General features: G+C 68.6%; 40 protein-coding genes and 1 pseudogene (2 of these 41 running past the window's edge). 26 read left to right on the top strand and 15 right to left on the bottom strand.

Annotated elements, in window-relative coordinates; genetic code table 11:
• Nucleotides 1–43, bottom strand: the beginning of a protein-coding gene (locus ACIBG8_RS14635) for a LamG-like jellyroll fold domain-containing protein (RefSeq protein WP_397343204.1). It extends 1,625 nt beyond the left edge of the window; only the first 43 of its 1,668 coding nucleotides appear in the window; its start codon is at nt 41–43; its stop codon lies off the left edge, out of view.
• Nucleotides 44–1,893: 1,850 nt separating this feature from the next.
• On the opposite strand from ACIBG8_RS14635, the gene ACIBG8_RS14630 reads away from it, so the two are divergent.
• From ACIBG8_RS14630 to ACIBG8_RS14575, 12 genes are all read left to right on the top strand, one after another.
• Nucleotides 1,894–2,856: an ArsR/SmtB family transcription factor gene (locus ACIBG8_RS14630; RefSeq protein WP_397343203.1), complete on the top strand. Its 963-nt coding sequence runs from the start codon at nt 1,894–1,896 to the stop codon at nt 2,854–2,856.
• 2 nt (nt 2,857–2,858) lie between these two features.
• A complete protein-coding gene (locus ACIBG8_RS14625; RefSeq protein ID WP_397343202.1) occupies nt 2,859–3,398 on the top strand; it encodes a recombinase family protein in 540 nt (179 codons plus the stop codon).
• 849 nt (nt 3,399–4,247) lie between these two features.
• Entirely contained in the window at nt 4,248–4,850 is a 603-nt protein-coding gene (locus ACIBG8_RS14620; RefSeq protein WP_397343201.1) for a PadR family transcriptional regulator, read from the top strand.
• Nucleotides 4,851–5,825, top strand: coding sequence for a glycoside hydrolase family 5 protein (locus ACIBG8_RS14615; RefSeq protein WP_397343200.1), 975 nt, complete (start codon nt 4,851–4,853; stop codon nt 5,823–5,825).
• Between the two features lie 464 nt (nt 5,826–6,289).
• Nucleotides 6,290–7,567: a CHAT domain-containing protein gene (locus ACIBG8_RS14610; protein WP_397343199.1), complete on the top strand. Its 1,278-nt coding sequence runs from the start codon at nt 6,290–6,292 to the stop codon at nt 7,565–7,567.
• 49 nt (nt 7,568–7,616) lie between these two features.
• Nucleotides 7,617–8,225: a hypothetical protein gene (locus ACIBG8_RS14605; RefSeq protein WP_397343198.1), complete on the top strand. Its 609-nt coding sequence runs from the start codon at nt 7,617–7,619 to the stop codon at nt 8,223–8,225.
• Nucleotides 8,218–8,598, top strand: coding sequence for a hypothetical protein (locus tag ACIBG8_RS14600; protein ID WP_397343197.1), 381 nt, complete (start codon nt 8,218–8,220; stop codon nt 8,596–8,598). The genes ACIBG8_RS14605 and ACIBG8_RS14600 overlap by 8 nt, the downstream gene beginning before the upstream one ends.
• A 135-nt stretch (nt 8,599–8,733) precedes the next feature.
• A complete protein-coding gene (locus tag ACIBG8_RS14595) occupies nt 8,734–9,330 on the top strand; it encodes a hypothetical protein (protein ID WP_397343196.1) in 597 nt (198 codons plus the stop codon).
• A gap of 69 nt (nt 9,331–9,399) precedes the next feature.
• Complete coding sequence (locus ACIBG8_RS14590; RefSeq protein WP_397343195.1) at nt 9,400–10,314, top strand: IS982 family transposase; 915 nt, start codon at nt 9,400–9,402, stop codon at nt 10,312–10,314.
• An 83-nt stretch (nt 10,315–10,397) separates the two neighbouring features.
• Complete coding sequence (locus ACIBG8_RS14585) at nt 10,398–11,351, top strand: WD40 repeat domain-containing protein (protein WP_397343194.1); 954 nt, start codon at nt 10,398–10,400, stop codon at nt 11,349–11,351.
• A complete protein-coding gene (locus ACIBG8_RS14580; RefSeq protein WP_397343193.1) occupies nt 11,348–12,202 on the top strand; it encodes a WD40 repeat domain-containing protein in 855 nt (284 codons plus the stop codon). Before ACIBG8_RS14585 ends, ACIBG8_RS14580 begins: the two co-directional genes overlap by 4 nt.
• Nucleotides 12,203–13,125: 923 nt before the next feature.
• Complete coding sequence (locus ACIBG8_RS14575) at nt 13,126–16,665, top strand: NACHT and WD40 repeat domain-containing protein (protein WP_397343935.1); 3,540 nt, start codon at nt 13,126–13,128, stop codon at nt 16,663–16,665.
• Nucleotides 16,666–16,715: 50 nt separating this feature from the next.
• On the opposite strand, the gene ACIBG8_RS14570 is transcribed toward ACIBG8_RS14575, so the two are convergent.
• The 4 genes from ACIBG8_RS14570 to ACIBG8_RS14555 form a co-directional block, all read right to left on the bottom strand.
• A complete protein-coding gene (locus ACIBG8_RS14570; RefSeq protein WP_397343192.1) occupies nt 16,716–16,919 on the bottom strand; it encodes a hypothetical protein in 204 nt (67 codons plus the stop codon).
• Nucleotides 16,920–17,179: 260 nt separating this feature from the next.
• A complete protein-coding gene (locus ACIBG8_RS14565; RefSeq protein ID WP_397343191.1) occupies nt 17,180–17,932 on the bottom strand; it encodes a hypothetical protein in 753 nt (250 codons plus the stop codon).
• Entirely contained in the window at nt 17,929–18,852 is a 924-nt protein-coding gene (locus tag ACIBG8_RS14560; RefSeq protein ID WP_397343190.1) for an ATP-binding cassette domain-containing protein, read from the bottom strand. Before ACIBG8_RS14560 ends, ACIBG8_RS14565 begins: the two co-directional genes overlap by 4 nt.
• The gene (locus ACIBG8_RS14555) at nt 18,849–20,315 is read right to left on the bottom strand and encodes an alpha/beta fold hydrolase (protein WP_397343189.1); all 1,467 of its coding nucleotides are present in this window, start codon (nt 20,313–20,315) and stop codon (nt 18,849–18,851) included. The genes ACIBG8_RS14560 and ACIBG8_RS14555 overlap by 4 nt, the downstream gene beginning before the upstream one ends.
• 165 nt (nt 20,316–20,480) lie before the next feature.
• Between ACIBG8_RS14555 and ACIBG8_RS14550 the strand changes: the two genes are divergently transcribed.
• Together ACIBG8_RS14550 and ACIBG8_RS14545 are read left to right on the top strand one after the other, a co-directional pair.
• The gene (locus ACIBG8_RS14550) at nt 20,481–21,623 is read left to right on the top strand and encodes a sensor histidine kinase (RefSeq protein ID WP_397343188.1); all 1,143 of its coding nucleotides are present in this window, start codon (nt 20,481–20,483) and stop codon (nt 21,621–21,623) included.
• Between the two features lie 69 nt (nt 21,624–21,692).
• Nucleotides 21,693–22,331, top strand: a complete 639-nt coding sequence (locus tag ACIBG8_RS14545) for a response regulator (protein ID WP_397343187.1) — start codon at nt 21,693–21,695, stop codon at nt 22,329–22,331.
• Nucleotides 22,332–22,602: 271 nt separating this feature from the next.
• Here the strand turns inward: ACIBG8_RS14545 and ACIBG8_RS14540 are convergent, their stop codons facing one another.
• The 3 genes from ACIBG8_RS14540 to ACIBG8_RS14530 all read right to left on the bottom strand — a co-directional run bounded on the left by ACIBG8_RS14540 (nt 22,603) and on the right by ACIBG8_RS14530 (nt 24,021).
• A complete protein-coding gene (locus ACIBG8_RS14540) occupies nt 22,603–22,875 on the bottom strand; it encodes a hypothetical protein (RefSeq protein ID WP_397343186.1) in 273 nt (90 codons plus the stop codon).
• Between the two features lie 20 nt (nt 22,876–22,895).
• The gene (locus ACIBG8_RS14535; protein ID WP_397343185.1) at nt 22,896–23,330 is read right to left on the bottom strand and encodes an SRPBCC family protein; all 435 of its coding nucleotides are present in this window, start codon (nt 23,328–23,330) and stop codon (nt 22,896–22,898) included.
• Between the two features lie 403 nt (nt 23,331–23,733).
• The gene (locus tag ACIBG8_RS14530; RefSeq protein WP_397343184.1) at nt 23,734–24,021 is read right to left on the bottom strand and encodes a hypothetical protein; all 288 of its coding nucleotides are present in this window, start codon (nt 24,019–24,021) and stop codon (nt 23,734–23,736) included.
• A 239-nt stretch (nt 24,022–24,260) separates the two neighbouring features.
• Between ACIBG8_RS14530 and ACIBG8_RS14525 the strand changes: the two genes are divergently transcribed.
• On the top strand, nt 24,261–25,094 hold the full coding sequence (locus ACIBG8_RS14525; protein WP_397343183.1) for a transglutaminase domain-containing protein: 834 nt from the start codon (nt 24,261–24,263) through the stop codon (nt 25,092–25,094).
• A gap of 1,233 nt (nt 25,095–26,327) precedes the next feature.
• On the opposite strand, the gene ACIBG8_RS14520 is transcribed toward ACIBG8_RS14525, so the two are convergent.
• The 5 genes from ACIBG8_RS14520 to ACIBG8_RS14500 all read right to left on the bottom strand — a co-directional run bounded on the left by ACIBG8_RS14520 (nt 26,328) and on the right by ACIBG8_RS14500 (nt 45,189).
• Nucleotides 26,328–34,139 carry a hypothetical protein gene (locus ACIBG8_RS14520; RefSeq protein WP_397343182.1) on the bottom strand — a complete coding sequence of 2,604 codons (7,812 nt, stop codon included), beginning with the start codon at nt 34,137–34,139 and terminating at the stop codon, nt 26,328–26,330.
• Nucleotides 34,140–34,151: 12 nt separating this feature from the next.
• A complete protein-coding gene (locus ACIBG8_RS14515; RefSeq protein WP_397343181.1) occupies nt 34,152–35,513 on the bottom strand; it encodes a hypothetical protein in 1,362 nt (453 codons plus the stop codon).
• Between the two features lie 9 nt (nt 35,514–35,522).
• The gene (locus ACIBG8_RS14510; RefSeq protein WP_397343180.1) at nt 35,523–37,049 is read right to left on the bottom strand and encodes a ComEC/Rec2 family competence protein; all 1,527 of its coding nucleotides are present in this window, start codon (nt 37,047–37,049) and stop codon (nt 35,523–35,525) included.
• 248 nt (nt 37,050–37,297) lie between these two features.
• Nucleotides 37,298–43,258 (bottom strand): RHS repeat-associated core domain-containing protein, encoded by a 5,961-nt coding sequence (locus ACIBG8_RS14505; protein WP_397343179.1) that lies wholly within the window; start codon nt 43,256–43,258, stop codon nt 37,298–37,300.
• Nucleotides 43,255–45,189 carry a LamG-like jellyroll fold domain-containing protein gene (locus tag ACIBG8_RS14500; RefSeq protein ID WP_397343178.1) on the bottom strand — a complete coding sequence of 645 codons (1,935 nt, stop codon included), beginning with the start codon at nt 45,187–45,189 and terminating at the stop codon, nt 43,255–43,257. The genes ACIBG8_RS14505 and ACIBG8_RS14500 overlap by 4 nt, the downstream gene beginning before the upstream one ends.
• 124 nt (nt 45,190–45,313) lie before the next feature.
• Between ACIBG8_RS14500 and ACIBG8_RS14495 the strand changes: the two genes are divergently transcribed.
• The 3 genes and pseudogenes from ACIBG8_RS14495 (at nt 45,314) to ACIBG8_RS14485 (ending at nt 50,351) form a co-directional block, all read left to right on the top strand.
• Nucleotides 45,314–49,525 carry a BTAD domain-containing putative transcriptional regulator gene (locus tag ACIBG8_RS14495; protein ID WP_397343177.1) on the top strand — a complete coding sequence of 1,404 codons (4,212 nt, stop codon included), beginning with the start codon at nt 45,314–45,316 and terminating at the stop codon, nt 49,523–49,525.
• A gap of 150 nt (nt 49,526–49,675) precedes the next feature.
• Nucleotides 49,676–50,053, top strand: a pseudogene (locus ACIBG8_RS14490) (hypothetical protein); the annotation flags it as partial.
• 58 nt (nt 50,054–50,111) lie between these two features.
• Nucleotides 50,112–50,351 (top strand): hypothetical protein, encoded by a 240-nt coding sequence (locus ACIBG8_RS14485; RefSeq protein WP_397343959.1) that lies wholly within the window; start codon nt 50,112–50,114, stop codon nt 50,349–50,351.
• 162 nt (nt 50,352–50,513) lie between these two features.
• On the opposite strand, the gene ACIBG8_RS14480 is transcribed toward ACIBG8_RS14485, so the two are convergent.
• Nucleotides 50,514–51,095 carry a TetR-like C-terminal domain-containing protein gene (locus tag ACIBG8_RS14480; RefSeq protein ID WP_397343176.1) on the bottom strand — a complete coding sequence of 194 codons (582 nt, stop codon included), beginning with the start codon at nt 51,093–51,095 and terminating at the stop codon, nt 50,514–50,516.
• A 50-nt stretch (nt 51,096–51,145) separates the two neighbouring features.
• Between ACIBG8_RS14480 and ACIBG8_RS14475 the strand changes: the two genes are divergently transcribed.
• The 6 genes from ACIBG8_RS14475 (at nt 51,146) to ACIBG8_RS14450 (ending at nt 55,114) form a co-directional block, all read left to right on the top strand.
• On the top strand, nt 51,146–52,222 hold the full coding sequence (locus ACIBG8_RS14475) for an FAD-dependent oxidoreductase (RefSeq protein WP_397343175.1): 1,077 nt from the start codon (nt 51,146–51,148) through the stop codon (nt 52,220–52,222).
• A gap of 643 nt (nt 52,223–52,865) precedes the next feature.
• Entirely contained in the window at nt 52,866–53,081 is a 216-nt protein-coding gene (locus ACIBG8_RS14470; RefSeq protein ID WP_397343174.1) for a transposase, read from the top strand.
• Nucleotides 53,082–53,166: 85 nt separating this feature from the next.
• On the top strand, nt 53,167–53,292 hold the full coding sequence (locus tag ACIBG8_RS14465; protein WP_397343173.1) for a hypothetical protein: 126 nt from the start codon (nt 53,167–53,169) through the stop codon (nt 53,290–53,292).
• 379 nt (nt 53,293–53,671) lie between these two features.
• Nucleotides 53,672–54,004, top strand: a complete 333-nt coding sequence (locus ACIBG8_RS14460) for a VOC family protein (RefSeq protein ID WP_397343172.1) — start codon at nt 53,672–53,674, stop codon at nt 54,002–54,004.
• 10 nt (nt 54,005–54,014) lie between these two features.
• The gene (locus tag ACIBG8_RS14455) at nt 54,015–54,311 is read left to right on the top strand and encodes a hypothetical protein (RefSeq protein ID WP_397343171.1); all 297 of its coding nucleotides are present in this window, start codon (nt 54,015–54,017) and stop codon (nt 54,309–54,311) included.
• A 266-nt stretch (nt 54,312–54,577) separates the two neighbouring features.
• Nucleotides 54,578–55,114 (top strand): isochorismatase family protein, encoded by a 537-nt coding sequence (locus ACIBG8_RS14450; protein WP_397343170.1) that lies wholly within the window; start codon nt 54,578–54,580, stop codon nt 55,112–55,114.
• A gap of 251 nt (nt 55,115–55,365) precedes the next feature.
• On the opposite strand, the gene ACIBG8_RS14445 is transcribed toward ACIBG8_RS14450, so the two are convergent.
• Complete coding sequence (locus ACIBG8_RS14445) at nt 55,366–55,971, bottom strand: TetR/AcrR family transcriptional regulator (protein ID WP_397343169.1); 606 nt, start codon at nt 55,969–55,971, stop codon at nt 55,366–55,368.
• A gap of 200 nt (nt 55,972–56,171) precedes the next feature.
• On the opposite strand from ACIBG8_RS14445, the gene ACIBG8_RS14440 reads away from it, so the two are divergent.
• Both ACIBG8_RS14440 and ACIBG8_RS14435 read left to right on the top strand, forming a co-directional pair.
• Nucleotides 56,172–56,543, top strand: coding sequence for a nitroreductase/quinone reductase family protein (locus tag ACIBG8_RS14440; RefSeq protein ID WP_397343168.1), 372 nt, complete (start codon nt 56,172–56,174; stop codon nt 56,541–56,543).
• A gap of 1,036 nt (nt 56,544–57,579) precedes the next feature.
• Nucleotides 57,580–57,671: the 5' portion of a hypothetical protein gene (locus ACIBG8_RS14435; RefSeq protein ID WP_397343167.1), read on the top strand. 73 nt of this gene lie beyond the right edge of the window; 92 of the gene's 165 nt are visible here — the first part of the coding sequence; it begins with the start codon at nt 57,580–57,582; its stop codon lies beyond the right edge, outside the window.

The following is a 57,671-nucleotide window of genomic DNA, read 5'->3' as shown; positions in this document are numbered from 1 at the left end:
CCGTTGCCGCGAGCATGCCGCAGACGCGCGATAAACCGCGCATGGCTTTCCTCCCAAGACCGTGGCGAAGACCTCCTGATCTTCGTCGCATCACTGTAGTAACTCATAACCCTTAAGTCGCATTGGGCCCATCTGCTGGTGCTTCGTTCACACACCGGGCGATTTGTCACAACGCATCGCGTCATCAAGGCCCACGGTTGTTCAGTTGTCGATTTCTGCCAGAATCCTGGCGGTAAGGGGCTCGTAAGGGACACGACATAACACGGCATTTGACTCGATCATCGTCGAGACCTGCCGCGCTCTGCGCCCTCTCGCAGCGTTCTTCGCCAGCTCGCCTCGTGGCTGGCTTCGAAGGCTCGGCAGGGACGCAGAACGATGGCGGCGGCTACGGTGAAGGATTGGCAGAATACGGGGAGAGCAATCGAACAGTTGTTCGCCTGGGGACCCACCTGGCGGGCTCGTCCGGCTCAGGGAGAGCCGTAGGGAGTGCAACGGGCCAGTCTTGGTTTGAGGATCTCTGGCTGGGAATCAGCGGGTGAGGAGGGAGAAGCTGGGCTCACGGTCGCAGAGGAAGCTGGGTGATGTCGGCGTATTAGCCGTGGTTCCCGCAGCTTCTCGGGCCGCCAACTGGAAGGGTTCGATCCCTGTTGGCGAAAGCTGCCGTACTTTCCGCCGCCTAACCTCTGCAGATCGGCCCAAGAGTTCTCAACGCGTCGCCTGGGGATTTCCAATAGCTCAGCAAGGTTCACCCCAATAGGAATTGTTTGTGGCACTACTTACATTGCCCAACGTGTGGGCTTTCATTAGCCCTACCATACGTTTTGCATTGAAAAGACAGTAGTTGATGTTGGTTCTATTGTTAGAACTCCATGGCCCCTCGTAATACTTTATAGAATACCTTTGCGGGGTTGCATGCATAACGAATTTTCCGTCGTTAGCGCCAAATGCACAGTAGTAGTTCGACGGGCATGCCGCATAACCAAGCCCCATCCAATACTCTGAGTCTGGGGGTGTACTGCAGGGCCCAACCCAGTTGACCCCTCTGCCATCTATTGGCCCTCCCGTATGGGCAAGCATGAGTCCGGCAACCCTGCCGGAATCATAGAGGCAATAGTTAATATTGGTGTTATTCCAAGAATAGGCTGCCGTAATCGATGGATTATAGTATTGGCCGCTCGGCAGCGCATCCATCTGCCAGGTGGCATTACTGCCCTCCCATAGGCAGTAATACTTGGACGGACACATCTCTGTGCCCGCATGTGCGGTACGCGCTGTCCCGAATAAAAACAGAGGAGGTAGGAGCACTAGGATCGAGCCGATGGATATACGCCGAAAAAGCGATCTCACGTTCATGGGATTCTCCGTTTCTTATGTACAGGCCGACGATCGGCCTATGATCCCGGATGCAGCTCAGAAATGTCTCGGCCACGAGGGGAAGCACACTGGGGGCAACTGATGCTCGCTGCCGCCCCCACACAAGTCGGCCGTGGAGGTTACCGAGTTGGCTGCCGTCGGGCGCCGCACGCTGCGGTCAGCAGCGCGTCATCCGCGACGGCAACGAGCTTCGTCCGCCCGATCGACGGATGGCTGAGCAGACTATGGAGTCCGTGGCAAGAGGCTTCTCCCACAGGCTGGAACAGGACCTTCACCTGACGACGATGTTCTGATGGCTATCGCGCGGATCGCCGGCGAGCCGGTCGGAGACTAACCCGCTTGGGCGGGTGCGGTGAACACCTTTTGATTACAGCCAAATAGATGCTTTCGGTTGGATTGTTGGCGGGATAGCGCCCTCGACTCCCGCCCTGGGATCATGGCCCGGGGGTGGGGATGCAACGGATTCACTTCACAGCCGATGACCTGAGGCGGGTACGGCTGGCCGATGGCCTTGATCCCATGTGGGAAATCCTTTCGGGCGCCAGCTTGCTGAGCAGCAGCGATGGCGGCTGGTTGTTCGACACCTGGCGGCGCGGCACGGGTCGGCGAGCCACACAGGAATTCCCGATGCTGCGGCGGCTGGCTCCGCCGCGTGGATACATGGCCGACTTCCTCACTCCCACCCGTAGTACCGGCGACCTGGAGGAGGGCATCGATGCGGTGCTGGCGACCTCGCGGGAACGGCTGCGGATCGACATGGGACGGCTGGATGCTGAACGGCGGCTGCCTGGTTGGGCCCGCCCACTGGCTGAAGGTGACCGCGCTGCCCTGGGCCAGTTGGAGCAGGAGCTGCGGGCCTTTCACCACACCGCGATCGCCCCCTATCAGGAGCGGGTCAGCGTGCAGGTCGGCGCCGACCGGGCCATACGCGTCAGCGCGCTGGCGAGCGGGGGCGTTGACCGCCTCCTGGCCACGCTGCATCCCCGTATCCGGTGGGAGCCTCCCGTCTTGACCATCGACTACTCCTCGTCTCGCGTGCCCGATCGCGACGTTCAGTTGGACGGGCGTGGCCTGCTGGTGCGCTCGTCCTTCTTCTGCTGGCCCGACCCGCTGACCCTGCGCGACCCCGAGCTCCCCCCGGTCCTCGTGCTCCCTGTTGAGCACCAACTCGGCTGGGCCGCACCACCGAATCCGGCCCAGCCGGCGACACGCGGTGAGCGGCTGACGGCCCTACTGGGTGCCACACGTACCACAGTCCTGCACTGCCTCACCGAAGGGCAGGGATACAACACCACCCAGTTGGCCCGCCGTACCGGCATCTCCATCCCCTCAGCCAGCCAGCACCTGACCATCCTGCGCGAAGCCGGCCTCACCACCAGCAGCCGCCACGGCAAGCAAGTCCTCCACACCCTCACCCCGCTCGGCTACGCCCTGCTGGAGAGCAGCCACAGCTCGCACCCAGGGCGAGCAATCCAAGCTTGAGCATGTGCGCAAACCGAACAGCTCCGGCCCGCGGGCCTCGTGCTCGTCATAACGACTTCTGCCCATTCGTTAGACTCGCCACCGAGGACCGGCCCGACCTCCAACGCGTCCTGGACTACATCCGCGACGGCGACCTGCTGACCGTCCAGGAGGTCGACCGGCTCGGCCGCAACCTCCTCGAAGGACTGATCGTTCTCAACGACCTGTACCAGCGCGGCGTCGGCGTCAAGGTGCTCGAGGGCATCGCGGCCGGCGAGCACACCGAACGCTCACTAATCATCGACCTGGCCCTCGCTCTGGCCGAAGACCGCCGACGCGACATCGTGCGCAAAACCCGCAACGGCCTGGAGGCCGCCCGCGCCCGCGGCAAGGTCGGCGGCCGCTGCCCCGTGGTCGACGACGACAAGCTCGCCGTCATCCTCGCCCGCCGCAAGCGCGGGGAGACCATCCGCACCATCGCCGCCGGAGTCGGCGTCTCCATCGGCGTCGTCCACAACACCCTCGCGGCCGCCCGCTCGGAGAGTGAACCCGCCGAAAGCTGATGCGCGCGCCCGACCTCGAAAGGATCGACCGATGTCCGACGCTCATGACCTGCGCGTGCGCTGCACTGTCCGAGCCCGCGTTCCGGTCGAGGGCCCGGTCGGGACCCTCCGACGACCCATCATGACCTGAGTCTGAACCCCGCACCTCAGCCTGGCCAGACCGCCAAGATCTTCAGGACACTCCTAGATGGTCGGCGAAGCCGACCTGTGCGATCGATTCGCGGCCGACCAGGCCGGGGTGCAGACGGCCCGCAGTGCGCCATTCCGGTTCGGGTACCGCACACCCGGATCCGACCAGGTCGACGGGACTGACACCGCCAAGCTGTGATCTACGCCTGATCGCCTGTATGGACTGGACCGGCGTTCTCGCCGAGAGACGGCCGCTTCGCCACATCGAGCCGTACCTCACCGTAGGGCTGAACATGCTGCCAGATGGTCGTGAAGCCGGGCAGGGCGCGCAGTCCCGGAATCCAGGTGCAACTGGCGCATGCCCCTGGTGGGCCGCCAACATGCAGATCCTGATGGCCGCGGGCGCAAAATCCGGACGTGGGCACGCGCTGGGTCGGCCCGAAACACCGGACCGGCGGTGCCACCAGCCAGCAGACGGGGCAGCAACCGTCGGCGTCCCACAGCGCACGTACTCGATAGCGCCACCCTTGGAGGTGGCGCGCGCCGGCCCACGTCACCGAGCCGGCGAACTCCGCGCGGACTCGATCTCCAGCCCGGCTGAGTTCCGGGGCGACCGCCTTCGCCGACCTTCCGGCTGCGCACTTGTGGCGGGCCTTGGGAGCCAGCTCCACGACTCCGCTATAGTCTAGTTCGTCTAGTCGAATTCGACCATTGATGGGGATGTCGATGCCGCCACGCCCGTTGCGTACCCCCATGACCGTGGCCGTGCTCGGCCTGCTGGCCGAGCACCCACGTCACGTCTACGACATGCGCCTGCAGATGCGCGAACGCGGCCACGACCGCACCCTGAAGATCAAGAACGCGTCGTTCTACGACGCCCTGCCCCGCCTGGCCGGTGCGGGCCTGATCACCGAAGGTGAGACGGTTCGCGACGGCGCCCGTCCCGAGCGGACCGTCTACCACATCACGGAGGCAGGGGGCGCGAAGCTACGAGACTGGCTTCGCGAGTTGCTCGACAGTCCCGAAGGCGATACCGCCGGCTTCACGGTCGCACTGATGTTCATGTTCGCCTTGCCCCGAACCGAGGTGATCACCCTGCTCGAACGCCGGGCCAACCGAATGGAGCAACACATCGACGAGACCGACCAGGAGCTCAACGCCGCCGCCCGAAACGGGGTCAGGCCGGTGTTCCTCGCCGACCACACCTTCCCCCTGGCCCTGCACCGCGCCGAACTCGACTGGCTACGCGCCTTCACCACCCAACTCCGCGACCCGGCCACGCACTGGCCCGGCTCCGAGTCCCCGAAGAAGGACATCAGGTAAATGAACACTCCCTCCATTCACGAGACCAACCGCCTCCTGGCCCGCACGATCAACATCGGCGCCGACTTCGACGCCGAGTTGGAACGGGGATGGACCGTCCCGGTCGGTCCGCGCCATCTCGACCTGTGCCGGGAGGCCGGCTTCTCCGCCATCCGGCTGGCGACGTGCTGGGCCGCGCACACGACCGAGTCCCGGGGACAGTTCCTCGTGGAGCCGGAGGTCCTGGACCGCGTCGACCTCCTCCTCGACCAGGCGGTCGAACGCGGATTGAGCGTCGTGCTGAACAACCTGCAAGACCCGGAACTGCACGCCGACCCACCCCGCCACCTCGACCGGCTGCTCTCCACCACCCACCAGGTCGCCGGGCGCTTCTCCGGCCGCCCCGCCCAGGTGATGCTCGAACCTCTAGCCGAACCCCGCGGCCCTCTCGACCCCCTCTGGAACAACTACCTGCGGCAGATCCTCACCGCCTTGCGCGAGGCCGACCCCGCCCGGGCGGTGATCATCGGCCCGGCCTCCTACAACAACATGCGGCGCCTGCCCGACCTCCACCTGCCAGAGGAGGACCGCAACCTGATCGTTACGGTCCACCAGTACTGGCCGACCACGTTCACCATGCAGGGCGAAACCTGGCTCGGTACCGACACCCCGCTCGGCGACCCCGTCTCCTGGCTGGGCACGACCTGGCAAGGCAGCCACGAGGAACGCTCCGTGCTGTCCGATGCCTTCGCCGGCCTGGCCGAGTGGGCACGCGTACACGACAGGCCAATCTTCATCGGCGAGTTCGGCTCGTCCAACAACGCCGACCCAGGCTCACGCGCCCGCTGGGCTTCCTTCAACCGGCAACTGACCGAAGAGCTCGGCTTCTCCTGGGGTTACTGGTCTTTCGGACCGACCTTCGCCCTGTACGACGAGAGTGTGGGCATGTGGGATCCAGCACTGCTTGAGGCCCTTGGCCTCGGTCGGCAACGCTGATCAACGTCCTCTCGAAACGGCCGTGGGGCGCGGTTTTGATTCGTAGTTTCCGGACGCGGGTTCTAAGACAGAATCCAGAAGTGATCGCCGTGATAGGTGTCGATTTCAGAAGACGCATGCACCGCTGTCAGAAGTCGTCTGCACACGCGCTGAGGGGGCGAAGCGTCGGCAGCAATGGGCGGTAGAGGGCGGCGGCGAGGTGGAGGCCGAGATTGGTGGGCTGACGCCCATCCGGTGAGGATCGCCTCGAACGCGTCCAGCGCGGCCAGGCAGGCGATCGGAATTCGGTTTCTGGGCTCCAGAAGCGTGGGTCCACTCGTAATGAGCCTTATGCGTGATATCGGCAGATTGTTGGTGTCTGGTGGCGGCCATTTGGTTGCGGTTCCATGTCGCTGGGGTGCCAGCGGTGGATGGCGTGTCTAGCCTGCGGGTGCGGTGCTCGTGGGGGCGGCTTGTGTCTCGTTGTGGAATGGCGGGCGGGGCTGGTGGTTGATCGGTTACTGGTGGACATCGATGCTGATGGCCGGGTGTCGGTGGCGATATGGCTGGCCGCTGAGCAGTTCCCCAGGGCGGTGGGGCAGCCGGTAGAGGTGGCATGGCCGCTGGATGAGCAGGCGTTGGAGGATCTGCGCTGGTATTTGGAGGACTACCTGCGCCACCCGTTCGCGGTGTATTCCGACCGCGGTAGCGATATCGCCGCCAAGCTGCCTGCCTGGGGCGAGAGCGTTTTCGAGGCGATATTCGGTTCGGTGCCGGTACGGGCCGCGTATGCGACGGTGCGGGCTCGGGGCCATCCGGTTGAGGTGGTTTTGCAGTCGAAGGCCGCGCAGCGGCTGGGGCTGCCGTGGGAGTTGATGTGTGAACATGGGCGCGGCCTGCCGCTGGTGCTGGATCAGGTGGCGCTGACTCGCAGCCTGCCAACGGCCGACTTGACCGAGGCCTTCCCCGCTGGCGGGACGCGGCTGCGGGTGCTGATGGTGATCTCCCGGCCGGCCGGTGAGCGTGATGTGGGCTATCAGATGATCGCCCGGCCACTGCTGGAGCGGCTGCAGGCGGTCCGCGGCAACGTCGATCTGCTGGTGTTGCGGCCGCCCACCCTGGACCGGCTGCAGGAGGTCCTGGACGAGGCGGTCAGGGCGGGCAAGCCGTTCCAGATCGTGCACTTCGACGGGCACGGCAAATTCGGCGGTGGAAACGCCCCGGCTCCGGGATGGGACCCGCTGCGCTTCCACGGGTCGGCTCCGCGCGGGATGCTGGCATTTGAGACCAGCGGCGGCGAGCCCGACCTGGTGCCGGCCGAGCGGGTGGCGCAGGTGCTGGCGGCTGGGCGGGTGCCGGTGGTGGTGTTGAACGCCTGCCAGTCCGGGCAGGTCGGCGGGCAGGTGGAAGCGGCGGTGGCGACCCGGCTGGTGCAGGGCGGGGCGGCCTCGGTGGTGGCGATGGCCTACAGCGTGTACGCGGTCGCCGCGGCGGAGTTCATGACCGCCTTCTACGAGCGGCTGTTCGCCGGGGACCGGGTGGCCGACGCGGTCACCGCCGGACGGGTCCGCCTGGCCCTACGCGACCAAAGGCCCAGGCCCACGGCATCGACTACGACAAACTGCTGGGGGCGTGGGACTACGACGACTACCAGGCCGTCGCATACCTCTTCGCCCAGCTTCCCGACGACGTCGTCGAGGCGTACGGCCTCGACCTGCACTGAGCAGATGCCCACCCCTTCCGACACCTCCTGCCACCAGTAGTTCCTGCGCCTGGTGTCGGAGGGCACGCCGTTCTGGAGAGGTCACGCTGGTGGGGACGACCAGCCCCACGCTCTACAGCCACCTCCGCGCAGATCCCGACTTCCGCCGCTCGGCGGAGGCCGCCCGAGTATCACCGTGGCGTGGGCCCGCCCCGGACGCCTCCTGGCATGACCCGCTGGTGACGTTGATCGAGGCAGGGATGTCCATCACCCTCGCCGCCGAGGTCCTCAACCTCCAGCGCAGCAAGGCTGGCTACCACCGAAGCCATGACTACGACGGCCTCCACGACCGCGTCAACAACGCGCTCCAGACCGGCGGGGTCCAATGGACAGGCCGCCGCCCCTGGCGGGTGGATCACGAGCGACTGTTCGGCGTGCTGCGCCACCTGGCGCTCGGCTGGGATCTCAAAGGGGCCGCTCGCCTTGCCGGTGTGCCGCTGGCCACGGTGAAGGGCTGGCGTCGTCGCCTCCCGGACGTGGACGCCGTGATCGTGGCCGTCGCCCAGGCAGCAGGCACACCGCTCAACCCCTACACGCGCCTGACCTGCCCCGGGCAATACTGCGCCACACGCACCGGCTACGACTACGGGTGCCGCCGGACCCCATGCCGCCAGATCGCCAGCAACGAAGTGATCTCCTGGAGGAACCGAGATGCCTGACCGCAGCACCCTGGGCTACGAGGCCGAACCGTCCGACGTCGCCGCCCACCTGGCCGACTTCACCGACCTGTTGGAGCTGTACGCGCGCGCATCGGCCGAGAACGCCCTGCTACTCGCAGCCGCTCGAGCGGCCACCGCCTACAAGGCGCGAGCGCTCGCGCTCCTCCACCGCGACGGCTACTCCTACGAGAAGATCGCCACCATGGTGGGCATCTCCGAGACGAGAAGCGGCGTGCAAAAGCTCGTCGAGCAGGGGCGGACACTCCTTGCGCAGGATGCCGAGCTCGGCATCGTGGGAACCCCCGACGATGCTGCACCGGTCCACAAGGTCGACGGTGCCTCGGCTTCCGACCTGCACCACGGGCACTCCTGAGGCACTCAGCCAACTTTCGGAGCCCTGATCCCAGCCGCGCCGGTCTACGGCTCGTACTGCTCGACGCGCAAGTTCTAAGTGGAGTCGCTTGGGGAGCCTTCACGAAGGTCAAAGTCGGGGGTAGCGTGACATCTCATGGAAAACGGTGTCCGGCATGGGCTCGGCGCGGTGGCGGGGCTGGTGCTGACGCCCACGATGCTCGCCGGTCTCTCCTATGGGTGGCATGCGATCGCCGGTGCGGGCTATGAGGGTTCCACCTCGCTCGCAGGACTGGCGGTGCTGGCCGGGGCCGGGGTTCTGGTGGGGCTGACGGCCGGGTCGCGGCTGTCGCCGCTGGCCTCGCTGATCGCGGGGCTGGCCTTCGGCGTCCTGGGGGTTCTGGGGCCGTTGATGGTGCTGCTCCGGTGGGATGATTCGCCGTTCGAGGCGCTACCCGGGGCGTTCGCCAGTGGGTTGTTGGAGCTGTCGCGTTCGGGGATCTTGCTGATGCTCGGGGTGGCGTTCCTGGTGGCGTCGTTCCTGCCATCGCGATGGCGGGCCACAGGACAGCCGATGGCGGGGCGCATGGGTGGGCCGGTGCCGCCCGGAGGGCAGACGGGCTACGGGGAGATGCCGCAGCAGCAGTTCATGGCGCCGCCGTACCAGGAGCGCGCGGAGCAGTACGGCGGGCAGCCGGTGAGTGATGGCGAGCGTATGCGGGCACCCGGATCTCAGCATGCTGACCCGCATTAGAACTTCGTCTAGATGAATGAGTCCAAGGGTCGCCTGCGGAAATAGGGCGAGGGCGTCCAAGGTCATTGTGTGACGAACAACCTGAACACCCTCGCCACCGCAATCTATGTGAAGATCGATGACGCGTTGAGGGCTTCGCCGGATCTGGCTCCCTGGCGTCCAAAGGTGGGCATCGCGCCCACGCTCAGTGATGGCGAACTGGTCACCCTGGCGGTGATGTCGGCGTTGCTGGGCTTCACCTCCGAGCGACGCTGGCTACGGTATGCCCACGCCGAGCTGGGCGGCATGTTCCCGTATCTGCCTGGGCAGTCCGGCTACGGCAAGCGGCTGCGCAAGGCATCCGGCCTGGTCCTGCACATGATCAGGATTTTGGCGATGGACACCTCGCTGTGGAGCGACGATGTGTGGGTGGTCGATTCCACGCCGGTGGAGTGCGGCCGGTCGCGGGAGACAGCCAAGCGCAGCGACCTGGCAGGGTGGGCGGAGTACGGCTACTGCGCCAGTCACTCACGCTTCTTTTGGGGGCTGCGGCTGCATCTGCTGTGCACCCTGGGTGGGCTGCCCATCGCCTTCGCGCTCACCGGCGCCAAGGCCGATGAGCGCGAGGTCTTGCTGGGGATGTTCGACGACGCTCCCGCCTTGGTGGCCACCCACCCGGATCAGACGATCATCGCGGATAAGAACTACTACGGCCGCGCCTTCGAGCACGGTGTCACCGTGCGTGACCTGACCCTGCTGCGCCCGGCCCGCAAGGGTGAGCGTGAATGGGCCGGAGCGCAGCTGTTCAAGCCCCTACGCCAAACCATCGAGTCCATCAACCAGACCTTCAAAGGTCAGCTTGACCTGGAACGCCACGCAGGCCGTACACGCGCCGGGGTCGTCATCCGCGTCCTGACCCGCATCCTCGCCTTGACCGCCGCGATCTGGCACAACGATAAGACCGGACAACCGGTGAAACGCTCCCTCACCGCCTTCGACCACTGATAGCAACCAGACCCCTTGGACTCAATCATCTAGGCGACGGTGACGCCCGCTGGTTGCCCATCCATGGCCGAGGTGTCGCCACGGTGACCTTGTGGGACGTGAAGTCCGGCCGCCTCGATCCGACGCCGTTGGATAGCGCCAATCAGGGTGTCGAGGTTGCCTCGAGCGGCCGCCGCCTCATCACCTACCAAGCCAGCGGCTCCCACTACCGGGTGCGTGTGGGACCCCGCCACCCGGCGACGGATCCTGCAAGTAGGCGCCCCAGGGAGAAGGCAGCCGCGCGCAGGCCAATGGTGTATACGTCCACATACGCGCTGCTGCGAGAAAACAGCACGTGGCGCGTCGAGGGCGAAATGCGCGCTCCGGATGCCACGATCAGCGACGACGACACGACCATGGCCCTCTGCGTGCCCGGCGCGCCCGTGCAACTGTGGGCCCTGGCGACCGGCCGCCGAATAGCCACGCCATGGGCGCCCACTCTCACTGCCCAGCAATGCGTCGAAGAGCGGCTGCACCTCACCCCGGACGGACGACGATTGCTGATGACCACAGACACCAAGATCCGTGTGTGGGACGTGTCCTCAGGCAAAGAATCCTCCGCCATCAGGGAGCCGGGTGTGAGCGAGATCGGCTTCAGCGCCGACGGTAGCTTCCTGGCCACCGCCAACGCCGAAGAGCTTCTCATCTGGCGGATCAGTCAGACCGTCCGCCCCGTATTTCGCCATTCTCTGACCGATGAGCACGCCTTCAACGTCAGAATCGACCCACACACCGACCAGGTCCGCTACCTAGCCGGCCCGCCCAACGCATCCACCTGGCCGACAACCGTCCGGACCCTTCAGCTCAACACCATCATGAACGCCGGCTGGCGAGACGAAAGCGCCCAGTCCGCGACCTTCAGCCCCGGCGGGACCACACTCGCCATCACCTATCTCGACCGAGTCGAGCTGCGCGACGGCAGGACCGGCCAGCCGCCCCGGGACCTGCACGCTTCCCCTGTCCCACAAAGCTCGCGGAGTTCCCGGGCTGCGGGGTGATCGCGGCATTCAGCCCTGACGGCGCAACCCTGGTCTACGGCAACACCAACGCTAGAGCGTTCACCGCCGAGGTCTGGGACCTTGCCCATCAACGCATCACCGACAGAGCCCACCTCCCTCCAGGCCCGGGTGACTCCTCAGGAATCCACGCTCTGGCCTGCGACCGGAAATCCCATACGCTCCAACTCACCGGCATGTCGCAAGACGGAACCGCCCCCCGGGTTGAGTCGCTCACCACCTGGGACGTGAGCCGCGACGTCATCACCGCCTCCACCCCCGGCATCAGCGGATTTGCACTCGCCGTGGGGCCTACCGGAAGGCTCCTGGTCACCGCCCAAGGCAACGTCGCCGATCTCACCGCAGGATCCCCGATCGTGCGCGCGAACGGCACTGGCCCCGCCGCCGCGCTAGCCTTCAGCTCCGATGGCAGGTCCCTTGCCGTCGGAGGCTACACAGGACAGACCGCCCTCTGGGACGGCGACGTCCGACACAACCTCGGCACACTGACCCTCACCCACCAGGGCTCCTCCGGCGCCGTCAGCGCGCTGGCCTTCTCTGCCGACGGGAGCATCCTCGCGGTCGGCACGCGCAACGGTGCGATATACCTCTGGGATACCGCTACTCGGCAGCCCATCGGGTCACCCCTCACCACTCCAGGCGGCCTGGTCGCCGCCCTGGAGATCACCAAGGACACCCTGTACGTAGCCGGCTCGAACATCCCCTTCCAACGCTACGACCTCACCACAACCGCGGCTATAGCAGCCATCTGCCGCCGGGCCACCCATGGCCTCACCCTCAACGACTGGAAGACCCACTTTCCCGATTACGCCCACCAGCCCAGCTGCGGCTAAGTGCCTGGCGCTACGTGCGAGGTACCTCAAACGCTGAGCTGAGCCTGAACGCCGATTGCAGACCACTTCGGAGATCCGCGCGGAGGACTTCGGAAATCGACAGAGGTCTCGCCGGACGTTCGTGCTGGTCAGATAGTTGATGCTGAGTAAGTCTTCGGCCATCGGCCTTTCCGCCCGGTCAGGAAGGGACCCCGTCGGCGAGATCGCAGCCCGAGCGCGCGGGATGCACGGACGCACCCTGCGGGCTGCACACGTTCCCAAAGTCTCCTGAGCCACGGCGGAGCGTCCTGCGCAGGAGCGGAACGAAGCGGATGCACTGGAGCTGTCTCGATGGGATGCAGGAGCGATCCAAGCTCCTCCATAACAGCCATCTGGCCCGAAGCGCCTGGCCAGCAGCGCGGCTTCCTCTGCAGATACCGAGCGGAGATCCCATGAAGGTGATGTTCGCGTTCGGCGATCTCTTCGAACTCCGCGTCCTCATCGGGAAGAGGACCCGCCTCAACGAACCTCAACACTTCAGGCCTCACCACACAGCGATCTTCTCAGATCAAGCCCTTCAACTGATCACCTGCCACATGCGGGTACAGATCTGGACATCGATGCCGGGCTAACCGCTCCCCGGGCGGCCGGACAGGGCCGCGAGGCTCGTTGGGTGTGCGGCGAGTGGGCCTTTGCCGCGTAGATCAAAGCTCTGCTGTATGTGCAGTTGATCTTAGCCCGAGGTTCAGTGAGTAACAGTTCTTGAGTTGGGGATTCGCTGCGAGCAGGGGGTGGTGCGCCCTCTGACGGCGGTGCGATGATCGATCGGCTACTCCATGTGCACGGTCATCGCACGCACAGTCTTCGCCCGCGGGCAGAGGGAGGACAGGGGATTGGCCGATCCGAAACCCCTGGAGCGCGCACGCAGGCCTGTCCGTATCGTGATGCTCCTGCTGACGATGGTGGCGGCGTTCGCTGTCGGGGCCTGGTTCCTGGTGATCGACCTGCCCACGGGCGACATGCGCGCCAGCGTGCTCAGCTTCTTCGTCGGGCTGGGCAACCTGCTCCTGGCCGTGGCCGAGTTCCTGAGGAGGCCGCCGGAGGCGAGCACGCCGGCCAGGCTCGCCGACGAGCTGGCCGTGAAGCTGCGGCGGGAGCTGATCGACCATCAGGGCATTGAGGCGCTGAACAAGCCGTACGTCCTGCCGCTGTCGTGGTCGGCCGGAGACCAGAGTGTCGGCAGGCTGCGGCGGGGCGTCATGGAGAGCGCCAAGGCCCTGAGCGCCGAGTACCTGCGCGTGGCCAGCGGCCGGATGGTCATCCTCGGCGAGCCGGGCGCGGGCAAGAGCATCCTCGCGCGCCTGCTCGCCTGGGGCCTGCTGCACGACCGGGGCGACGCGCCGGTGCCGGTCCTGCTGACGGCGACCTCCTGGGACCCGGTCAACGAGTCCCTGGACGACTGGATCGTCGGCACGCTCGCGGTCAACAACTACGGCGGCAACCGGGACACGCCCCGTGAGCTCCTGCGGTCGGGGCTCATTCTGCCGATCATCGACGGCCTCGACGAGATGTCCGAGGCCGCGCGGCGCGTGGCGATCCAGGCCGTCAACGAGGCAATCGGCCGTGAGCGGCCCGTCGTGATCACCTGCCGTTCTGTGGAGTACGGCGAGCTGATCGCGTCAGGCGCACCGGCTCTGAAACGGGCACCGGTGGTGCGCCTCCAGCCGCTGCTGCGCCGCGACGTGGTCGCCTACTTACGCGAGTTCAGGGCACCCGGCCTCGCGCCCCTCGTGGACGAGCTGACGCGTGATCCCGGCGGCCCGGCGGCGCAGGCGCTGTCGACGCCGCTGATGGTGTCGCTGGCGCGGAACGTGAGCGAGCAGCGCGCCGTGGACCTGCGCGACTGCGACTCACGCACGGCCGTGGAGGACAAATTGGTCGAGGCCGCGGCCCGGCCGGCGGCTGCGGGCGACGGGCGGTGGCTCACCTTCCTGGCCCGCTACCTGCACGCCCATCACGAACGCGAGCTCGCTTGGTGGCTGCTGGCCCCCAGGCTGGTCTCGCCGTGGGCGGTCGCCACGCTCGGCCTGGTGGGAGGCGCGGTGGCGACGGCGCTCGCCACCGCCTGGATCCTGATCTCCGGCACCGTCACGGACCTCAACGCCGCGTTCCTGCTCGGCACCGCCGTCGGGGCCGGCTTCGCCATCCTGGTCATGGTCGCCTGGTACGTGGGCGGCATCAGAACACCCGGCAGGCTCACCCTCCAGACGGCGGGGTCGGCCGACCGATTGCGGCTCGGCGCGGTCACCGGTTCCGGGCTGGCGGTGATCCTGACCGTCCCGATCCTGCTGGGCTTGGCGGGAGTGATCACTTTTGCGTACGGCTGGAGCCCCATGAACATCGACGTCTACCTGGGCTGGCTGGCCAGGGGTGGCGCCGTCATGGTCGTGACCGCGGTCGCGCTGGCGATCTACCGCTGGCTGGACGCCCCGCCGGGCGGTTCCGTGGACTCCACCCCGGCCAAGCTGCTCGCCGCTGACCGCGCCTCCGCCCTCGCCGGGGCGCTCGCGGCCGGAGCCATCGTGGGGCTCGGGCTCGGGCCTGCCCTGCTGGCCGGCCAGGTTGCCCTCCAAATGCTGCAGTCGGCGGTCACGGGGTGGTCCGGGGAGCCCGCGCCCGCAGACATCGCCGCGGTCGAGCTCACCGACCCCTGGGTGAACCCGCCGGTACTGCTTCCCGGCGTGCTGTTCGCCTCGCTCACCCTGCTCACCAGGGCCTGGCCGCGGTTCGCGTGGGCGCGTTTCGTCCTGGCCGCGCGCAGACGTACGCCATGGCGGCTCATGCGCGCGCTGGAAGGGGCGCATCGTGCGGGACTGCTGCAGCGTTCGGGCGGGACGTACCAGTTCCGCCACATCCGCCTGCAGGAATGGCTGGCCACCAGGACCAGGGCCGCAGCCGCCGCGCCGCGCAGGCCGCGCGTCCGCCTGCTGGCCGCGGGCGGGCTCACGGTCGTGACCGCGACCGCGGCCGTCCTGCTCGCGTCGCTGCCCACCGACATCTCCAGCGCCACGCTGTACGTCGGCGCCATCGGCAACCGGTACCTCACCGATGACGGTCGGATGCTGATCGCCAAGTCGGCGGACGGGAGAGACCTGCACATTTGGGACGTGGCCACGGGGCGGCCCGTCGGCAGCGTGCTTCGCGGGCAGGACAAGGATGATCTCAGCCTGAACTTGAGCTCCGACGGGCGCCTGGCCGCGCTGGTCTCGAAAGCCAGGCAAACGCTGACAATCCTCGACACCTCCGGCCTCCGGCCGCTCAGGAGCTGGCCGCTGCCGCCAAATGACCCCCGCGACGACTACTTCTGGGTGACCTTCAGCCCGGACGGCTCGCTCGCCGCCGTCCAGAAGCTTCCGGGCTACACGCTGTACCTGTACGACGTCCGTACCGGCACCCAGCTGGGCGGGACCCTGGCGGAGAACATCCGAACACTCGCCTTCAGCTCTTCCGGCAACCTCCTCACCGCGAAGGTGCCCGCAGGCCAGAACAGTTCACGGCTGCTCGTCTGGAACGCCCGCACGGGCAGCCGCATCGGTGGCGACATCGTCGTGAGCTGGAGCGACTCCTTCTCCTATTTCAGCCCCGACGGCGACCTGCTGGTGACCACCTCGCCGAAAGGCGACACCCACCTGACCGACGCCAGAACCGGACGTCCCCTCCAGCCTCCCCTCCGGGGCTACTACGCCTTGAGCGGCGACTACCTGGTGAAGCAGGCAGCAGACGGGGTCCATACCCGGCGCCTGCGCGGCGACCCCGACCCCCGTCGCTACCCGGACCTGCGGAACTTCGTGATCTCGGGCACCACACTGGTGGGCGTGAATGGCCGCGGCGACGTCCGCGTCTATGACCTCGTCAGCGGCAAAGAGACCGGGCGCATGCACACCGGACTCGGGCCGCACCTGTCGCTCACCCTGCACCCGGACGGCCGAACCCTCATGATCCGCCAGTACCCCGAGCCCGACGGGAGTATCGACCCCCGCCCCAACCCCACCGTGTGGTTGTGGGACCTGCGCGGCGGAACCCAGCTCGGCACCCTCCAGACCGGCACGACCACCTACACCATGGACGTCTCCTTCGGCAGCCACACCGTGCTGGTCAGACGACCGTCGCAGAAGAGACCCGACTGGCAGATGCTGGATGTCTTCAACCTCGACACCAGGACACTGTTGACGAACCGGTTGCCGGACTACACCCAAGAGGACAGCAGCCTCAGCCCCAGCCAGGACTGGCTCGCCGTCCTCACGCCCGACAAGCGCTCCATCGAGCTGTGGAACGTGGCCGAAGGAAGGCGCGAAGCCGTACTCACCGGTCACACCGGCGAGATTCACTCCTACCAGTTCTCCAAGGACAGCACAGTGCTGAACTCATCGAGCGCAGACGGAACGATCAAGATCTGGCGGATCCCGAAGCCCGGGACGAGCTGAGGCCGCTCTCGACTGACGCATCCACTCTCTGGCGGGCGCTCAGCCACAAGTCATTTCTCGATGGTCGAAATTGCTATCGCCGTGACAATGAAGCCGATCCCGCCGACCACCATGAGGAGCACGACGCGGAACTCGACTCCCGAGTCGAATCGCTGATCGACGAAGATCGAGTACAACAACCAGATGGTGCCGATGATCGAGCACGCGAGTGCTAAGAACATCAGCGGGTAGAGCAGCGCCACGAGGTCTTCCATGATCGCATGATGCACTCGTTCTGACCGTGGCCGCCAGGGCATTTTTCGAGGGCAACGTCACGCGTAGCAGCGGCAGGGATGAGGTGCTGCCCTGGTGAGTTCACGACGTCCGATGCGGCGACGAGGATCACCGCCGACGGTCTGGTAGCTCAGGACCGCGTCTGTGTAGCGCGGCCGTCGCCAGCACATCAGCGAGCAGGTCGTGCAGCCTGGGATGGATGATCGGCAGCTCGGGATGGCCGCAGCACCGGGCCGGGCGGTCAGGCGTCGCGGCGGGTGATCGCTAAGGTCGCCGCCAGGAGCGAGATCGTGACGTAGCTCGTCAGGATGAGGGCGGTCGAAGAAGGGCCGAACGCGCCCGAGTCGGGGACGCCGGCCAGCTGCCGCGTGAGGGACGGGATCGTGAGGGAGCCCGTCCAGTCGTTCCACGGGGCGGGGAGGAAACGTTCGATCAGGGTGGGCGCCAGAAGGACAGCGGCCAGCGCGATGAGCGCTCCAGCGGTCGAGCGCAGGATCGTGGCCAGGCTCAGCCCGGCGATCGCGGCGACGGCGCATCCGGCGCCTGCCGCCAGGACCTGCGTCAGCGCGGCCTGTTCCGCGAGCGAGGCACCGATGGGACGTCCGCCCACTACCGCCTGGGCGGTGACGTACGTGCCGAACGCCACCACCTGTCCCGCGACGGCGGCAACCGCGGCCACCACGACGCCCTTGGCCAGGAGGAGGTGCCAGGGACGGCGGATCGTGGTGAGCGTCAGCCTGATCATGCCCGTGCTGTACTCGCCGGAGATGGCGAGCACGCCGAGCACGCCGAACAGGAGGGAAGTAAGGTCGGCGCTGAAGCTCAGCCCCGTGCCGACGGGCTCGCCGCCTGGACCGTTGGTGTCGAAGTAGCGCGAGATGGAGAAGGCCGCGAAGCCGGTGAGCGCCAGGCTCGAGAGCGTGGAGGCCAGGATGATGGAGGCGGAGCGAAGCGAGCGGAGCTTGAGCCATTCCGATGCGACGACGTTGATCATTGGGTTGTCTCCATGAAGGCCTCTTCCAGCGATGCCCGGCGCGGCGCCAGTTCGTGGAGGGCGCAGCCGCTCGCCAGGGCGGCATCGCCGATGGCGGCCGGCGACAAGCCGGTCACCAGTAGTTCCTCTCCGGGTGGTGGGGGAGAGGGCGCCCCGCTCGTGGCGGGTTCAGCTGTTCGCGGCGCGCGGCGTACGGTTGCCCCGGCGGCTTCGAGCGTCGTGGCCAGGCGGGCCGCGTGCGGTGATCGGACCAGCACGTCGCCTTGGAAGCGGGCCAGGAGGTCCGCCGTCGAGGTGTCCTCGATCAGTTTTCCGCGGCCGATGATGATGAGCCGGTCGGCGGTGAGGGACATCTCGGTCATCAGGTGGCTCGACAGGAGGACGGTCCGCCCTTCGGAGGCGAGAGATCTCAGCAGCGTCCTGAGCCAGCGGATGCCTTCGGGGTCGAGACCGTTGACCGGTTCGTCCAGAATGATCACTCCCGGGTCGGCCAGCAGCGCCGCCGCGATGCCGAGGCGCTGGCGCATGCCCTGGGAGAATGCGGCGATCCGCTTGCGCGCCGCGCCCGCCAGGCCGACCTCCTCCAGGACCTGCTCGACCCTGCGTCTCGGGATGCCTCCGGCGTACGCCAGTGCCTGGAGGTGGTCGACCGCGCTGCGCCCGCCCTGCACCTCGGCGGCGTCGAGCATGGCGCCGACCTCGAGCATGGGGTTCCGCAGGTCGTGCTTGCGCACGCCGTTGATCAACGCCTGGCCGGAGGTGGGTTTGTGCAGGCCGAGGATCATGCGCAGGGTGGTGGATTTGCCTGCCCCGTTGTGTCCCAGGAAGCCCGTGACCTGTCCGGGTTTGACGTCGAACGTGAGCCCCGAGACCGCGCGTGAGGGACCGTACATCTTCGTCAGGTCCATGACCTCGATCATTTCCCCACCTTCTGGATCCGCTCGGCCCGGCAGCGCGTGCCTGGCGAGGGGAGCTCTCCCGTGGTCAGGTAGGCGTTGACGTGGCGGCGCAGGCAGGTATTGCCCGCCCACGACGCGTGACCGTCGCCGTGCCACAACACGCGTGCGGATGGGATCTGCTCGGCCACGTGTTGCTGCCCGAGGTAGTTGGTGTTGTTGTCGAGCTCCCCGATCGCGAACAGGATCGGGGGGACGCCCTGCACGCGCAGCGGGTGCGGGGCCCAGGACGCGCCTCCGCTGAATCCCCAGCATCGTCCGAGCTCGAAGCGTCCCTCGATCCAGCCGAACCTCGGTGCGATCTGCCGTAGCCCCGCCTCGATGGCCTGAAACTCCTCGTACGTCGGAGCCTTCGGCATGAAGTCGTTGCACAGGGAGGCCTGGCTCAGGGAAGAGCTGACCTGATCCGGCGCGAGCTCTGACAGGAAGTCACCGGCGTCGCCGTCGAGGGCCTTGCGGATGGCGGTCGCGAACTGCGGCCAGAGCGCCGGGTTCATGCCTTTGACGGCACCCGCGTAGAGCTGTCCCTCGTGCACCGTCCGTCTGGCCGACGCCGGCAGTGGGGCGCGCCGCACCCTGGCGACCAGTTCGTCCCAGGCCTTGCCCGCGTCCCTGCCGTGCAGGGCGCAGTCCGTACGGCTGGCGCACCAGTCGCGGAAGCGGGTGAGATGCCGCTCCTGCGTGCGCGCGTAGTTGCGCAACCAGGGCTCGAGCTCCCGCTGAGTGTGATCGGCCGTCCCGTCGAAGTACATTCGCCCCACCCGCTGCGGGAACAGCTCCAGGTAGGCCTGAGCGTAGACGGTCCCGTAGGAGTTGCCCGCGTAGACGAGCTTGTCCTGGCCGAGCGCGGCGCGCAGCGCGTCGATGTCGTGCGCGACGTTCCACGCCGTCAGCCCGTGCCACGCGGACTTGGCCGTCTTGCGACAGCTTTCCCGGTAGGCCGCGTTCTTGGCCGCATGGGCGTCCCAGTCCTGTTTCGTCCGAGCCAGGACTAATCCGTAGACAGAGGCCGCGGGCTCCGCGCAGCTCACCCGCTTGGCGCTGCCGGGCTCCGACAGCCCGCGCGGATCGATGGCGATGACGTCGAACCGGCTCCGCAGCTCATCGAGCAGCACCGGCAGCTCCGGCGGAAGGCCGGGATCGTCCTTCCGCCTGAGCATCGATGTGCTGGTGCCAGGACCTCCGAAGTTGACGATCAGTGGCCCCATGCTCCTGCTTGTGGCGGGGAGTTTGGCCACGTGCACGGAGGTCCTCGGGCCACCTGGATCGGCCCAGTCGACGGGGACGACCAACTCGGCGCAGCGCAGGCCGTCACCGCAGTCCTTCCAGCCGAGGCGATGCGCCTGAGCCGAGGCCAGCGCGATGCCTCCGAGCGAGAGGGCCAAGCAGGCGGCCAGGCACAGGGTGATGAGTGCGCGTCGATTCATGCGGGCAACGATGCTGGACGGCGCCCGCTCGCACATCGGAGCCGGATCCGATCTTGCAGATTGGACCAGGGGCATACGGCGCGGGCGCACGCGGGCCAGGTACGACCCTGGTCTGACGGCTCGCGCTCCGATGCGCTGTCCAACGATCCTCGATAACGTCACCGCGTGAACCTGTTCGCCTGGAGGCCGCCACGCTGGCTGCTCATCCACGCCGACACCGTGGTCGCGGTGCTGCTCGCACTGGCATCCACGGCGGAGCCGCCTGGCCTGACCAGGAGCACCGCGTCGACGCTGTCCTGCTGGCTGCTCGTGGTGCCTGTGGCGGTGCGGCGGATCTGGCCGGTGCCCGCCTACTGCGGCGCGCTCGTGATCAGCGTCCTCGTTCTCGCCCTGCAGGTGAACCGGTTGATGACGACCGTGGTGGTGGCCTTGACCATCTACACGGTGGCGACCACCCAACCGGCACGGCGATCGGCGATCGCCCTCCTGACGGGCCTGCTCGTCACCGGAGGCAGTCTGCTGGTCTGGGTGATGGGCGCACCACAACGGGCGGACGGCTGGCCAGACCCCGTCTTCGTCGTCGCGATGGCCTGGCTGATCGTGGGGGCGAGCTGGAGCCTCGGCACGTCGGCGCGCACCCGCCGCGAGTACGCCGCGCGCGAGGCGAAGCGGCAGGCCGAGAAGGCAGTGACCGACGAGCGCCTGAGGATCGTCCGCGAACTGCACGACGTCGTCGCCCATTCGCTGAGCATGATCACCGTCAAGGCGGGTGTGGCGGCCAAGGTCCTGGACAAGCACCCGGAGGAAGGACGCAGGGCGCTGCAGACGATCGAGGAGATCGGGCGCAGCTCGCTGGTGGAGATGCGCCAGTTCCTCGGCGCGCTGCGCTCGCCCGACGGCGTACCAGAGCACGCGCCGCAGCCCGGCCTCGCCGACCTGCCGTCCCTGGCCGACCGGGCGGCGGAGGCAGGGGTGCAGGTCGACCTGTCGGTGAGCGGAGCCGTACCCGACAGCATGGGATTACCGGTCTACCGCATCGTCCAGGAAGCTGTCACCAACGTCGTCAGGCACGCCGCGCCCGCCCGCTGCCAGGCCAGAGTGTCGGTCGCCGACGGGATACTGAAGATCTCCGTGATCGACGACGGGCCAGGCCACCGCGTGCTGCCGCGCCAGCCATCCGGCCACGGTCTGACCGGAATCCGCGAACGGACGATGATGTACGGTGGCACCTTCGATGCCGGGTCCCTGCCAGAGGGAGGGTTCGGCGTGCACGCATCATGGCAGATCGGCGAGGCAGCCTCAGGCTGATGAACGTCAGGCCGGGATCGCGGGGGAGCCGTCGCGCCGGAACGGGATGGACGCGCTGGAGGAGAGCTCTTGATTCGCGTGCTGATCGCCGATGATCAGGCACTGCTGCGTGGCAGCTTCCGGCTGCTGATCGACTCGGAGGACGACCTCATGGTGGTCGGCGAAGCCGCCGACGGGCACCAGGCGGTGACACTCACGCGGTCGGAGTCACCCGATGTGGTGCTCATGGATGTCAGGATGCCGGAAATGGATGGCATCACCGCGACCAAGCAGATCGCTGGAGATGCCCGGGTCCTCATCTTGACCACGTTCGACCTCGACGAGTACGTCTACTCGGCTTTGCGGGCGGGCGCCAGCGGGTTCCTGCTCAAGGACGCTCCTCCGGACGATCTCCTGAGGGCGATCAGGGTCGTTGCCTCGGGCGAGACGCTACTCGCGCCACGCGTCACGACGCGGCTGATCGCGGAGTTCGTAAGGCGGCCGGTCCAGCAGGTCTTCCAGGGGTTCGAGGCGCTGACAGAGCGGGAGCGCGAGGTGCTCACCCTCATCGCCCACGGGTTGTCCAACGCCGAGCTCGGCGACCAGCTCCAGGTGAGCGCGGGGACCGTGAAGACGCACATTGGCCGCCTGCTGGCCAAGCTGCACGCGCGAGACCGCGCTCAACTCGTCATCGCGGCCTACGAAGGCGGCCTGGTCACGCCGCGCTAGATGTGCCTGTTCAGGGACATGGTGACAGCCGGGTGACGGGTGGCTGGCCGCTGTGGGTGGAGTGTGGCCACCAGCTCGCCGCCGACGCGGTCCATGGCGCATGTCGTGGCCGCGGTCAGTCCATGGAGAGTTCCGGCGAGGAGTGGTGATCCAGGCCCCTTGAGGGGATGCCCCTTCCGCGAGGGATCCGGCTCTACGCCGGGTAGCGGGCCGAGACTCCACAGTCGCATCGTGCCGCCGGATACGACGATCGGGGTACCGTCCAGATTGCTCACCGCCACCGAGTAGACAGCTCCGGCGAAGGCGGCGAGTGGCGGGTCGAACCGTTCACCCACACCGCACCGCCCTGGCCGCCGGATACCACGATCGGAGTGCCTTCTCGGCTGCCTACCGCCACCGAGTAGACGCCGCCGGTGAAGATGCCGCGGCCGTGGTTGGTGAAGTGACTGGTCAGGAGGCCAGCGGTGTGGCGGCTGTAGGAGCCGGTGAGCCTGGCGAGCTGTTTACGAGTGGTGAGGTCCCATGCCCGTATCTTGCCGTCCACGCGCAACGGGTGACTCGAGGTCAGGAAGCGCAGAGGCTGGCCAATCGGCGAACGTCGGCGCGGATCGACCGCCGCAGCAACCACCTCAGCGCCGGTTCCAGCAACCTCTCGGAGGTCACACGCGGGGTAACGCGCACATGGAAGGTGAAGCGGCACCGGTCCTCACCGAGCGGCTCGACGAGTCTGCCGCCTTCGGCGTCGATCCCCGAGGTGGTGCGCCAGGTAAACGAGCGACCCGGCTCAACCTGGATGACCTCGCCCCCGTTGCGATACGTCCGGCCCGCGAACCGCATCACCTCAGCAGTGGTCGTGCCCACCTGGACGATGCCTTCAGGTCGCGGCGCCATCGTCTTGACGCCCTTGCGCCAGCGCGGATCCTGCCCGTAGTCAGCAACGACCGCCCACACCAGTATGGCCGGGCAGGCGATCTCCTCGTCCTCCTGAAGGTCGATCATCCGGCGATGATATGAGGTTGGTCGAGCAACAGCTGAACTCGGTGAACGTCCGTGGTCATCGTCCTAGGGCCCGCACGCTGAGGAGCCAAGCCAGTGCGAGATCCTGGACGGCGATGACGCACACGGGTGCGCGACCGGCAGCAAGGGGCGTGGGTGGCGTGAGCGAAGGCATCATGCCCAACAGCCCTCAACCTCAACCGGACCTGGCCGCCGTCACCGCTGGCCTCACCACCACCTGGAACTCCGGCCCGGTTGAGGGCACCGTGAATCGCGTCAAATGCTCAAAAGGCGAATGTTTGGGCGGGTGAACCTCGAGCTCCTACGGAAGCGGATAGTTCACCCGGCCTGACTCCGCGTGATGTCGCCACACACTCTGTGCCAGAACCGAATTCTGGTACCGCACTCAGCGACTACGGCGGTCACTGACCCGGGCGTAAACGATCAACGTCGATTGCGCAGCCCAGGCGTAGTAGCCCTGGCGCGACACACCTAGCACCCGGGCCAGCAGGGAGACCTCGCGGAGAACCTTGTTCTCGCGGCGCAGCCGGGCTAGCTCGTCGCGTTCGGTGCTGGTCGGCCCGTCCAGGCGATGGCCGTCATCGAGGTCGGCCTGGCGCACCCAGGCACGGATCGACTGCGCGGAGGGCTCGAACTCCTCGGCGAGCTCTTCCGGCGACCGTCCCGCGCGCACCAGTCCACCATCTGCCGGCGAAACTCCGGCGGATAGTTGTTCGGCACAGAGAACTCCTTCTTCCGGTAAACCGGGGGAAGACCAAGGTGTCCACCAAACCGGGGCAAGACCAGTAAGGCAGGTAGCCCTGGGCCCGGCTTGATTTTGCTGGTGAGTAGCAGCAGCGTTTGTCGGTCAGTTTGCCAACTGCGACTGGCGTGGCCCTCGGATGTCAGACCCGCCCTTTACTATGCCCGCTTATGACTGACGACGTGATCGACTACTCCCGGCCTGGACCGTTCACGAGCCTGGACACGACGCAACTTCAGCTCATCGAGGGGCTGCCGGACGACCCCGTCGACATCTGTCGTGCCGTACAGAGCCTGGTCATCCAGCCTGCCGACGCCGGGGCGTTGGCGATCTCTGAGCGTCGGATCGCGGAGAAGAACATCCGGCCTGTTAACGAGCTGATCAACGCGCTGACCGCGCTTGATCCAGCTCCGCTGCACCAGGCCCGGACGCCCGAAACGCGCGTGATCGGCACCTGCCGTCACTTCGCCACCATCGCCTGCGCGATTCTGCGAGCGCGAGGGGTCGCTTCACGGGTCCGGTGCGGGTTCGGCACCTACTTCCAGGAAGGGCGTGGCTTCGACCACTGGATCACTGAGTACTTGGACGAAGTCCAGCGTCGGTGGGTGCGTGTCGACACCGAGCACCTCGGCACGAGCTACGTCGACCGCCCGGAGGACCTCGCTCCAGGCGAGTTCCTGACGGGGGGCGAGGCGTGGGCCCAATACCGAGGCGGCCTGATCGACCCGGCCACGTTCGGGGTGCCTGGGACGGATCATGCCTGGGGGCCGGCCGAGATCAGCGGCAACGCCGTCCGTGATCTTGCCGCGCTGTGCAGGCGGGAGATGCTGCCATGGGATGAGTGGGGCCGCATGACCGTGGCTTATGAGGGCAAGACGGGGCCCGACTACGACGAGCTCATCGACGAGGTCGCCGATGTCTGCTCTCAAGACGATCCGTCGGCTTTGCGCCGCCTGTTCGCCTGTGATGATCTGGCCGTTCCCAGCACCTGGGCGGGTGAGTAGGGGCGGGGACCGGCGCGGTAACCGCTGTCTGGTCCCGGCTTTGCTCGGCTATGGGTCTTCTTGGACGCCTTGAGCAGTGACACCCGGCGGAGCACACTCGTCGTCCCACCGCAAGCTCAAGAGCGCTGCTACTACTCACCGACATCGTTTCCCGCTCAAAACGATCACTGTCACAACTCATCGATGTTCCGTGACAGCGAAGTTTGGGGACGCCAACCCAGTTGGAATGTGCGGTTTGAGCAGGTGCTGCTGGCGCGCTCCTTCGTTGGCCCGAGGGCGGAGAGCTTGGAAGGCCGGTATTGCCCACCGACGAGCGTGTTAGCTGGTCAGAGGGCTGGCGCCAGACGTCATGGTGACCCGACGCAGACCCCCTTGTCCTCGGTTTTCCACATGGCGAAGGAGCCGTTCGGGCAGTCGCCAATGCTGAGCGACGAGCCTTCCAGGATCTTCAGTACTTTGCCAGTTGCGTCGGGCGACGAGCAGTCGACGATCTCAGATCTGTTTCGAGTCAAGCAGTCTCCTTCCTCAGCATTGCTCCACCCTCCCGAGCAGCCGGAAGTAGCGGAGACCAGTAGGGCCAGAGGGATCAGCAGAGCGAGGCGGGGGATCAAGCGAACTCCAAACGATGGTTTGGTAGGCAAACGTAGCGGTCGGGCAGGAGGTCAACAAGATCGCCATATCTCTGAGGGTCATGACCGCGGTGCCGTGGCCGAGCCGGTTAGGACCGACCAGGCTGACGCTCAGGTCGTTGGTTGAGCGATCACGCGGAATGCGCTGATCGATGCGACGGCACGCGGGGCGACGTGCCGCCTGGCTCGTTATCGGCTCATACAGTCCCGGAGACCAGGGCCGCCCCGCGAGGCAGCGGGCGGGAGCGACTCGATCACCGTACGGAATGGTTTCAGGACTCGGCTCCAGCGGGACATAGCCCGATGGTGCACCTTCCGAACCTCGGCGCGAGCGACATCGGGCTTCACACTCGCCCCAGCGGGGCCAAGAGCTCGGCGCTTAGCACCGGAACCTGCACCCGATAGACCGCGGGGCGCGCGACGGTATAGCCAGCGAATCGGGGACGGCTCGGCCCATCGTCAGCTCGTCCGGAGGAGCCGCACCGGCGTTCAGGCTGGGCGAGTGGTCAAGCGTGGATCATCATCTGATCGCCTGTCCTGGATACGAGCCTGGCATCACAGGACGCCACAGACCTCAACTCGATCGCATGATGGACCCCTCCAGCTAGTCTCCCGGAACGGGTGGGGGTGCCACTCGGGTGTTGAAGACGTCGTACGGCTCCGTGCCGGTCAGCACGCCCCGGTCGGAGAGCAGCCGGACCAGGCGCAGCAGCAGTGTCAGCGGCAGCGTCGGCGTGTCGGGGAACGCCAGCCAGTTCCTGTTCTGCGCGCTCGGCATGTAGATCGGCACTCGCTCGTCGGTCACCCCGAACACCACGCTGCCCCGCGCCCCCGGCAGTGCCGTACCGGTCAGGTTGGTGGCCGTGCCGAACGCGACACACACCTGCGGCCCGGCGCCCTCGCGGGCGAACGGGGCCGTGAGCGAGCCGTTGAACACCTGGTAGGGCGCATTGCCGGTGAGGACGCCCTTCGCGGTGAGCAGCACGTCGAGCTGGAGGATCGCGTCCAGCGCGCCGTTCGGTGCGGTGAGCGCGCCGACCCAACCGGACCGGTCGGCCCGGAAGATCGCGTAGAGCTCGTCGAGCTGACCCCCGGTGACGCCCTGGATCACCCCGCCGAACTCGGCGTGCGGCGTGCCGGCCCCACAGGCGCCGCCGGGCGTGGTGCCCAGGCAGAGCGTGGTGTACGCGCCGCCGGCCTCGTCGGCGATCGGGTGCTCGGTCCCGGCGCGCAGCGCCGCGTACGCCTGGGCCTGGGTGAACGATCCCGCCTTGACCAGCGCGGCGGTGAGCAGCGCGAGCACCGAGAGCGGCCCGCCCTGCCCCTGGACGGCCGCGACCCAGCCGGTACGGACGGGAGTCTGGGTAGGTTTGTAGACGTTGTCCAGGTCGTGCTCGGAGACCCGGAGGATCGCCGGGCCGTTGCCGCTGACCGGCAGCACGGTGTAGCGGGCCACGGGAACGGGCGCCGACCAGGTCTGGCCGACGACCCTGACCTGCGCGGTCTCTCCGGCGACGAGCAGCTCGGCGCTGGTCTGGGTGGTGACAGCGGCGCGCAGTACGGTGCCCTGGGCGTTGAGCAGCCTGACCCGGTACTGCGCTGCGCCGTCGACCGGTGACCAGGTCAGTCGGGTGCGCAGGCCGTCCCAGTCTGCGGTCAGGTCGGCGGGCGGGTCGATCAGGTCGAACAGCGTGGTCGGCGAGTCGGCCGAGGACAGGTCGTCGAGCAGCGAGACGACCTTGACGCCCAGGCCGTGCAGCCGGGGCAGCCCGGCGGCGTCGATGGTGACCGGCTCGGTCTGCGACTCCGTGGTCCGTAGCTCGTAGCCGTAGGTGTTGAGCACCGCGACCCGGTAGCGCTGGGCGCCGTCGACCTGCTGCCAGCCGACGGTGATCTGCCCGTTCTCGTACGACACGGTGACCGCGCTCGGCGGGTCGAGCACGGCGACCCTGGCGGGCGGTTCGCTCCAGACGCCCAGCCGGTCGCCGACGGTGGGGCGGACCCGGAAGGCGTACACCGTGCCGGGGGACAGCTCGTCGGCGGAGACGTCCACGGACGTGCCGGTTCCCGGGGTGAGGAGGAGGTCGCCCGGCTCCATCTGGACCTCGTAGCTTCCGCCCTCCATGGGGTCCCAGGCGACGTGGACGGACTCGCCCGCGTAGGACGCCTCCCGGATCTGGACCTGGTCGAGGGCGCGCGCGCTCGTCTGGGTCCACGGGCCGGTCCTGTCGGGGGTGGAGTAGCGGACCCTGAGCGGGAACTCCGAGCCGGGCGGCAGCGTGCCGTCGTTCGTGCTCAGCCGGACGGCCTCGCCGGTGTACGGCCCGGCCGCCTCGCCCTGCACCACCTCGGAGAAGCTGGAGCCCTGGTCGATCACGTTGCCGTTCTCGTCGACGGTGACCCACATGGAGCCGTAGCCGAACCAGAGCTGGGCCAGGAACGACACCGAGGGTACGGCCGGGGGGAGCACCGGCGGCGGCCAGCTCAGCAGGAACGCCTGACCGTCCTGGCCGATCGTGATCTCGCCTGGCTCGGGCAGGCTGGCGTAGGTGAAGGCGACCGGCGCGCTCCACCGGCTGGCGCCGGCCGTACTCGTCGCCCGGACCCGGAAGGTGTGGACGGCGCCCTCGGTGAAGGGCGGGTCGAACGTCATCGAGGGGTCCGGTCCAGCGGTGCGCACCTCGCCGTCCATCTCGATCGTGAACTGGTCCGCTGGGGAGGTCCAGGTCGCCTTGAGCTGAGCCACGTCCTGGCGCAGGGTCAGCCCGGTCGGCGTCGGCAGCAGGTCGAACGTGGCCCGCGCGCTCCAGTCGCCGGGCAGCTCAGCCGCTCGTACGGCACGCACCTCGGCGACCAGCTCGCCGGGCTCCGGGGTCAGCACGAGCTCGCGCAGCGTCCCGGCCGCCTGGGTCACGACACCGTTGACCCGGACCTCGTAGTGGTCGGCGTCGGTGACGTCGGTCCAGCTCACCACGACGCCCGACTCGCCCAGAGCCAGCGCGGCCACCGGTGCGGGCGACTTGACCAGCGGCAACGCCGACCAGTCGCTCACCGTCGATTCTTCGGTGCGGTAGGCCCGCACCCGGCCGTGGTAGACCCCGACCGGCAGGTCGTCGCGGACCGCGATGTCGCCGTGGAGGATCGTCGTGTAGTCGTGCGAGTCGATGCGGCGACCGTCCGGGTCGAGCAGCTCGTAGGTGTAGCCGTTGGCCCGGGACGCGGCGTCCCAGGTCGCGGTGACCTTTCCCGAGGCGTACGTGAGGCGTTTGAGAACCGGGACCGCGGGCGTCGTCGTGCCGGAACCGCCGCCTCCCCCTGAGCCGCCGCCGGAGGACTCGTCCGACTCGGTCAGCGAGTCGGTGACCGAGGCCAGCACCTCGACCGCGGTGATCATCGTCCGTCCCAGCGTGGCGGCGGCGGTCGCGGCGGCTTCCACGGCGGCCGCGACCGCACCTTCGACGAGCCCTTCGCAGACCAGTTGCAGTGCGGCCTCCATCGTCTCCTGGGCGACCAGCATGCCCACCAGGACGGCGATCTTCTCCGGATCGTTCAGCAGGTCAGCCACCAGCCGGGGCGCGGCCAGCGCGAACTCCAGGGCGATCCGCTCGGGGAGCTGGTGCCAGGTGGTGGAGGTGGCCACCTCGACCCGCATCGGTGGCAGGTCCACGCTCAGGAACGGGTGGCGGGCGCCGTTGACGGTGAAGCTGTAGGTGCCGGTCAGCGTGAAGACCAGGTTCGCGCCCTCCAGCCTGATCGCCGGAGTCAGGTCGAACGTCGTGTGGTAGGCGACCGAGGCGAACAGCTTGGTCAGCTCACCGCAGCCGGAACCGGCCAGCGATCTGATCGTCGCGAACACGTCGAACATCTCGCGGATCCAGGAGAACGTCGGCCAGCCGGTCACCGTCAGCTCGCTGTCCCGGTCAGGGTGCGTGGTGTAGGTGAAGGTGCAGCCCAGCTTCCCGAACGGGTAGACGTCGATCTCGGTCTTCAGGTCGCCGTCGATGATCGTGCCGCCGTCGGCGCCCTTGCGCAGCGTGATGTCGGTGGTGCCGAAGTCGACGCCGAGGAAGGTCATCGCGGTGAAGAGGCCCAGCGAGGGCTCGGCGCCCGTGTGGATCTTGACTTTCGGGCCGCCGGTGAAGCCCTGGCCGGAGAGCTGGACGAACAGCAGGTCGATCGGGGTGAGCAGGGCGACCTTGGCGTCCATCACCGAGTACGTCGTGTCGGTCTCGAGCGCCTTGCTGAACGTGACATCAAGGGAGAGGTCGAGGGAGACCAGCAGGGTCAGCCGCATCTTCGCCTTGACCACGAGCCCGGTGGTGTACGCCGTATTGGCCGCCGCGCCTGCCGCGGTCGCGTACCTGACGAAGGTCCCGTCGTAGAAAACGATGTCCAGGTAGTCGCTCGGCCAGTGGGCTCCGCTGCCGGTCACCAGCGCGGCCAGCAGCCTGCCGATGCTCAGGTCCCGGTTCACCGCGATCTCGAACAGCTCGGCCTTGCCGTTCACCAGGGCCATCGTGCCCTTGAACGAGGCCCGGTCGTCGGGGGCGCCCGCGGCCGGGATCGGGCCGAGCAGCGCCTGGCCGGTCAGCGCGTACGACGAGGTCGCGGGCGTCCAGGTGTAGCCGATCTCCATGCTGAGCTTGGACAGCTCGACGCCGGGCAGGTAGAAGGGGTTCACGATCGCGTGGGTGCTCTGTTCGACCGTCGCGGTCAGGCCGACCTCGTTCACCACCAGTGTCACGTCGAAGGTGTAAGCGCTGTCGAACACGCCGGTCAGGCCGACTGAGCCGGTCAGCTCCACCTGGTTCTTGAGGTTCGGGTGGTAGAGCAGCGCGAGTTCGGTGAACTTGACGGTGCTCAGCACCACGATGTCCGGCAACTGCGCCCCGAACACCGTGTTCGCGCTGCTCGCGTGGTCGATCAGGGCGAACAGCAGGACGCTGGGCGGGGTGTGGTCGCGGCCGATCTGCAGCACCTTCGACATGAGCGGGCTGGAGAAGTCGAGCCGCGCGGCGAAGTACGCCCCCTGGGTCATGGCGAGCGGGTCGACAACCGGCGCCGGAGGGGCCGGGTGCGGCAGGCCGTCCAGCACCGCCAGAGGGGAGGCCGCGTCCGGGTTCACCAGGTCGAGCGTGCCCTTCATCGCGGTGAGCACCGCCCTGAGCGTGCTGCCCTCGGGCAGGTCGCACAGCACCAGCACCGCGTCCTGCACGGTCAGGATCGCGTCGATCGCGCGCAACGGCGTGAACAGCTCACCGAAGGTGAACCCCGGCCCCAACCCCACCGCCACCGCGTACGACCATCCGTCCGCCTCCGGCGCGCAGTACACCAGCCCGCTGGCCTCGTAGTCCGTCGGTACGGTCGCCTCGGCGGCCAGCGTGCTGTACCCCATCGCGCCGTACAGCAGGAATCGCTCCCCGGTCAGGTCGAGCGCGAACGTGACCCCGGTGAACCCCACCTCGGGCAGGTCGCGCGGCACGACGGCGGCCCAGGTCCCGGTCGTCCCGCCCATCGCGGTGACCGTGCCGAGGTCGACGTCGTCCAGATCGTCGGGTTCGACCACCCCGGTCAGGATCGTCGGCGTGTCCATGGTGCCGAGCAGCAGCGAGATCTTCGCGACGACCGACGCGAAGCCGAACGTCCCGGTCACCCGGGCGACCATCGGCGCGCCGGTCGCCGCGATGTCGACGGCGCCGCCCAACGAGGTCACCGAGAAGTCGGTCTCCGCGATGGTGACCGTCCAGTCGGTCCCGACGAAGCCCGCGAAGTGCAGCTCTCCGGTGTCCGGCACGACCCGCAGCGCGGCGCTCTCGATCGTGATCGACGCGGGCAGCCCGTTCGCCAGCGCGTCCGACGGCAGCCTGAGCCCGGTCACGCTGTCGACGCTCTGCGCGGCCGCGATCAGGTCGATCGTGAGCCCGTTCAGCAGGCTGCCGCTGAACTCCCACGGCAGATTCTCGCCCGGTTTGACGGCGGCGATCCCGATGTCGACCCCGCCGAGCGTGAGCACAGCGCCCAGCCGGGCCACGATCGTCTCGGCCCGGATCGGCCACGGCATCGACAGCTCGCCGCGTACCCGGCTCAGCTCGAACCGGCCGTCGCTGACGCTCCACGGCTTCGCGGCGTACAGGGTGAACCCGAGCTCGGTCAGCACCCCGTTCGCGTCGGCGAACCGCAGCCAGACCCTGGTCAGCTCGAACCCGTCACCGAGCGGCATCTCGCTCGGCAGCGACGCCCCCGCCGTGCTCGGCGCCAGCCAGCCCTCCAGAGTGTTCCAGCCGGGCACCTGGATCCGGTCGGTGTAGGCGGCCCGCAGCATCCAGTCCTCGCCTGGCCCGTTCTTGACCAGCCCGGCGTCCACCGGCATGCGGCCGACGACCAGCGTGCCCTGGAGGAACCCGGCAGAGCCGTCCGGCGCGACCGAGAGCGACGCCGCGAAGTCCTGGAGTTTCAGCAGGCTGGTGCCGGTGCCGGGGATGACGACCCAGTCCGACGACTGCTCGATCCTGACGAACAGGAACGCCACCGCGGTCAGCCCCTGGTCCAAGGCGATCCGGAAGTCGGTGATCGTCAGATCGCCCAGGTCGCCGAGCCCGCCCGGCAGGTGCGCGTCGCCGCCGAGCAGGGCGAGCAGGCTGGACAGCGAGGGCAGCCGGATCTCCGAGCCCTCCTCCAGCGACAGCGTCCACAGGTCGTCGCCCGGCGGCGCGCTCACCGAGACGGCGAAGTCGGCGCCCCCGATCGTGACCGTGCCGGACAGCAGCGCGGTCGGCTGCCAGCGCCCGGTCTTGTCCTTGGCGATGGAGATCGTGGCCGCCCAGTCGTGCACGGTGAGGATCCGGGCGATGTGCCAGGCGGTGGTCTGCGCGATCGTGAACTCGACCTCGACCAGCGTGGCCGCCGCGGGGTCGGCCAGCACGGCCGCGTGCGTCACCGTCAGCGGGAACCCGGCGAACAGCGAGGCGGGCAGCACGCTGGTCGCGGTGGCCGTCGTCATGTTGCCGGCCAGCTTGGTCAGGTCGGCGGCGTTGACCGTGGCGGCCTGGTCGATCTCCAGGTACCACGGCGACTCGGCGAAGGCCCCCGCCTCGATGTCGTAGGTGACGGTCCCGAGGTCCAGCGTGCCGTACACGACCACGCCGGTCGAGGGCGGGAAACCGTCGGCCTGCCGTACCGTCGCCTCGAGCCGGAAGTCGCGCAGGCTGAGCCCTGCGGCGATCGCCCAGTCGCCGAGGTCCAGCGTGAGGACGGTGACCGTGGGCTCGCTCCCGTCCAGGGCGGCGACGATCGTGAGCTCGCTGACCGAGGCCCCGGCCAGCGCCAGCAGACCGGCGGGCAACCGTTCGCCGACCGCGTCATCCAGCCCGATCGCTTCGAGCAGCGCGGTCGCGGTCGTCCCGGCCAGCGGCGGCCGGACGATACGCAGCGCCGGGGTCGGCGTGGCGAACGTCGGGAAGTCCAGCTCGGCGTGCGCCGAGACCTGGCCGAGCAGGACCGAACCGCTGATCAGGAGTTCCGCCGGCGTCAGCGTGACCAGCCCGCCGGTCAGGGCGAGCGCGGGCTGCCCGGTCGGCTGGATCGTCACCGTGCCCAGCGGGCTCTCGCCGGCCCAGGTGAATCCCGGCTCGCCGCCGGCGTCCACGGTGAGCGGGCCGCCGACCCTGGTCGGCGTCCCGGCCGGTACGGCGACGCCCGCCTGGAAGGAGAGCCCCGGCTGGAGCTGGAAGAAGATCTCCGGGTCCCGGTGCGCGAACGTGGTGGCGACGAACGTGGGCCCGGCCAGCTCCAGATAGGCGTAGTCGCCTCCCTGCAGCGACTCGAACGTGTCGGCCAGCCGGTAACCGGCCCCCGGCCTGGCAGTCCAGGTGGCCCGGAGCAAGTAGTCCGGCGAGACGGTGAAGACCAGCACGGCAGGCGCCTCGACCCCGGCCAGGTCGGTGGAGGTCCCGGACACGGTCAGGGTGAGCGCGACCTCGTCCAGGACCGGATCGGCCACGGTGGTGAGCTGGAAACCGCCGATCAGCGTACGCACGTCGTCCTCGGCCACGACCTCGGGCCCGAAGGTGTGCACGCCTTCCGTGGTGCGCGTGGCGACCAGCCGGTCCCGCTGGGCCCGCAGGATCAGCAGCGCGTCCGGCGCGGTCAGCGTGACGCTCTCGCTCGGCATCCCGACCGCTTCGACCACGACCGCGTACGCGATCCCGCGCCCGGGGACGAAGTCGCAGGTCAGCGGCGACTGGGAGGCCTCGGCCCGATACTCGAACCCGTCGGCGGCGGTGACCGTGATCCGGTAGCCGTAGGCGAGCTCGATCGGGGTCCACGCCACGACCAGCCGATCGTCTTCGTAGGACAGCGTCACCACCGGCCGCAGCGCCAGGCGCGGGTCCGGAACGTCAGGTGGGGGGATGCTCATGCTCCGGCCCGTCTAGAGGTAGTTGACTTTGGTGCCGGCCGCGAAGTTCTCCCGGCGCATGGCGGCCATGGTGAAGTTGCTGACGTCGACCGGGTAGTCGATCTTGGTCGTGGTCCTGGCCGCCAGGTAGGCGTCCAGCCCGAGCTGCAGATTGAAGCCCTCGAGCAGCTTGGGTTTGCGGATCGCCGCGCACTCCAGCAGGCTCGTGTCGTCGCTGTAACGCAGCATCGCCGACCAGGTGAACCCGGAGAGCACCTTCGCGTCCCGCGTCGTGCGACCGGAGCTCGACACGGCCATCGTCGTGTGTTTCAGCTCGACCGCGAGATCACTGGGCTTCAGCTTGAACGGGTCCCGCTCCAGGCCGCCACGCCCACGGCCCCGGGCGTCGAGCGCGGCCTTCCAATGCCTGTCGGCCAGCTTGTTCTCATCACGCAGGTACTCGAAGATCCGCCACAGCGCCTGGGTCGCCACCGCCGCGTACGTGGTCGTCATGTCGTGCTCGGAGACCAGATGCACGACGACCTTGCGGCTGCCGGAAACACTGTGGAACCTGATCACCAGCGTCGGGCCGAACTTCTCGTCCGCGTCCTCGGCGTCGGGGATGGTCAGGAGCACGAACTCGCCGACCACCTTGGCCGCCATCTGCGTCACGTCTACCCCGTCGAGCAGCGGCGCGTCCTCCGGGTCGTCGCTTTCCACCGCGTTGTCCGTCAGGTGGTCGATGGCGATCCGGTACGCTTCCCGCGTCTCGCCCGTCAGGGTGGGGATCTCGCACAGCGGCTTGACGCCCTCGATCATCGCCGCGACGTCGGAGGCGTTCATCAGGTCCGCCGTCACCCCGGACACGATCGAGGCCACCTGACTCAGGCCGGTGCGCCCGGCCACCCGGTACAGCGAGCCGTTCGGCCGGGGATGCGCGAAGTAGTTCTCCGGCGTCGGCCAGACGCCGTTCCTCATGTACCCGTTGAGCGCGTACCACGGGAGCGGGATCGCGTTGGCGTGCCAGGGATCCATGAAGTCGACGAAAGTCTGGTCCAGCGCCTTGTCCTTGATCCGGTCCGACGGTCTGACCTTTGTCGCATACGGCGTTCGCGACTTCCACCACTCGTTGAAGACTCCCGGCGGGATCGGCTCGCCCAGGATGAGTACCTGGACGAACTGGATGTAGCCCACGATGAGGTTGCTGGGCGTCGTCGGGTAGGCGTCCGGGTCGTAGAACGCCCGCATCACCACGGGGTCGCTGAAATTGTCGTCGAAGGCGATGTGATGGGGGCCCACGCTGCACTGGTGGGTCCCGAGGTAGACCTCCTCGACGTCCGCGGAGACACCGGTGAGGAAGAACCCCTCAGCGCGCTCGATCTCGGTCAGTGCCACCGGTGCTCCTCAGATCGGGGGGTGGTAGAACGGGCCGATCGGGTAGTTGGCGTCCCCTGATCCGGCGGTCATCGGGAACAGCTTGTTCTCGGTGTCGGTCGTGTCGGTCTCGTCGGCTGTGCCGTACACCTGGACCCTGACCCGTTCGTCGGCGTCCGTGGTCGTCCGGAGCGCGACGATCGAGTCGTCGGTCGGCCGGATCACGATGTCGCCGAGCAGTTTCCCCGACCACACGTTGGTGGTGTAGGTGCGGGTTTTGCGCTTCTTGACGACCTCGGTGAGATAGAGGGCCTCCACCGTGTTGTCGATCTTCGTGGTCGTGCCGCGCAGCCCCCATTTCGGGGTCTTGACCTTGTCGATCCGGTCGAGCACCTGCTGGGTCGGGTGGTCGTGCGCGCGGGCCCTGAACCCGCACGAGATCACGACCACGTACGGCCGGATCTCGGACAGGAAGAAGGTGTCCACGCTGGACGCGCTCGCGTGGTGGCTGGCCTTCATCACCGTGCAGTGCCCGGCGTGCGGGAACCTGTCGGCGCCGCTCTTCAGCGGGGTCGCCTCGAAGTTCTGCACCATCGCCGGTCCGAGCACCTTCTCCACGTCGCCGTGGCTGTGCGATGAGCCGATCTTCTTGTTCTTCTTCTTGCCCTTGTACTTGGCGGCCTTGCCCTTGGGCGGGTCGGGCATCGCGTTGGTCAGCTCGTTGCCGCCGTCGGCGCGGCCGTCGCCGGCGATGTCGCCACCGCTGAAGAAGCGGAACGATCCGTACGACAGGACGAAGCACAGGGAGCGGTCGTTCATGTCGACCGCGTTCTTCGCGCCCTTGGGCGGCACGACCTCCACGTCGTTGAACAGTTCGCGGTAGACGCCCTGGCCGGAGGCGACCATCCGGATGGTGATCGGGATCGCCTTGCCGCCCTTGTCGGTGACGCCGTCGCCGAGGTTGATGATGAGCGGCTTCTTCGTCTTCGGGTCGAGGCCGCCGGGCTGGACCTCGACGATCGTCGCCCGCTTGCCGGTCGGCTGTTTCAGGCTGATCTCTTCGAGGATCTTCTTGAACGCTGGAAACATCTTGTTCTTCGGCACGGTCGTCTTGTCGGCCAGCGGGTTCACGTAGATCCTCGCGGGGATGAAGCGCGGGGTCCACAAGGTCTTGCTCTTGGCCTTCCTGGGCACGTCCTTGTCGACCAGCACGCTGTTCAGGCCCGCCTGGTGGTCGGCGTGGAAGTGGCTGACCATCATCGCCAGGTTCGGGTAGAAGTCCGGGGTGGTCACCACGCCCTGGCGGGTCAGCATCCGGACGACGTCGTCGCCGTAGGAGCTGTCGCCGCCGTCGACCAGCAGCGCCGAGACCACCGTGCCGGCCAGCGGGACATCCGAGCGCAACGCGAACGGGACGTAGTCGATCGGGTTGGTGGGCGGGGTCTTCCGCTCGGCCTCGATCGCCTGCCGGACCTTGGCCAGGTTCCGGTGGATGATGAGGAGCGAGTCTCCCTGGCTGACGTTGATGACGTGGATTTCCAGGCGCGCAGAAGTCATCCGAAGTCCCTAGCGATCAACCCCGATGACGAAATATCCACATTTTTCGCGCGGTTTGACCATACGTTGGATCGTGCCAAACCGTCCACGTCCGCTTCCGGACAAACGGGCGCCTGGGCAGCTCACGCGCGCGGTCGCTCCGGGCGGGCTGCAAGCAAGGAGCTCTCGGCACGCTCCTGTGCTTGCCCGCCGTGCATCCGCAGCGCCTAGACGGCGAGGTCCCCCCGGTCGGGGGGACCTCGCCGGTGTCACCTGGGCACGTCGTCATAGGTCGGCACGGAGCGCGCCCCGACCGTCACGATCCTGGTGTTGTTCCGGTACTCCGCCCCGGCGTAGACCCCGTCCACGAAGTACACGGTCCGCCCGTAGGACACGTCCACGATCGGGTAGGCGTAGACCACCCCCGAGATCCCGTCCACCGGCAGCTGGATCCTGGTCTCCGCCCCCGACTGCGTCCCGGTGATCACGGAGCGGGACCCGCCCTCGCCTTCGGTGTACATGAACTGCGGCGGCCCGACCATCAGCCCCGTCTGCCATCCTCTCTCCTCGACCAGCTGCTGCATCTGCGCCTGCGTGTAGGCGAGGTACACGTTCGAGGCCTGCGGCTGGCCGGGCATGTTGTACGCCTGGGGCATCCCGATCACCGCGTCGGTCAGTTCCACGCTGGTCGGGCCGAGCTCGGTGACGACGCCGATGGAGTAGGTGTGCGTGTCCTGCGGATACCTCTTGTTGCAGAAGTCGGCGTCGCCGAACGTGAACGACATGCAGATCTCCAGCCGGTGCTGCATGTACTTCTGCTTCTCCACCGCCGCCCTCCACCGCTGCGCCGCCTGGGCCGCCTGTGACTGGCAGGAGGTGTCGCACTTCTCGAAGTCCTCACCGGTGTAGGTCTTCGAGACGGTGTTGAGTCCCCGCTGGTCGGCGCAGCGGTCCGGGGTGCCGGTGCACGGCGGGGTGCCGCCTCCGCCTCCGCCGTCCGCCATCAGCAGCAGGCCGGTCGGGTCGGACATGCTGGTGGGGTTGCCGTTGCTGTAGGAGTAGCCGTGGATCTGCTGCGGGTCGTCGGTGTCGACGACGGGGTCCGCGCTGACGAAGCTGCCGAGGGCGGGGTCGTAGTCGCGGGCTCCGACGCGGGTGAGGCCGGACGGGTCGCTGGTGCCGCCGACGAAGCCCTTGTCTCCCGGCCATGAGCCGCTCACCGTGCCGCGCGGCCCGCCGAAGGGGAGGGTGCGGCGGCGGGTGACGGTCAGGTCGCTCGCCCTGATGGTGGCCTCGCCGGTGTCGTGGTGGTCCTGGGCGGTCCAGTGCAGGACGCCCGCCGTGCGGACAGCCACGGTCGTGCCGGTGTGGTCGTAGTACTGCGTGGCCGCCACGGCCGTACCCGTGGTGCGGAGTTCCAGGTCGCCGGGCAGGTAGAGGGTGGTGCCGCCGGGGTCGCGGCGGAGCAGGCGCCGTCCGTCGGCGTCGTAGAGGTGGGTGGTCTGGCCCGAGGTGGCCAGGCGGCCCTCCTGGTCCCAGGTCATGGCGGTCGTGACCCCGTTCACGACGCGCTTGTCCATGTTGCCCGCCGCGTCGTAGGTGAAGGTGTCCGTTCCCGCCTGGACGGTGGTGTGCGGGCGGGGGCCGCCCTGGGTGGGCTGGACGAAGTCGCGGACGACGGTCGCCGCGCCGTGCCTGGTCTCGGTGTCGCGGCTGCCGTTGACTGTGTAGGCGTAGGAGTGCCAGTAGGCCGCCGGGCCGCCCAGCCCGGCCACCGTGCGGGAGGCGGGCGCGCAGTCGCCGGTCGCGGGGGTCCACGCCTCGGTCAGCCGCCGCGCGTGGTCGTAGGAGTAACACTGGTAATCGGCGGGCTGGCCCCCGTTGGGGGTGTCGGCGATGCGGGTGAGGTTGCCGGTGTCGTCGTAGCCGTAGGCGAGGTCGAACACCTCGTTCCTGAGTTCAGGCACCACGGAGTAGGCGCTGGTGCGGCCGGTCTGCTCGTCGATGGTGGTGGTCTGCCAGACGCGGCGGTCGTCCTGGCCCAGGACGCGCTGGATGATCTGCCCGCGCTGGTTGTAGACGGTGTCGTTGACGTAGGTCTGGGTGGCCGAGCGCAGGTAGCTGGTGCTGCCGACGGCGTTGTAGCCGTACTCCAGGGTCTCGCCGGTGGGACCCGTGGTCGTGGCGATCTGGCCGTCCTGCTTGTAGGTGGTGGCGAAGGTGTAGGTTCCGGCGAGCTTGCCCTCGGCGGGCGGGATGGTGATCCTGCTGCCGAGCGGGCGGCCGCTCGCCTCGTAGCCGGTCACCTCGGTGGTGTACCGGTTGGTCCCGTCATGGCGTACGGTTCCCGCGAGCTTGCCCACGCCGCCTGGAGCGGTGTCGTAGCTCCACTCGGCGCGCACGGTCCCGGTCGGCGATCCCTCGCGCAGGCTGGTCTTACGGCCCAGCGCGTCGTAGGTGTAGGCCAGGGTGACCTGGCGCGCGTCGGTGACGGAGACGAGTTGCCCAGCGTCGTCGTAGACCGAGGTGCTGGCGCCGCGGTCCGGGTCCTCGGTCCTGGTCTTGCGTCCCCGCTGGTCGTAGGCGTAGCGCCACACGTTGCCCGCCTGGTCGGTGACGGTCTCCTGGTCGCCGCGTTCGGTGTAGGTGTAGGTGGTCTTCTCGTAGCCGGTGGCCTTGTACTGGCGCAGTTCGACGGTACGGCCACGGGCGTCGCTGATCGTCTCGGTCCTGATGCCTCCGGCGGGCGGGATGACGGTGATGCGGTCGCCGCCGTACACCGTGGTGGTCTTCCACTTGCCGCGCAGGCCGGTCTCGACCAGCCGTCCGGCGCCGTCGTGGACGTTGTCGGTGACCGAGGGGACGGTCGTGGCGGGGACGACCAGCGCCGTGGCCGGTGCGCTGCCGTCGTGGTAGTAGGGCGCCGAGGTCCACGACACCAGCCCGCGTGAGTCGCGCACCGAGTCGGTGATCAGCCGGCCCCCGCCGATCGCCTGGGTCTGGGTCTGCCGTTCGCGCAGCAGGCCGTCGAAGAGCGCGATCGAGGTCAGGTACTTGTTGGTCCCGTCGGGGAGCAGCTTCCTGGTGGTGATCGCCGTCGGCGCGTTGTTCCGCACCAGGTAGGAGAAGCGCAGGTCGGCTCCCTGGGTGGCGCGCTCCCTGCCGGGCAGCCAGACCGAGGTCAGCCGCCCCAGCCCGTCGTAGGCCAGTTCCGTCCGGCCGTCGTTGGCGTCCACGACCAGCCGTGGCTGCTGCCAGGCGGTCTCCATGGTGGTGGTCGTGGCGTGCCCGGCCGGGTCGACGGTCCTGACCGCCGTGACCGGCCCGGCCTTGGCGGGGGTGTAGGTCGTGGTCGTGGTACGGCCCAGCGCGTCGGCGCTGGTCAGCACCCGGCCGTTGGCGTCATAGGTGGCAGTGGACAAGGTCATCCAGGGGGTGGCGCCGCCCTGCCAGTCCTCGGTCCTCACCACCAGGCCGCGGGTGGGGGCCGTGCCGTACGGCTTGCCCGGGTCGTCGAAGTAGTTGCGCGAGCGCGCGACCACCGCGCCGCTCGCGCCGAAGGTTTCGCTCTGCCCCACCTTGTCGCGGATCCAGGCTTCCTCGTTGACCAGGTAGGTGGTGGTCTTGCGCAGGTCGTCTGCCCCGGTGGACTCGTCGCCCAGATCCTTGACCTCGATCGGCAGGTTGTCGGCGTTGACCTTGGTGTCGGTCCTGGTCCACCGGGCGCCGCCGGTCGCGGTCAGCCGGACCCGGTTGAAGGCGGTCGCGACATTGATCATGTACGACTTGAGCGGCCCGCCCTGCGCGTTGGCGCCCGTCTCGCGGAGCGCGGGCTCGTTCAGCGTGCCCGCGACCCACTGGGCGCCGTCGTAGGTGATCTGCTCGCGCATGGTCCCGGCCAGCGCGTCGTGATCCTCCATCCCCTTGGTGTGGGGGTCGCCGCTCCCGTCCAGCGAGTCCTTGATCCACACGTCCCGGACGCCGGAGAGCTGCTTGTCGCCGTCCATGCCGCGGAAGTAGCGGTACTCCACCGCCGACTGCACGCCGGACTCCAGGCCGGTCCGCACCCGCACCCGGCCGTACCCACGCCAGGAGCTCCAGGTCCGCTTCTTCTCCTCGACCAGCTCCGAGTCGCTGTAACGCCAGGCTGGTTCGTCGAGGTAGTCGTAGTTGGTCTGCTCGTGCAGGAAGCCGCCGGTGTTGTCGTAGACGTCGACGCGGGAGACCACGTACTTGTGGAACCAGTCCAGGGTGGGCTCACCGGAGGGCGCGTACCACTGCGGCATGCAGCGCTTGCGGTTGTCGTGCGGCTGGGGGAGCGCGTCGCGGGCGCAGTCGCCCAGCAGGTAGCTGATCCCGAGCTGCGCCCCTGACTCCGTGGTGATCGACTTGATCCGGAAGCGGTTCAGCGCCGTGCGGTTGTCCGACGGGCCGTCCACGCGGTTCGGGTAGGGGTAGGCGCCGGGCGAGAACACCACTTCGGGGTCGGAGACCGGGGCGCCTCCGGCCACGCCGGAGCCGGTGCGGGTGATCCCGTCCAGCCACATCGGAACGCCCTCGTTCTGCGCCGATCCGGCGTTCAGGTAGGAGTGGCGCAACTTCCAGCTCTCCACGGTCCGGTACTGCGAGCCCTCCCACACCTGCGCGCTGATCTGCGCCAGGCGCTTCTGGGTCCAGTAGGTCGGCGCGAGCTGGTCCGTGCAGCGGGTGCCCTCGGGGCAGAACTGGTCGAACGGAGTGTCGGGGAAGGCAGCCGCGACGGGCTTGCCCGCCGCGTCGTAGCAGGCCGTCCCGGTCACGCAGCGGTCGGCCACGTCGAAGAGCACCCGGGCGGACGGCTGCGCCTGGTCGGTGCGCGAGCCGTACTCGATCCGCGACAGCCAGCCGCCCCTGTCGTAGGTCGTGCGCTTACCCGGATCGCCCTCACGGCCGTAGGCGCCCGTCTCCTTCTCGTAGAACAGGTTCATGGTGTTGCCGTGCCGGTCGAGGACCTGGCTGAGGTTCCACCGCCACACCTGGGTCTGCCGCGAGGCGGCGAAGTTCCCCGCGACGTAGCCCGGCTCGCCCGGGTGGTTGCCGTAGACCTGGGTGCTCCAGGCGGACGAGCCGTCCTTACCGAAGAAGTACTGCGTGCCGTCGATCGTGGTGACCTTCCAGTGGTCGCCGAGCAGCTCGGTCTTCGAGCCGTCGTCGGAGACGCCCTTCCACCGGCCGCCGCCGACGTCGATGAGCTCGGTGGCGCGGCCGTTGAGCGAGAGGGTGGCGTTCTGCTTCCACCAGCACTGGTCGCCGCTCGGGAGGTTCTTGTTGTTGGGGCTGCCCTCGGTGTCCTGGGCGCACGGCTTGTAGGTGCGCTCGATGAAGCCGGGCCACATGTCCCAGCCGTCGCCGATCCACGAGCCCTGGGTGTTGGTGCCGCCGGTGCGGCCGTCGACCGCCTGCGAGGAGTAGCCCAGCTTCAGCGACGGCACCGGGCCGCCCACCGAGGCGGGCAGCCGCAGCGGGTAGGACCAGCTGAACGCGCCGGTCTGCTGGGAGACCTGCCAGGTCGAGGCGGGCGACAGCGAGGTGGCGGTGTAGTCGCCGTTGTCGCCCGAGGGCCCGGCGGTGGCGGCCAGGACCGTGGCCGACCCGTCGGCAGCCAGGCCGACCTCGCCGCTCAATGTCCGGGTGGCGGGCGAGTTGGTCGAGGGCACCGGGGTGGACGTGTCGCAGCCCGGCGCTTCCGGCGTGGTGAGCGCGCAGGCGGGCAACCTGACCAGGCGCAACCTGGAGGCCCAGTCGCCGCCATAGGCGGCGGCGAAGGGGGCGTAGTCGACGGAGAGGCCGAGCGTGCCCGCGCTCCTGACCCCGTCGGCCCGCGACAGGGACATCAGCACGCCGGAGACCCGCGCTCGCTCGGCGCTCGCCCGGTCGTGGATCGTCAGCCGGGCGCGGGCCAGGCCCGGCGTCGCCGTACGGGCTGAAACCGGGGTGGAGGCGGCGCGCACCGCCTTGGACGACAGGTCGAGCACGGTGTCCGAGCTCGACGGCCAGGCCACCGCCTCCGCGGCGCGGACCCGGGGCGGCTCCTGGAGCTTGAGCCGCTGGCCGCGCGGCGCGTCCTTGACCGCGACGCTCATCACGTCGCGGGCCACCGGAGGGCGCCAGGCCGACGCGGCGGCGAACACGGGCTGGGATCCGGCCAGCGCCACCACGGAGACGGCGCAGAGAAGGACCTTCCTGATCACGACTGGCCTCCGTCCGCGACGATCTCGCTCTGGGTGAGCACCTTCAGGTGGGCCGCGACCCGGTCGACGGTGCCCGACCAGTGCTGGGTCCTGGCGCCGCCGGACCTGGCCGCCCCCAGCACCCACGCGTCGCCCGCCGACCAGGAGGCGGTGTAGGGCCTGGTGTCCGTGCCGTCGAAGTTGGCGCCGTTCACGTACAGCCGGATCAGGCCGCTGGCCTGGTCGCGGACCCCGGCCAGGTGCACCCAGCCGGGCCCGGTGCCCTCGGTCGAGCAGGCGGCGGTCTCCGCGCCGTCGTCGGCGGCGAACATCACGAAGCACCAGCCAGGCTCCTTGCCCTCCACCTCGGGGTCGAGGTCCAGGTCGGTCCGGTACTGGAGCCGGAAGCCCGAGCCGTTCCGCCCGTCCTGGGAGAGCACGGTGGCGGGCGCGGTGGCGGCCGGGTTCCTGTTCACCCAGGCCGTCACGGTGAAGGACCTGGTGGTGTCCACGACCGGGTCGCCCTGCCAGCGGGTCGCGCCGTCGAACGCCAGCGCGCCGCCACCCGAGCGGCCTGCGCCCCAGCCAGGCGTGCCGGTCACCGCGAGCCTGCGCCCGGCGGGCGCGGAGTCGGCCGTCGATCCAGAACCCTCGTTCAGCCCCCAGGACCAGGCGGCCGCCGGTGCCGGCCGTACCAGGAATTCGTGGACGTACGGCGTGAGCGTGGCGTTGCCCGCCGCGTCAGCGGCCCTGACCTGCAGGATGTTGACCCCGTCGCGGTTGGGGACCAGCTCGCCCGTCCAGGTGGGCCCGTTGACCCAGCCCTTGTTCACCCCGTTGAGGACGATCTCGTAGCGCGAGGCGCCCGTGGCGGTGAAGGAGAACGAGCCAGGCACGCCGACGCCTCCGCTCCAGGTCCCCGAGGACCTGGGCGGGTAGGCCGCCGAAGACACCTGGAGGTCGGTGGGCGGGTCGAGATCGACGGTGAAGTCGAACCACGGCGAGTAGGCGCCGCAGGTCACGGTGTCGCAGCCGCGCGCGTGCCAGGAGTACTCACCTCTGGGCAGCTCGGGCGTCACCCGCCAGCCCGTGGCCACGCCCACGCGGGGCTCGGAGACCGTGTTGCCGGAGGACGCGTTGACGATCGTCCTGGTGGCCCGGTCGACGACCTCGAATTCCATCCGGCTCAACGTGCCGCCGTTCGGGTCGCCGGGCACGGCCTGCAGCGTCGGCGTCCCCGAGCGCACCTGCGCCCCGGAGGCGGTGCAGGAGGTGCCGCAGTCTGTGGTGATCTGCGTGCCGGTGGGGGCGGTCGGCGGGTGGTTGTAAGTCACCCGCAGCGTGGCGCTGGCGGGCAGGTAGTAGGACCAGTCGTAGAAGTCGCTCTCGGAGTGAGCGCGGAGCCCGAGCGCCATCCTGGTCCAGCCGTTGCCGAGGTAGCGCACGATCTCCGACTTGAGGAAGCCGTTGGGGTCCTCGTAGAGGCCGGGGTCGTCGTCCTTGGGGCAGGTGCCGCCGTCGTTGGCGCTGAAGTGCTCGCGCTCGATGTTGTTGTACCAGGAGTTCTTGGCCTTGTTCCAGGTCAGCGTGGAGAAGTCGAGGTTCTCCTCGGAGCGCCACAGATCGATGTAGGCGCCGCCGCAGGCCCCGGTGTGGTCGGCGGTCACCGCGAATTCGACGTCGAGGATCGTCGCCCCGGCGAGGCGGCTCAGGTCGAACCGCATCAGCGTCCGCCACTTGCACGTCGAGTTCCACTTGGCGCCGACCCGCATGCCCGACCGGTAACTGTTGCGATAGGAGGTGTCGGGGTTGCAGCTGTGCACGTGCGTCCAGTCCTCACCGGGGCTGATCGCCATGACAGGGGCGGGCGTGGGCACGGCCAGGGCGGGCGGCGCCGGTAGCACCGAGAGCACGACCATCAAACTCACCACGGTGAAAAGCCAGCGTCGCACGGGTTCCTCCCAAGCTGCGGAATGTCGGCTTTCACGGTGCTCGCCGGGCCGTATACGGCGCATATATCGGGGGTTGTCCGGCGTATGGCGACGCGATAGCGTGCGGGCGCGGCTGGGGGTGACCATGGAATTCGGGGTACTCGGCCCCCTGGTGGTGCGGATCGACGGCAAGGCCGTGACACCGGCGTCGGCCAAGCAACGCATCCTGCTGGCGGTGCTCCTGAGCCATGCCAACGTGCCGGTGTCGCAGCGGCGCCTGACCGACTCCCTGTGGGACGTGCCGCCCGCCTCGGCCGTGGACAACCTGCGGCTGTACGTCTACCGCCTGCGGCGCGCCCTCGGCGACGAGGCACGCGTCGTGCGGGGCGGCGGCGGATACGCGCTCATGGTGGAGCCGGAGGAGCTGGACGCCGACGTCTTCGCCCGGCTGGTCGCCGAGGGCCACGAGGCGCTGGCCGCCGGAGAGCCGGAGCGGGCGGGCGCGCTGCTGGACCGGGCGCTGGCGCTCTGGCGCGGCGCCGCCTACGCCGACGTCGCCGAGGTGCCCGCGGTCGACCAGGTCGCCAGGCGGCTGGACGAGACCCGGCTGCACGCCCTCGAGAACCGGATCACGGCCAGGCTCCAGCTCGGCAGGCACGCTGAGCTGATCCCCGAGCTGGCCGAGCTGGCCGCCGACCATCCGTTCCGCGAGAGCCTGCGCGGGCACCTCATGCTCGCGTTGTACGGCACGGGCCGCCAGGCCGAGGCGTTGCGCACCTATCGCGAGACCCGCAGGGCGCTCAACGAGCATCTCGGCGTCGAACCGGGTCCCGAGCTGCAGCGCCTGCACGAGGCCATGCTGCGCGGCGACGACCTGCGCGGCGTGCCGTACGCCCAGGTCACCACGACCGCCTGGGTGGACGAGCCGTGCCCCTACCGCGGGCTGGCCGCCTTCCAGCAGGAGGACGGCGAGTGGTTCTTCGGCCGCGCGGAACCCGCCGAGCGGCTGGCGGAACAGATCGCCAGGCTGCCGCTGACCGTCGTCGTCGGCGCCTCGGGCAGCGGCAAGTCCTCCCTGCTGCGCGCCGGGCTGCTCGGCCGCCTCAGCGGCGATCCCGGCTGGCGGACCCTCCTGATGACCCCGACCGAGCATCCGCTGGAGGCGCTGGGCGCGATCCTGGCCAAGCTGTCAGGGCAGGATCCGCCCCTCCTGGTCCAGCGGCTGGCCGAGGACCCCGCCACCCTCGGCACCACCGTCGCCGCCGCGCTGGCGGACGACCCACCGCAGGTCAGGGCGCTGCTGGTGGTGGACCAGTTCGAGGAGGCCTTCACGCTGTGCGGCGGAGCGGACGAGCGGGCGCGCTTCGTGGAGAACCTGCTCGCCGCGGTGGCCGAGCGGGACGGCCGCCTCACCGTCGTGCTCGGCCTGCGCGCCGACTTCCTCGGCGCCGCCCTGGAACGGCCGGGCCTGGCCGGGTCGCTGAACGGCGAGGCGACTCTGCTCCTGGGGCCGCCCTCCACCGCAGACCTGCGGGAGATCGTCGTACGGCCGGCGGTCAAGGCAGGGCTCGGCGTGGACGCCGACCTGCTGGCCACGGTCCTCACTGACGCGGGGGAGGAGCCCGGCGCGCTGCCGTTGCTCTCCCACGCGCTGCTGGAGACCTGGTCACACCGCGCCGGCCCGGTCCTGACCCTGGCCGACTACCAGGCCGGCGGCGGCGTGCGTGGCGCGATCACCCAGACGGCCGAGCGCGTCTACGCCGAGTTCACCCCGGAGGAGCAGCAGGCCGCCAGGCGGGTGTTCCTCCGGCTGACCGCGCTGGGCCAGGGGACCGAGGACACCCGCAGGCCCATCACGCTGAGCGAGCTGGAGGGCACCGGGACGGGCACCGAGGTGCTCGGCCGCCTGGCGGCCGCCAGGCTGATCGTGCTGGCAGAGGACACCGTCGAGGTGGCGCACGAGGCGCTCATCAGGGCCTGGCCCCGGCTGCGCCGCTGGCTCACCCGCGACCGGGCCGACCTGCTGCTCCACCGCCGGCTCACCTCGGCTGCCCAGGCCTGGCACGAGCTCGACCGCGACCCTGGCGCGCTCTACCGCGGCGAGCAGCTCCTGCTGGCCACGGCCTGGGCCGCCCGCCACGCGCAGGACGCCAACCAGCTGGAGGCCGGGTTCCTGGCGGCCAGCCAGGACCTGGAGGACGCGGAACGGCAGGCCGCCCGGGGACGGGCACGCAACCTGCAACGCCTGGTCGCCGGGCTGGCGGCGATGTTGCTGCTGGCGGTCCTGGGCGGCGGGCTGGCGTTCTGGCAGAACAGGGAACGGCAGGCGCAACAGGTGGTCGAGCAGGCCCACCAGCTCGCCCTGACCTCGCGGCAACTCCTGGCCAGCGCGCCCGACCTCGCCGCGCTCCTGGCCGTCGAGGCCCACCGGCTCCACCCGGACGCCGACACCCTGGGCGCACTGCTGGGCGGCGCCTACGCCGGCGATCGGCTGGTCGAGCTCAACCAGGGCGGCTTCTCCGTCTTCGACGTCGCGGTCAGCCCGGACGGCACGCGCCTGGCCTCCGCCGACCGCAACGGCGACGTCGTGCTCTGGGACCTGGCCCGCCGGGTCAAGGCCGCCACGCTGAAGGGGCACCGGCGCTACGCGGCCGACTCCTACGCCAAGCGGGTGGCGTTCGACGGCAGCGGGCGGCTGCTGGCCTCCACCGCGCGTGCGGCCGCGCTCGGGTCCAGCCAGGGGTCGCTGATCGTGTGGGACCCGGCGACCGGGCGGCCGGTGTTCGAGCGGAGCATCGCCCGGCTGGACGACGGCCTGGCGTTCTCCCGCGACGGAAGCACCGTCGCGGTCGGCGTGGACTCCGGCAGGATCGAGGTGTGGAACCTGGCCGACGGCACCCGCCGTACCCTGGCAGGTCACTCGCGGGCAACCGGCTCGCTGGCCTTCAGCCCGGACGGCAGACTGCTGGCCTCCACCGGCTTCCACGACAGGCCGGCGGTCTGGGACGTGCGGACCGGCGCGCGGAAGGCCACCATCCCGGTCGAGCAGGCGCACACCGTGGCCTTCGACCCGGACGACTCCGCCACGCTGGTGACCGGCTCCACCAGGACCGGGGTGCACCTGTGGGACCTGTCGGGCGACCGGCCGCGGCTGCGCACCGCGCTGGCCGCGGCCACGCCGTACGCCTGGAGCATCTCGGCGCCGCTGGGCGGCAGGATCGCCGTCGCCGACGAGAACGGCCTCGTCACCATCTGGGACATCCGCACAGGACACCCGGTGGCGAGCTACCGCGACCGCGGCCGGGTGGAGGTCCGCGCGGTGGCGCTCGGCAGGGAGGGCGAGCTCCTGGTCGCCGCGGGCACCGGTAAGACCATCACCGTCCGCGAGCGGGCGGTGCCGCCCTTCGGCGGGCACGACGGGGAGGTCACCGACCTCGAGGTCGCGCCCGGCGGTCACGTGGTGGCCTCGGCAGGGGCCGACGGGACCGTACGGCTGTGGGACGCCGCGGGCAACGCGCTCGGCGTGCTGCCCGTGCACCGCGACCGGGTCGAGGCCGTGGCGTTCAACCAGGCGGGCAACCGGATCGCCGCGGTGACCCGCGACCACACCGTCAGCATCTGGGACGTGGCCACGCGGCGGCGGCTGGAGCACCTCACCTACGACGGGCTCGGCACCTCGACCGACATCGCCTACCAGCCGGGCGACCGGGCGCTGGTCACCACCGCCATGGTGAGGTACCGCTGGACCCTGCCCGGCCTGAAGCCGAGCTCGTTTCCCGGGCCGCCGTGGCTGGCCAGCTCGCTGCGGTTCACGCTCGCGGGCGACGTCCTGATCTCAGCCGATCCCGCCGGGGGCCTCATGACGTGGGACACCCGCACGGACGCGCCGATCGCCCGCGGCTACACCGGCCAGGCCGACATCCGCGACATAGCGGTCAGTCCTGACGGCTCGACGATCGCGACGGCCGGAGCGGACAGGACCGTGAAGCTCTGGGAGACCCGGACGCTGAAGGAACTCGCCACCCTCTCGGGCCACACCGCAGCGGTACAGGCGGTGGCCTTCAGCCCTGACGGGCACATGCTCGCCTCGGCGGGGGAGGACCGCGCACTTGTGGTGTGGGACGTGGCCACGCGCCGGGAGCTCGCGACGCTGACGGGCCGCGCGGCAGGACCCCAGACCCTGGCCTTCACCACCGACGGGGATCTGCTCTCCGGGGGGAACGACGGGCGGATCGTGCGGTGGTCACTGACGCCTGGAGCCGCTGTGGCGCTGATCTGCCGCGAGGTCGCCCGGAACCTGACCACCCAGGAGCGGACCCGCTACCTACCCGGCGACCCACCCCGCGCCACCTGCTGAACGGCCAACAGCGCGTCGCACGGGGTAGGGCCGAGTGGTCACGCCGCCGCGACCAGGGCGCGGCCGGTGGACCTGCATCACTTTGGTAAGGGGTGATGGTGGTCGTCCGCCGGATCCGGTGGGAGGGCGGCGACTTCTACCGTCTCACCCATGAAGAAGACGCAGCTCATGGCCCTGGCACTCGGTGCGGGACTGGCTCTCGCGCCGGCCGTACCCGCTTCGGCTTCCACCACCGAACTCGAGCCCGCAGCCATGGACGCCTACCTCACCCAAGCCTGGAAATCCACGGCCCTGCCCGGTATGTCGGTCGTTGTGACGCACCAGGGCAGGGTCGTTCACGCGGCGGGCAAGCTCACCTTGGACGAGCCGGTGGTCAAGCAGCTGCCGGACTTCCGGATGGCTGACCCGCGAGATCAGACCTCGGGGATCACGGATGCGACGGTCGATCTGGGAGCGGCGGAGAGCGCCCCGTCGCCGGCCGGGTACGTCGCGGCGCTGGGCACGGGGAAACTGGCCGCCGATCCAGGGACGCGCTGGGCTTACAGCAACGCCAACTACGAGACGGCCGCGCGGCTGGTGGAGGTGTGTGCGCGACTACGGCATGGGCCGGGGAAAGGAGAGCGTGAACGGCGCCGACCTGCTGGTGCACGCGGGGAACCTGTTCACCTACACGGCGGTGGAGGCGATCGACCCCAGGACGGGGTACGGCTTCGCGGTCATGACCAACAGCGCCGGCCTGTACGACGACACCTACGACGTGCTCACTGGACTGGTGGCCATGAGCCAGGGCAAACGCCGCAGATGCCCGGTGGTGATCGGCAGCTGATCGAGATGATCCTGGGGGTTGCGGCACTGGCCGCCGCGGGGCTCGGCGTGCTGGGAGTACGGCGGGCGGGCAGGTGGGCGGCGCGGCGGCCCGGATGGCGGGTCGCTCTGCGGCTGATCCCGGTGCTGCTCTGGCGCTGTATCCGGCGACATGAAGAGAGGCTCATGTCTGCTCGTCGTCTCGTTTCAGTGCGAACCCGTGCATCAGCGCCCGCACGAACGGGGCGGGGTCGGGCAGGGGGATGCCGAGGACCCCCCGATAGGCGGCGACCCCGGCGAGCATGTCGCTCATGATCCACAGGTCGGCGTCCTCCGGCAGCTCGCCGCGGGCGATGGCCCGGTCGTAGAGCTCCCATGCGCGCGCCATCCGGTTGCGCATCGCCGTACGCATCAGCTCGGCCACAGCCGGGTCGCGCGCGGCCTCGCCGAACACCTCACGGGCGACGTGCGCGATGCTGGGCTCCTCCCAGGCCGCGAACGTGTCGCGGGCGACCACGATCAGGTCGCCTTCCAGCGATCCGATGTCGGGGTAGGCGACCTGCGTGTCCATGAGCTCGGCCAGCGTCGCCAGCAGCAGGTCGCGCTTGGCGCCGTACCGGCGGAAGACGCTGGCTCTGCCCACTCCGGCGGCCGCGGCCACCTCGTCCATGGTGAAGTCCAGCCCCTTGGCCATGATCAGCCCGACCGCTGCCTCCTTGATTTTCCGATCAACCGCCGGATCAGGCTTGCGTCCACGCACAGACATTGCGATACTCCCAGTATCAGATATTGAGGGTCTCATATTGAGGGGCAGTCATGAGAGTAGTCATCATCGGCGCCGGTGTCGCGGGACTCGCGCTCGCTCACGGGCTTCTCAACAACGGCCACGAGGTCGAGGTCTACGAGCGGTCGCCCGAGCTGCGCACCAAGGGCGGCTCGATCACCCTGTGGCCTGGCAGCACGTCGATCCTGCGTGAGATCGGCATCGACCCGGGCGGCGTGCGCCTCACCACGCTCGACGCCTGGAGCCCTGAGGGTAAGAAGCAGTTCGCGGTGGACCTGACCGCGATGGAGCGGCGCTTCGGCGCCCCGAGCATCCACGTGGCGCGCCGCGAGCTGACCGAGCGCCTGGCCGAGGGCATCCCGATCACGTACAACGCGAAGGTGGTCGACGTGGACGTCGACAAGGGCGAGGTGCGCTTCGAGGGCGGCGGTTCCGCGCTGGGCGACGTGCTGGTGGGCGCAGATGGCCGCAATTCGGTGGTACGGCAGGCGGTGTGGGGCGACGATCCGGCCACGCTGACCGGCTGGATCACCTGGCAGGGCTTCATCGACTGGCCGACGGAGCCGATCGCCCGCTCGATCGTGGGTCCGCAGGGAATGTCGGGCCTGAGCCCTGCCGGCCCGAACAAGCAGCTGGTCTGGTTCGACCTGCGCTCGGCGCCGGGCAAGGACCTCTGGCAGGGCGACCCCGACGCGCTGGACAAGATCAGGAAACTCTTCGGCCACTACCAGGGCCAGACCCAGGACGTGCTGGAGGCCATGACCGAACTGGAGGGCTTCGGGCACGTCGTCCACAAGGTGCCGAAGGTCTGGGGCACCGGCCCCATCACCCTGGTCGGTGACGCTGCCCACTCGATGCCTCCCACCGGCGCCCATGGCACCAACCAGGCGCTGGAGGACGTCTGGGCGCTGTCGCGCTCGATCACCGGCGACCTGCGGGCCTACGAGCGCGACAGGGCGCGCATCGCGAACCGCTCGAGCAGCTTCGCCGGGTCGGAGATGCCGAACAAGCCCAACCCGATGGCCGGCATCATGACCGACCGCATCGCGACCAAGGCCTACGCCTGGCTGATCCGGCGCACGTCGAGCTATCTCTTGGCGGCTTCCTGAGCCCAGCCCGACCAGGGACACGGAGTGGGGGAGGGTGTTCGCGCGTTCCTGCGACGATCTCGCGGAGGACCTCGAAGGCGGCAACTGGCCGACACCCCGCACTACAGCTGAGGAGATGGCCATCCGGCCACGATGTCCTCATGCTCTTCAGCAGCCGCCTGGATGGCATTGAGGACCCGGCCGGCGACATCAACCAGCAGCTCTATGTCGGCCAGCCACAGCCCCCACCCCGACCAGTGGTTCAAGCCGTTCGGTAGCGGCCTGCCGGGAAGGGGCTTCCGGCGCTGACCGTAGGCGGAATCACTCCATGTGGCCTCGTGCCGGGCCGACGCGTCGGGTGTTGATTTGGGACACGAAGAAGGAAATGCGAGCACCCAGCACGGGCCTGGACGAATCACCCCGCTGCGCCCGCCGAGCTGCTAGTCGTAGAGTTCGGCGAGCTCGACACGCCATCACCAACCCCTTCACCGGTGAGACCTACATCGAACAGCTGTCCACTTGAGACGTTCAACGGCTGATCGGCCTTCTCTCCTGGCGGTGCCAGATCCGGGAGAGCCGGGAGGATGATGGCCCCTGGTGCCCGACGTGCGGCAGTATATTGACGCCGACCTGCTCAAACCCGCGATGCCATGGTCATCACCGCGTGGAAGGGGAGGCGTCCCTCGGTTGGTGGCTACCAGGGCGCCACGACATGCGGGAGATCGTGAACGCGATCTTGTGCCAGGCACGGACCGGCTGCCAGTGGCGCTACCTGCCCCGCACGGATCAGAGTCTGCACCCGACCCGAGCGCCCGACCGAGAACCCCCACTGAACTGCGGTTCGATCTGCCCTTCAGTAGAGTCCTCGGGCCCCGTGTAGGGGGGTCGGGATTTCAGGTTCCCGCAGAAACCGTAATGACCACACCGGTTGTATCCGTTGATCATCGGCTTGTTGAATGGACACCATGAGGATCATGAAGCTCGCCGCCAGCCTCCTGGTAGCCACCGCACTCGTCTCTCTCGCCCCCGCCGCCGCCAGCGCGGCCACTGCGGTCCCGGTCGTCCACACTTTCAACTTCGGCTGGCAATAACCACCCGGCTCCCATCCGATAGCGCGCTGACCTGACGAGCAGGTCAGCGCCCTGGCCGTACCGGTCGCGCTGTGGCTGATCAACCGCCTCGTCCAGGCCGACGCTGAAACTCGCGTCCCTCAGCCGTGAAGCGAGGCACGCCACTCCCGTCGAAAATGATCACGACCACCCGTGAGCGCGGTGTGCACAACGCCGCACCTACAGGGCGTGTATCGAAAGCGCCGGTCAGAGCCACCCGCTGCTCTGAGGCAGGGATAAACCGCTATTTCAGCGGTGGACGTGGCGAGTACGGTGATCGCGTGCAGCGGCGGCTTACGGAGACGGACGCGCGGACACGAAGGAGCGAGTAATGCCAGGGGCTGAACTGCGAGGGGTGACTGTGGACTGTGCCGACCCGCAGACGCTGGCGGGCTTCTACGGTGCACTGACCGGGATGCGCGTGCTCTTCAGTACGGGCGAGTTCGTCGCTCTGACGGACGGCTCCGGCTGTGATCTGGGATTCCAGCGGGTTGACGGATACCGGGCTCCGCAGTGGCCGGGTCAGGACGTGCCACAACAGTTCCACCTGGATTTCCGTACTGACGACCTCGATGCCATGGAAGAGCTGGCGCTGGAACTCGGCGCGGCCAAACCAGACCATCAGCCCGGCGACGGACGCTGGCGGGTACTCCTGGATCCGGCTGGCCATCCCTTCTGCCTGACGTCTTCCTGACATCACTGGCGTGACAGACGTCATCAGTAAGCTCCAGCGCAAGGGCTACGGCATCATCGCCCCGGCCAACTCGCTGCGCGGCCTGCCAACCGATGCGTCGCCCTACCTCACCAGCGTCCCTAGGCCGATCGATGGCCCGATCGTGCTGGTCGATCATGGGTACGGCGGGGCCGTCATCGCGGGTCGTGATCATATCTGGCCGAGGATTGGCTTTCCCAGTGGTCGGGACCCGTCTTTGCGCAGGCCAAGGCAGGGTCGGCCGCTTGGTCCGCCCAAGCAGCGGCTGCTATTGACGCTCTTGCTGTAGGAGGCCGGGCGCCCAATCACCGCCGATGCCTTGGTGGATGCGCTGTGGGGAGATGCAGTTCAACGAGATCGGGATTCAGCCCCGCCCACCCGCGATCACCAGACTCGAGATCAGCCGCTGAAGAGAACGCCGGACCGCAGAGATCCGCCGCTGCCGCAGCGGAGACTAGCGCGAGCCGTCTCAGCAGGCTCCGGTGATGGGCGGAAGTCAGCGTGCCCGCCTGGCGAAGCCGTACGACCTCCTCAAACGTCGATCTACGATGAACCATGACGTTCACCGCTGAAGCCCTCATCGTCACCGATATGCAGCAAGGTTTTCTCGACGGCCATGCAGCGGTACCTGACGCCGCCGGGCTGACCGCGGTCGTGAGCGACCTGTTGAACCGAGCACGCCGAGCCGGCGCGCTGATCGTCCATCTGCAGAACGACGGTCCGGTGGGCGAGCCGGATGAACCCGGCAAACCTGGATGGGAGCTCGTCCTTGCCGAACCGGGCGAACCCGTCATCAGAAAGACCGACGACGACGGCTTCGAGGGCACCACACTGGGCTCACTGCTTGAGGAACACGAAGTGAAGCAGCTGGTCATTTGCGGGCTGCTCTCGGAGATGTGCGTAAGCGCGACCGCTCGCACGGCGCTGTGGAAGGAGTACGCCGTGGCGCTTCCCCGCAACGCTCACGCGACCTACGACCTGGACGACATCCCCGCCGCAGTCGTCGCAAGGGTCGCCGAACATGCGCTCGGCGACGAGATCCAGCTGCCGCACTCGGCCGCTGACGTGCGGTTCACCGCTCCTCCGAAGTAGCACTCCGGCCCTCGGCCAGCAGCACGATACCCGCCAGGACGCGCCGCGGCCCGAACCCAATGAGACGGCCAGCGATGCTCGGACCGGGTCTACTCCGACCAAGCTGACAGGTCCTCATCCGCCACCGCGCGGCAGGCGACCATCTCTTCAGCGGCCGGTCGGAGCGTCAAGTGAACAGGTGAAAGCCAGTCCGGGCGATCAGGGCGGAGGCTTCGTCCGCGCATTTTCGCGCGAGGTCGTGTGTTCCGCTCTCAGTGAGGCCGAGCGCGTTCGAGGCCGGTCCAGCAGAAGTCCATCATGCGATCGACGAGTTCGCCGCGCGGGGTGTCCTGGTGCTCGTACCACCAGACCGCGAGGCCGTGCTGGGTCATTTTGAGCATCTGGGCATACATCTGTACGGCACGCTCGTCGGGTGGCCGCAGGTGCCTGGACGCCATGAGGAACCTCGCGATGGCGTCCGTGGTGCGCTGGTGGATGCGGTCGTGGCAGTCGGCGACCTCGGGATCGCTGGGCGGATCGCGAAACAGCATCCGCCAGGCGTAGGGGCTCTGCTCGACGAAGGCGAAGAAGGCGCTCACCCCGGCCCGGACGCGGAGTTCAAGGTCGTCCGGGGCGTCATCGACCGCGGCGAGCACCGTTCGCAGCAGTTCCTCGGACTGGAGCTCCAGCAGGGTGATCTGCAGGCTTGCCTTGGACGGGAAGTGGTCGTAGATCACCGAAGCGGCGCTGCCCGCCGCGTCGGCGATCTCCGTCATCGTGGCCGCCTGGTATCCACGTTCGGCGAAGACCGCCATGGCCGCGTCGAGGATCCGGCCGCGCCGGGCCAGCGGGGTGAGGCGGGTTCGTTTCGACGTCATCACCTGAAGCGTATTTGACGGATCGGAGTATCTGGTCGTAGCTTGACGCTTACCGAATGAGCATTCGGTAAGCGCGCAGGCACTGGTAACCGCGACGAATTCGAGCTGGAGCCATGACCACAAGCCAGGCGCCACCCACCGTCCCCCCGCTCTTCAACGCCCTGGTGAAAGCGCTGCTTCAATCACCGCTTCATCGCCTCATGAGCCGGAATACCATGATCATGCGCGTGGTCGGCCGCAAGAGCGGAAGGACCTACACCTTCCCGGTTCGCTACCAGCGCCACGAGGACACGATCACCTGCTACACCGACAGCGGCTGGTGGAAGAACCTCCGCGGCGGAGCCCCGGTGACCGTACTGGTCCGCGGTCGGCAACTGCACGGAACCGCACATCCGGTCACCGACAAGGAGCTCGTCGCCGGCAACCTGCTGAGCTTCCTGCGCCAGACACCCCGCGACTGCCGCTACTACGGAGTTCTGCGCGACACCAACGGCGGGCCCGACCCCGACTCCGTCACCCGCGCAGCGAACATCACGACGATGGTGACCGTACGCCTCTCCTCGAAGGAGTGACAGCCGAAACGGCGGGCCAGGACCGGACGGGTCGCAGCGGCGAGGCCGAGCAAGAGGAACCGGCTACGGGGATCGGAGCGCGAGGGCTCAGAGAGTACTTCGGCGTCGAACCCCGATTCCTGAGCTCGACGAAGATCTACGGGTACGCGATTCGTCCCGATGGGGCGACTTGGTGATCGCATGGCCCGGCGATCCGGCGCGCGGATCGAGGGCGCCTCGCACCTGGTGTTCGTCTCCCACGCGGGCCTGACTGCGGCCTTCATCGGTACGGCGGTGAGTGAGAACATCTGAATCAGAGGGCGGCGAGGAGTCGCTCGGCGCGCTGGGTGAACAGGTGTCATCCTCGTCCGGCTGACCGGTCGCGGGCCGGGCCGACGGACGTCGGCCGGTTCGCCCAGCGCCTGCAGGAGCAGTCCTTCGGCGTACCAGCGTCCCGGTCCGGAACCGGTCGGCTTCCGCTGGATGCCCGCCGGGTCAGCCGGATATGGTGCTCCTGCTGAATGGGGGCGCGGCTGGTGCCCACGGTCACCCAAAGCTCGAGCGTGCGCAGCAACCTGTCCCGCTCGGAAATACGGTTTCGTGCTCTGAACTGGGGTTGTGCTGCGGGATCAGAACCGCGGCTGCGACTGCCGCCAGGTGTTGACATCGCTGCTCTACCGGTTGGTGAGGTGCTCGTTCGGCTTGCGGGCGGTGCTGGGTCCGCTCTGATCGGTCCAAGGACGTTGAGCTGCTGGTGCTCCGTCACGAGAATGGAGGACAAGCGGGCCGAGGACGAGTTGGACGATCCACGAGCCTTGGCGCCGCCCAACTGGGCGGCATCGGAGCGTCTGGCCGTGGCATGTGGAACGTTCCGCTGACACCTATGCGGGATGTGGAGACGTGGTGATCTTCGCCGCATGCACGGCGGCTCGCATAGGAGAGGTGTCAGGCGTCCGGCCGGCGACATCGACACGTGGACGTGGACCGTCCGCAGGCAGACCACGCCAAGCCCGGGAGGGCCCGTGGACAAGGGCACCAAGGGCAGCGGGCTCGCAAGGTGCCGATCATCCTGGAGATTCGTGATCTGGTCTCCAGGAGGCTGGAGGCCGCGGGGAAGGATCCGGCGGCGCGGCTGTTCACCGGCCCTCG

This window comes from Nonomuraea sp. NPDC050556 (assembly GCF_044457355.1).
GTDB lineage: Bacteria > Actinomycetota > Actinomycetes > Streptosporangiales > Streptosporangiaceae > Nonomuraea.
This window is presented reverse-complemented; position numbering and strand designations above follow the sequence as displayed.

Excerpts from the sequence above, each read along its gene's own strand:
- ACIBG8_RS14630 (WP_397343203.1), top strand. The coding sequence starts at position 1,894 with ATGTGGGAAATCCTTTCGGGCGCCAGCTTGCTGAGCAGCAGCGATGGC.
- ACIBG8_RS14510 (WP_397343180.1), bottom strand. The coding sequence starts at position 37,049 with ATGACTTCTGCGCGCCTGGAAATCCACGTCATCAACGTCAGCCAGGGA.
- ACIBG8_RS14465 (WP_397343173.1), top strand. The coding sequence starts at position 53,167 with ATGAGGATCATGAAGCTCGCCGCCAGCCTCCTGGTAGCCACCGCACTC.
- ACIBG8_RS14620 (WP_397343201.1), top strand. The coding sequence starts at position 4,248 with ATGTCGATGCCGCCACGCCCGTTGCGTACCCCCATGACCGTGGCCGTG.
- ACIBG8_RS14480 (WP_397343176.1), bottom strand. The coding sequence starts at position 51,095 with ATGTCTGTGCGTGGACGCAAGCCTGATCCGGCGGTTGATCGGAAAATC.
- ACIBG8_RS14520 (WP_397343182.1), bottom strand. The coding sequence starts at position 34,139 with ATGAGCATCCCCCCACCTGACGTTCCGGACCCGCGCCTGGCGCTGCGG.
- ACIBG8_RS14535 (WP_397343185.1), bottom strand. The coding sequence starts at position 23,330 with ATGATCGACCTTCAGGAGGACGAGGAGATCGCCTGCCCGGCCATACTG.
- ACIBG8_RS14575 (WP_397343935.1), top strand. The coding sequence starts at position 13,126 with ATGCTCCTGCTGACGATGGTGGCGGCGTTCGCTGTCGGGGCCTGGTTC.
- ACIBG8_RS14475 (WP_397343175.1), top strand. The coding sequence starts at position 51,146 with ATGAGAGTAGTCATCATCGGCGCCGGTGTCGCGGGACTCGCGCTCGCT.
- ACIBG8_RS14525 (WP_397343183.1), top strand. The coding sequence starts at position 24,261 with ATGACTGACGACGTGATCGACTACTCCCGGCCTGGACCGTTCACGAGC.
- ACIBG8_RS14595 (WP_397343196.1), top strand. The coding sequence starts at position 8,734 with ATGGAAAACGGTGTCCGGCATGGGCTCGGCGCGGTGGCGGGGCTGGTG.
- ACIBG8_RS14570 (WP_397343192.1), bottom strand. The coding sequence starts at position 16,919 with ATGGAAGACCTCGTGGCGCTGCTCTACCCGCTGATGTTCTTAGCACTC.
- ACIBG8_RS14625 (WP_397343202.1), top strand. The coding sequence starts at position 2,859 with ATGTGCGCAAACCGAACAGCTCCGGCCCGCGGGCCTCGTGCTCGTCAT.
- ACIBG8_RS14600 (WP_397343197.1), top strand. The coding sequence starts at position 8,218 with ATGCCTGACCGCAGCACCCTGGGCTACGAGGCCGAACCGTCCGACGTC.
- ACIBG8_RS14495 (WP_397343177.1), top strand. The coding sequence starts at position 45,314 with ATGGAATTCGGGGTACTCGGCCCCCTGGTGGTGCGGATCGACGGCAAG.
- ACIBG8_RS14440 (WP_397343168.1), top strand. The coding sequence starts at position 56,172 with ATGAGCCGGAATACCATGATCATGCGCGTGGTCGGCCGCAAGAGCGGA.
- ACIBG8_RS14445 (WP_397343169.1), bottom strand. The coding sequence starts at position 55,971 with ATGACGTCGAAACGAACCCGCCTCACCCCGCTGGCCCGGCGCGGCCGG.
- ACIBG8_RS14560 (WP_397343190.1), bottom strand. The coding sequence starts at position 18,852 with ATGATCGAGGTCATGGACCTGACGAAGATGTACGGTCCCTCACGCGCG.
- ACIBG8_RS14450 (WP_397343170.1), top strand. The coding sequence starts at position 54,578 with ATGACGTTCACCGCTGAAGCCCTCATCGTCACCGATATGCAGCAAGGT.
- ACIBG8_RS14615 (WP_397343200.1), top strand. The coding sequence starts at position 4,851 with ATGAACACTCCCTCCATTCACGAGACCAACCGCCTCCTGGCCCGCACG.
- ACIBG8_RS14565 (WP_397343191.1), bottom strand. The coding sequence starts at position 17,932 with ATGATCAACGTCGTCGCATCGGAATGGCTCAAGCTCCGCTCGCTTCGC.
- ACIBG8_RS14555 (WP_397343189.1), bottom strand. The coding sequence starts at position 20,315 with ATGAATCGACGCGCACTCATCACCCTGTGCCTGGCCGCCTGCTTGGCC.